Annotated in this window: 58 protein-coding genes (2 of these 58 running past the window's edge); 30 read left to right on the forward strand and 28 right to left on the reverse strand. The window is 71.6% G+C overall.

What is annotated here, in order from left to right:
* On the reverse strand, positions 1–1,024 hold the start of the coding sequence (eccCa, locus tag F0L68_RS01615; RefSeq protein ID WP_149847575.1) for a type VII secretion protein EccCa. It extends 2,957 nt beyond the left edge of the window; 1,024 of the gene's 3,981 nt are visible here — the first part of the coding sequence; it begins with the start codon at positions 1,022–1,024; its stop codon lies beyond the left edge, outside the window.
* Between the two features lie 211 nt (positions 1,025–1,235).
* On the opposite strand from eccCa, the gene F0L68_RS01620 reads away from it, so the two are divergent.
* Genes F0L68_RS01620 through eccD form a run of 5 tightly spaced genes read left to right on the forward strand, consistent with a single transcriptional unit; the run spans position 1,236 to position 5,427 of the window.
* Positions 1,236–2,021, forward strand: coding sequence for a WXG100 family type VII secretion target (locus F0L68_RS01620; protein ID WP_149847576.1), 786 nt, complete (start codon positions 1,236–1,238; stop codon positions 2,019–2,021).
* Positions 2,022–2,047: 26 nt separating this feature from the next.
* On the forward strand, positions 2,048–3,178 hold the full coding sequence (locus F0L68_RS01625) for a WXG100 family type VII secretion target (RefSeq protein WP_149847577.1): 1,131 nt from the start codon (positions 2,048–2,050) through the stop codon (positions 3,176–3,178).
* A gap of 1 nt (position 3,179) precedes the next feature.
* Complete coding sequence (locus F0L68_RS01630; RefSeq protein ID WP_149847578.1) at positions 3,180–3,737, forward strand: WXG100 family type VII secretion target; 558 nt, start codon at positions 3,180–3,182, stop codon at positions 3,735–3,737.
* Positions 3,734–4,057 (forward strand): YbaB/EbfC family nucleoid-associated protein, encoded by a 324-nt coding sequence (locus F0L68_RS01635; protein ID WP_149847579.1) that lies wholly within the window; start codon positions 3,734–3,736, stop codon positions 4,055–4,057. Before F0L68_RS01630 ends, F0L68_RS01635 begins: the two co-directional genes overlap by 4 nt.
* Positions 4,054–5,427 carry a type VII secretion integral membrane protein EccD gene (gene eccD / locus F0L68_RS01640; protein ID WP_149847580.1) on the forward strand — a complete coding sequence of 458 codons (1,374 nt, stop codon included), beginning with the start codon at positions 4,054–4,056 and terminating at the stop codon, positions 5,425–5,427. The genes F0L68_RS01635 and eccD overlap by 4 nt, the downstream gene beginning before the upstream one ends.
* 82 nt (positions 5,428–5,509) lie before the next feature.
* On the opposite strand, the gene F0L68_RS01645 is transcribed toward eccD, so the two are convergent.
* Complete coding sequence (locus F0L68_RS01645; protein ID WP_149847581.1) at positions 5,510–6,697, reverse strand: type VII secretion protein EccE; 1,188 nt, start codon at positions 6,695–6,697, stop codon at positions 5,510–5,512.
* A 264-nt stretch (positions 6,698–6,961) separates the two neighbouring features.
* Here F0L68_RS01645 and eccB point away from each other — a divergent pair, with 264 nt between their 5' ends.
* The 3 genes from eccB to F0L68_RS01660 all read left to right on the forward strand — a co-directional run bounded on the left by eccB (position 6,962) and on the right by F0L68_RS01660 (position 9,491).
* Positions 6,962–8,143, forward strand: coding sequence for a type VII secretion protein EccB (gene eccB, locus F0L68_RS01650; RefSeq protein ID WP_149847582.1), 1,182 nt, complete (start codon positions 6,962–6,964; stop codon positions 8,141–8,143).
* A gap of 50 nt (positions 8,144–8,193) precedes the next feature.
* Entirely contained in the window at positions 8,194–8,889 is a 696-nt protein-coding gene (locus F0L68_RS01655) for a LuxR C-terminal-related transcriptional regulator (protein ID WP_149847583.1), read from the forward strand.
* Positions 8,890–8,987: 98 nt separating this feature from the next.
* Positions 8,988–9,491 carry a nuclear transport factor 2 family protein gene (locus F0L68_RS01660; RefSeq protein WP_149847584.1) on the forward strand — a complete coding sequence of 168 codons (504 nt, stop codon included), beginning with the start codon at positions 8,988–8,990 and terminating at the stop codon, positions 9,489–9,491.
* 4 nt (positions 9,492–9,495) lie between these two features.
* Here the strand turns inward: F0L68_RS01660 and F0L68_RS01665 are convergent, their stop codons facing one another.
* The 3 genes from F0L68_RS01665 to F0L68_RS01675 form a co-directional block, all read right to left on the reverse strand.
* Positions 9,496–12,189, reverse strand: coding sequence for an AfsR/SARP family transcriptional regulator (locus tag F0L68_RS01665; protein ID WP_149847585.1), 2,694 nt, complete (start codon positions 12,187–12,189; stop codon positions 9,496–9,498).
* Between the two features lie 99 nt (positions 12,190–12,288).
* Positions 12,289–12,819, reverse strand: coding sequence for a GNAT family N-acetyltransferase (locus tag F0L68_RS01670; RefSeq protein WP_149847586.1), 531 nt, complete (start codon positions 12,817–12,819; stop codon positions 12,289–12,291).
* Positions 12,820–12,853: 34 nt separating this feature from the next.
* Positions 12,854–13,447, reverse strand: a complete 594-nt coding sequence (locus F0L68_RS01675) for a flavodoxin family protein (protein ID WP_149847587.1) — start codon at positions 13,445–13,447, stop codon at positions 12,854–12,856.
* 103 nt (positions 13,448–13,550) lie between these two features.
* On the opposite strand from F0L68_RS01675, the gene F0L68_RS01680 reads away from it, so the two are divergent.
* Positions 13,551–14,447 (forward strand): LysR family transcriptional regulator, encoded by an 897-nt coding sequence (locus tag F0L68_RS01680; RefSeq protein WP_149847588.1) that lies wholly within the window; start codon positions 13,551–13,553, stop codon positions 14,445–14,447.
* A gap of 46 nt (positions 14,448–14,493) precedes the next feature.
* Here F0L68_RS01680 and F0L68_RS01685 read toward each other — a convergent pair whose 3' ends face one another.
* Positions 14,494–15,372, reverse strand: coding sequence for a PAC2 family protein (locus tag F0L68_RS01685; protein WP_149847736.1), 879 nt, complete (start codon positions 15,370–15,372; stop codon positions 14,494–14,496).
* A gap of 327 nt (positions 15,373–15,699) precedes the next feature.
* Between F0L68_RS01685 and F0L68_RS01690 the strand changes: the two genes are divergently transcribed.
* Entirely contained in the window at positions 15,700–16,332 is a 633-nt protein-coding gene (locus tag F0L68_RS01690) for an HAD family hydrolase (protein WP_149847737.1), read from the forward strand.
* Between the two features lie 113 nt (positions 16,333–16,445).
* Here F0L68_RS01690 and F0L68_RS01695 read toward each other — a convergent pair whose 3' ends face one another.
* A complete protein-coding gene (locus tag F0L68_RS01695) occupies positions 16,446–16,823 on the reverse strand; it encodes a hypothetical protein (protein WP_149847589.1) in 378 nt (125 codons plus the stop codon).
* 323 nt (positions 16,824–17,146) lie between these two features.
* Between F0L68_RS01695 and F0L68_RS01700 the strand changes: the two genes are divergently transcribed.
* The 5 genes from F0L68_RS01700 (at position 17,147) to F0L68_RS01720 (ending at position 21,167) form a co-directional block, all read left to right on the forward strand.
* Positions 17,147–17,410, forward strand: a complete 264-nt coding sequence (locus tag F0L68_RS01700; RefSeq protein ID WP_149847590.1) for a phosphoribosyl-ATP diphosphatase — start codon at positions 17,147–17,149, stop codon at positions 17,408–17,410.
* 20 nt (positions 17,411–17,430) lie between these two features.
* The gene (gene hisG, locus F0L68_RS01705; protein ID WP_149847591.1) at positions 17,431–18,276 is read left to right on the forward strand and encodes an ATP phosphoribosyltransferase; all 846 of its coding nucleotides are present in this window, start codon (positions 17,431–17,433) and stop codon (positions 18,274–18,276) included.
* Between the two features lie 202 nt (positions 18,277–18,478).
* Positions 18,479–19,543 carry a hypothetical protein gene (locus F0L68_RS01710; RefSeq protein WP_149847592.1) on the forward strand — a complete coding sequence of 355 codons (1,065 nt, stop codon included), beginning with the start codon at positions 18,479–18,481 and terminating at the stop codon, positions 19,541–19,543.
* A complete protein-coding gene (locus F0L68_RS01715; protein ID WP_223198411.1) occupies positions 19,540–20,148 on the forward strand; it encodes a cadmium resistance transporter in 609 nt (202 codons plus the stop codon). Before F0L68_RS01710 ends, F0L68_RS01715 begins: the two co-directional genes overlap by 4 nt.
* 257 nt (positions 20,149–20,405) lie before the next feature.
* Positions 20,406–21,167, forward strand: a complete 762-nt coding sequence (locus tag F0L68_RS01720; protein WP_149847593.1) for a hypothetical protein — start codon at positions 20,406–20,408, stop codon at positions 21,165–21,167.
* A gap of 9 nt (positions 21,168–21,176) precedes the next feature.
* On the opposite strand, the gene F0L68_RS01725 is transcribed toward F0L68_RS01720, so the two are convergent.
* The 7 genes from F0L68_RS01725 to F0L68_RS01755 all read right to left on the reverse strand — a co-directional run bounded on the left by F0L68_RS01725 (position 21,177) and on the right by F0L68_RS01755 (position 28,274).
* Positions 21,177–21,617 (reverse strand): phosphatase domain-containing protein, encoded by a 441-nt coding sequence (locus tag F0L68_RS01725; RefSeq protein WP_149847594.1) that lies wholly within the window; start codon positions 21,615–21,617, stop codon positions 21,177–21,179.
* Positions 21,614–22,135: a GNAT family N-acetyltransferase gene (locus F0L68_RS01730; RefSeq protein WP_149847595.1), complete on the reverse strand. Its 522-nt coding sequence runs from the start codon at positions 22,133–22,135 to the stop codon at positions 21,614–21,616. The genes F0L68_RS01725 and F0L68_RS01730 overlap by 4 nt, the downstream gene beginning before the upstream one ends.
* On the reverse strand, positions 22,129–23,070 hold the full coding sequence (locus F0L68_RS01735; RefSeq protein ID WP_149847596.1) for an SCO2521 family protein: 942 nt from the start codon (positions 23,068–23,070) through the stop codon (positions 22,129–22,131). Before F0L68_RS01735 ends, F0L68_RS01730 begins: the two co-directional genes overlap by 7 nt.
* Positions 23,071–23,079: 9 nt before the next feature.
* A complete protein-coding gene (locus F0L68_RS01740; RefSeq protein WP_223198412.1) occupies positions 23,080–24,075 on the reverse strand; it encodes an SCO2522 family protein in 996 nt (331 codons plus the stop codon).
* 29 nt (positions 24,076–24,104) lie between these two features.
* Positions 24,105–25,022, reverse strand: coding sequence for an SCO2523 family variant P-loop protein (locus F0L68_RS01745; protein WP_149847597.1), 918 nt, complete (start codon positions 25,020–25,022; stop codon positions 24,105–24,107).
* 2 nt (positions 25,023–25,024) lie between these two features.
* Positions 25,025–26,893: an SCO2524 family protein gene (locus F0L68_RS01750; protein WP_149847598.1), complete on the reverse strand. Its 1,869-nt coding sequence runs from the start codon at positions 26,891–26,893 to the stop codon at positions 25,025–25,027.
* A 163-nt stretch (positions 26,894–27,056) separates the two neighbouring features.
* Positions 27,057–28,274, reverse strand: coding sequence for a GNAT family N-acetyltransferase (locus F0L68_RS01755; RefSeq protein WP_188316331.1), 1,218 nt, complete (start codon positions 28,272–28,274; stop codon positions 27,057–27,059).
* A gap of 167 nt (positions 28,275–28,441) precedes the next feature.
* On the opposite strand from F0L68_RS01755, the gene F0L68_RS01760 reads away from it, so the two are divergent.
* From F0L68_RS01760 to F0L68_RS01770, 3 genes are all read left to right on the forward strand, one after another.
* On the forward strand, positions 28,442–28,750 hold the full coding sequence (locus F0L68_RS01760) for an antibiotic biosynthesis monooxygenase family protein (protein WP_149847600.1): 309 nt from the start codon (positions 28,442–28,444) through the stop codon (positions 28,748–28,750).
* Between the two features lie 9 nt (positions 28,751–28,759).
* Entirely contained in the window at positions 28,760–29,683 is a 924-nt protein-coding gene (locus tag F0L68_RS01765) for an AEC family transporter (RefSeq protein ID WP_149847601.1), read from the forward strand.
* Positions 29,684–29,808: 125 nt separating this feature from the next.
* Positions 29,809–31,044 (forward strand): MFS transporter, encoded by a 1,236-nt coding sequence (locus tag F0L68_RS01770; RefSeq protein ID WP_149847602.1) that lies wholly within the window; start codon positions 29,809–29,811, stop codon positions 31,042–31,044.
* Positions 31,045–31,090: 46 nt separating this feature from the next.
* Here the strand turns inward: F0L68_RS01770 and F0L68_RS01775 are convergent, their stop codons facing one another.
* Entirely contained in the window at positions 31,091–31,870 is a 780-nt protein-coding gene (locus F0L68_RS01775) for a thioesterase family protein (protein WP_149847603.1), read from the reverse strand.
* A gap of 89 nt (positions 31,871–31,959) precedes the next feature.
* Positions 31,960–32,883: a RecB family exonuclease gene (locus F0L68_RS01780; protein ID WP_149847604.1), complete on the reverse strand. Its 924-nt coding sequence runs from the start codon at positions 32,881–32,883 to the stop codon at positions 31,960–31,962.
* 86 nt (positions 32,884–32,969) lie between these two features.
* Between F0L68_RS01780 and F0L68_RS01785 the strand changes: the two genes are divergently transcribed.
* Both F0L68_RS01785 and F0L68_RS01790 read left to right on the forward strand, forming a co-directional pair.
* Positions 32,970–34,109 (forward strand): site-2 protease family protein, encoded by a 1,140-nt coding sequence (locus F0L68_RS01785; protein ID WP_149847605.1) that lies wholly within the window; start codon positions 32,970–32,972, stop codon positions 34,107–34,109.
* 117 nt (positions 34,110–34,226) lie between these two features.
* Entirely contained in the window at positions 34,227–35,054 is an 828-nt protein-coding gene (locus tag F0L68_RS01790; RefSeq protein ID WP_149847606.1) for a tRNA (adenine-N1)-methyltransferase, read from the forward strand.
* 65 nt (positions 35,055–35,119) lie between these two features.
* Here the strand turns inward: F0L68_RS01790 and F0L68_RS42080 are convergent, their stop codons facing one another.
* The 3 genes from F0L68_RS42080 to F0L68_RS42085 all read right to left on the reverse strand — a co-directional run bounded on the left by F0L68_RS42080 (position 35,120) and on the right by F0L68_RS42085 (position 37,756).
* Positions 35,120–36,046: a hypothetical protein gene (locus F0L68_RS42080; RefSeq protein WP_188316332.1), complete on the reverse strand. Its 927-nt coding sequence runs from the start codon at positions 36,044–36,046 to the stop codon at positions 35,120–35,122.
* Positions 36,047–36,248: 202 nt separating this feature from the next.
* A complete protein-coding gene (locus tag F0L68_RS01800) occupies positions 36,249–37,055 on the reverse strand; it encodes a flagellar basal body-associated FliL family protein (protein WP_149847607.1) in 807 nt (268 codons plus the stop codon).
* 74 nt (positions 37,056–37,129) lie between these two features.
* Entirely contained in the window at positions 37,130–37,756 is a 627-nt protein-coding gene (locus tag F0L68_RS42085; protein WP_188316333.1) for a hypothetical protein, read from the reverse strand.
* Between the two features lie 401 nt (positions 37,757–38,157).
* On the opposite strand from F0L68_RS42085, the gene arc reads away from it, so the two are divergent.
* The 3 genes from arc to F0L68_RS01820 all read left to right on the forward strand — a co-directional run bounded on the left by arc (position 38,158) and on the right by F0L68_RS01820 (position 41,628).
* A complete protein-coding gene (arc, locus tag F0L68_RS01810) occupies positions 38,158–39,954 on the forward strand; it encodes a proteasome ATPase (protein WP_149847608.1) in 1,797 nt (598 codons plus the stop codon).
* Between the two features lie 104 nt (positions 39,955–40,058).
* The gene (locus tag F0L68_RS01815) at positions 40,059–41,003 is read left to right on the forward strand and encodes an aldo/keto reductase (RefSeq protein ID WP_149847609.1); all 945 of its coding nucleotides are present in this window, start codon (positions 40,059–40,061) and stop codon (positions 41,001–41,003) included.
* A 55-nt stretch (positions 41,004–41,058) separates the two neighbouring features.
* Positions 41,059–41,628, forward strand: coding sequence for a GNAT family N-acetyltransferase (locus F0L68_RS01820; protein WP_149847610.1), 570 nt, complete (start codon positions 41,059–41,061; stop codon positions 41,626–41,628).
* An 81-nt stretch (positions 41,629–41,709) separates the two neighbouring features.
* On the opposite strand, the gene F0L68_RS01825 is transcribed toward F0L68_RS01820, so the two are convergent.
* A complete protein-coding gene (locus tag F0L68_RS01825) occupies positions 41,710–42,018 on the reverse strand; it encodes a hypothetical protein (protein ID WP_149847611.1) in 309 nt (102 codons plus the stop codon).
* Between the two features lie 506 nt (positions 42,019–42,524).
* Between F0L68_RS01825 and F0L68_RS01830 the strand changes: the two genes are divergently transcribed.
* A complete protein-coding gene (locus F0L68_RS01830) occupies positions 42,525–43,019 on the forward strand; it encodes a hypothetical protein (protein ID WP_149847612.1) in 495 nt (164 codons plus the stop codon).
* 137 nt (positions 43,020–43,156) lie between these two features.
* Here F0L68_RS01830 and F0L68_RS01835 read toward each other — a convergent pair whose 3' ends face one another.
* Positions 43,157–43,486 carry a DUF6191 domain-containing protein gene (locus F0L68_RS01835; protein ID WP_149847613.1) on the reverse strand — a complete coding sequence of 110 codons (330 nt, stop codon included), beginning with the start codon at positions 43,484–43,486 and terminating at the stop codon, positions 43,157–43,159.
* Between the two features lie 45 nt (positions 43,487–43,531).
* Positions 43,532–44,059 carry an NUDIX hydrolase gene (locus F0L68_RS01840; RefSeq protein ID WP_149847614.1) on the reverse strand — a complete coding sequence of 176 codons (528 nt, stop codon included), beginning with the start codon at positions 44,057–44,059 and terminating at the stop codon, positions 43,532–43,534.
* 211 nt (positions 44,060–44,270) lie between these two features.
* Between F0L68_RS01840 and F0L68_RS01845 the strand changes: the two genes are divergently transcribed.
* The 6 genes from F0L68_RS01845 to F0L68_RS01870 all read left to right on the forward strand — a co-directional run bounded on the left by F0L68_RS01845 (position 44,271) and on the right by F0L68_RS01870 (position 51,105).
* Positions 44,271–46,766: an FtsX-like permease family protein gene (locus tag F0L68_RS01845; RefSeq protein ID WP_223198413.1), complete on the forward strand. Its 2,496-nt coding sequence runs from the start codon at positions 44,271–44,273 to the stop codon at positions 46,764–46,766.
* Between the two features lie 223 nt (positions 46,767–46,989).
* Entirely contained in the window at positions 46,990–48,492 is a 1,503-nt protein-coding gene (gene dop, locus F0L68_RS01850) for a depupylase/deamidase Dop (protein WP_149847615.1), read from the forward strand.
* Positions 48,493–48,581: 89 nt separating this feature from the next.
* A complete protein-coding gene (locus tag F0L68_RS01855; protein ID WP_149847616.1) occupies positions 48,582–48,776 on the forward strand; it encodes a ubiquitin-like protein Pup in 195 nt (64 codons plus the stop codon).
* A 68-nt stretch (positions 48,777–48,844) separates the two neighbouring features.
* The gene (prcB, locus tag F0L68_RS01860) at positions 48,845–49,690 is read left to right on the forward strand and encodes a proteasome subunit beta (RefSeq protein ID WP_149847617.1); all 846 of its coding nucleotides are present in this window, start codon (positions 48,845–48,847) and stop codon (positions 49,688–49,690) included.
* 47 nt (positions 49,691–49,737) lie between these two features.
* The gene (prcA, locus tag F0L68_RS01865) at positions 49,738–50,541 is read left to right on the forward strand and encodes a proteasome subunit alpha (RefSeq protein ID WP_149847618.1); all 804 of its coding nucleotides are present in this window, start codon (positions 49,738–49,740) and stop codon (positions 50,539–50,541) included.
* Positions 50,542–50,712: 171 nt separating this feature from the next.
* Positions 50,713–51,105: an SH3 domain-containing protein gene (locus F0L68_RS01870; protein WP_149847619.1), complete on the forward strand. Its 393-nt coding sequence runs from the start codon at positions 50,713–50,715 to the stop codon at positions 51,103–51,105.
* 88 nt (positions 51,106–51,193) lie between these two features.
* Here F0L68_RS01870 and F0L68_RS01875 read toward each other — a convergent pair whose 3' ends face one another.
* From F0L68_RS01875 to F0L68_RS43230, 6 genes are all read right to left on the reverse strand, one after another.
* Positions 51,194–52,756: a glycerol-3-phosphate dehydrogenase/oxidase gene (locus tag F0L68_RS01875; protein WP_149847620.1), complete on the reverse strand. Its 1,563-nt coding sequence runs from the start codon at positions 52,754–52,756 to the stop codon at positions 51,194–51,196.
* Between the two features lie 14 nt (positions 52,757–52,770).
* Complete coding sequence (glpK, locus tag F0L68_RS01880; protein WP_149847621.1) at positions 52,771–54,273, reverse strand: glycerol kinase GlpK; 1,503 nt, start codon at positions 54,271–54,273, stop codon at positions 52,771–52,773.
* Positions 54,274–54,299: 26 nt separating this feature from the next.
* The gene (locus F0L68_RS01885) at positions 54,300–55,010 is read right to left on the reverse strand and encodes an MIP/aquaporin family protein (RefSeq protein ID WP_149847622.1); all 711 of its coding nucleotides are present in this window, start codon (positions 55,008–55,010) and stop codon (positions 54,300–54,302) included.
* Between the two features lie 128 nt (positions 55,011–55,138).
* Entirely contained in the window at positions 55,139–55,900 is a 762-nt protein-coding gene (locus F0L68_RS01890) for an IclR family transcriptional regulator (protein WP_149847623.1), read from the reverse strand.
* Positions 55,901–55,951: 51 nt separating this feature from the next.
* A complete protein-coding gene (locus F0L68_RS42090; RefSeq protein WP_188316334.1) occupies positions 55,952–56,098 on the reverse strand; it encodes a hypothetical protein in 147 nt (48 codons plus the stop codon).
* 175 nt (positions 56,099–56,273) lie between these two features.
* Positions 56,274–56,309, reverse strand: partial view of a diacylglycerol kinase family protein gene (locus F0L68_RS43230; RefSeq protein ID WP_223198414.1) — the 3' end only. 783 nt of this gene lie beyond the right edge of the window; 36 of the gene's 819 nt are visible here — the last part of the coding sequence; its start codon lies off the right edge, out of view; its stop codon occupies positions 56,274–56,276.

Genomic DNA, 56,309 nt, shown 5'->3' on the forward strand with positions numbered 1-56,309 from the left:
CGGTCACGCCGTGCCGGCCGCCCTCGGGGGCCAGCGTGACATCGTCGAAGGTCCGGCCGCCGTCGACCACGACGACGATGTGCTGGTAGTCGAAGCCCATGCCGCCCGCCCTGGTGAACGGCGGCCGGTCGCCGAGGTCGGCGCCGAGCAGCGCCGCCAGCGTCGCGAGGTTGTCGGCGACCAGCCTGGTCGGCCCCGTCGCGTCGGTCGCCCCGGAGCACTGGGCGTGCGGCAGCCACTTCGCCCAGTCCCAGTCGGCCTGCCGGTCCGCCGCGACGCACAGCGCGATCCGCAGGTCGCTCGGCGCGTGGAACGCGGCCAGCTGGCCGAGCAGCGCCCTGGCCAGGCCGAGCATGCCGGCCCGCTCGCCGGTGACTCCTATGTAGGCGAAGGACCGCAGGGACACCGCCACCGGCAGGTCCGACACCGTCGAGTAGGTGCGGATGAAGTGCCGCAACGACGTCGAGCAGACCGGGTCGAGATCCTCCAGCGGCACGGTCTGCGGCGCGCGCAGCGGGGTCGCCAACCGCTGCGGGCCAGCGCCGATCCGCACCCTGCCGAAGTCGGGGTCCGAGCGCCGCCGCTCCCACAGCCTGCCCCGGTCCACGAACGCCCACAGGTCGGCCGGGTCGGGCTGCGCCGCGAGCAGCGTCGCGCGTTGCAGGTCGGCGACCTCGTGCACCTGTTGGCGCAGCCCGCCGAGGTACCGCTGGTAGTCCCGGCGCTCGTCGTTGATCTGCGCCTTCTTCGCCGCGCCGCCGCGCGCCAGCGACATGATGATCATGCCGGCCATCGAGGTCACGAACAGCGCGCCGAACACGTAGGTCATGGCGCCGCCGCCGCGTCCGATGTAGACGAACGACATCGCGCCCATGCCGAGCATCATCGGCATGAACAGCATGAGCTGCATCGCGCCCTGGTTGGATCCCTTCGGCAGCATGGGAGGCGCCTGCAACAGGATCTCGCCGGTCGGGTGTTCCGGCACCGGTGTGCGTCGGTCCCTGCTCCGCGAAGCCGTGGTCATCGGGCGGTCAGTCCTCTCGGCGTGGGCATTCCTCAGGGCCAATCCTGGTCACTTCGACCCGTGCCCTGGTGGGTATTTATGCCGTCCGTCGCGCTGTTGATGTCGACCTACGCTGACGCCCAGCACGCTGGTTTTCGATGATTCGCCGCTTGTGTCGGGATTTCCTCCCGCTCTCGGCCGGTCGTCGGCGACATGGGAAAGGAGCGGCGAGATGAGCACGGGCCAGTACCAGGCGCGGCCTGAGGCGATGCGCTCGACGGTAGGCAATGTCGGCGGGATCATCATGCAGACGATCAACGTCGCGCTCGAGCTGGAGTCGATGCTCGTCTCCCCAAGCTCGTTCGGGATGTTCGGCAGCGCGGTCGCCTCGGCCAACACCGCCATGCAGGGGCAGCAGGTCGCGGCGCTCCAGTCGCTGCTGAAGCTGCTTCAGGAGGTCAACGACCTCGTCAAGCGCAGCGCGGACGACTACGAGGCCGCGGACCAGGCGGTGTCGGCGGGCTACGGCGGCCACTCGACCGGCGGTTCGACGCCGTCGAGCATGTGGTCCTCGCCGACGGCGTCCCAGCTGGCGACCTACGCCCTCAACGACAGCGTCGGCGTCGGCGGCGAGCCGCACTCGGTCGGCAACGTCCTGGACTACATGGGCCGCGTCGGGCTCGGGGACCTCGGCACGAAGCCCATCACCGACGTGCAGTTCCACGACGTCGACGGGTTCGCCAACTGGCTGGACGCGAGCCCGGACAACCAGGCGCGGGTCGGTGTCATCGGGGTCTACTCGGGCACCGTGCGCGACCTCGGCGACGTGCCGGGCGGTGTGCACGGCGGCGACGTCGTCGTGGTCGACTCCCGCAACGTCGCCGACCCGAGCCAGCACGTCATCGGCATCGCGGGCACCGGCGGCCAGCTCTACAACCACGGCCCGATCTCACCCGACTTCGGCGGCCTCGCGAACGTCCGTATCTACCGGCCGATGTCCGCCCCGGTGTGGGTCTGAGAGCCGACTCCCGAGAGGTGAGCTCCGTGTCTTACTTCCCCAACTCCGGCGCGATGGACGCGACCGCCGCCGGCGGCCCGATCACGTTCCTGCCGCAGATCGTCACCGGTTCGCCGGAGCAGATCGCCTCGCACGTGGCGCAGCTGCTGCGCAAGGCGACGCACTTCATGTCGCTGCTCGACGAGTTCGGCAAGGCGTCCGACCAGCTCGGCAAGGTCTGGTCGGGGCACGCGTCCGAGTCCGCGCTGAAGAAGATCTCCGACTCGCTCCAGTCCTTCGAGAAGATCATCAAGGTGCTACAGGACGGCGCCGAGCTGCTCGGTGTCGCCGGCACGCTGGTCAAGACCGCGCAGGAGGCCTACCGGGCCGTGGTGTCCGCGGTGAACCCGACCGTGGCCTCGCTGATGTCGAACTGGTGGACCTACGGCGCCGCGGTCGCCCTGTCGACGGCGACGAGCGCGTCGCTGCGCGCCTTCATCACGGCGATCGGCGCGCTGCTGGAATCCCTCGGCGTCGCCAAGCTCGGGGCGCAGATCTCCTCGTTGGTCTCGATCATCGGCGAGATCGAGAAGCTGTTCGGCGGGCACTCCTCGTCCTCGCCGAGCGGGGGCGGTTCGGTGCCGACCGTCGGCTCCGTCGGGTCGACTCCGATCAGCGGGCCGCAGGCGCCGCCCCCGGTGGCGAGCTCGATCGGCCAGCAGGTCGGCCAGGGACAGCAGCCCTACACCCCGCCACCTTTCACCCAGTACACCCCGCCCGCGCTGTCCGGCGGTCAGGGCGGCGGCTGGCCGGGTGGGCAGGGCGGCAGCTGGCCTGGACTGCCGACCGGCGGTCAGAACGGCAGTTGGCCGGGTCTGCCCGGCGCGGGCGGTCTCGCGTCCGGCGCCAACTCGGGCGACGGCTGGATCGCCGTCGATCCGGCGCAGGCGGCGACCCCCGCGCAGCCGTCCACTCCGGCCGGGCACGGCGCGCCGACCGACGCCGCAGGCGGCGTCGGCCAAGAGGTGAAGGTGACCACGACCCACGACGGCGTCACCACCACGGTCGAGGTGCCGGCCGGTCGCGCAGCCGACATCGATCTCGGCTACACCGTGAACGGCGACCACTTCTCCGAGCACATCGACATCACCGCCGACGGTCGAGTGAAGGTGGACTGACATGAGTTCCGGTGTTGTGGACATCTCCGGCGTGATCCAGTCGATCCTGTCCTCCTACCAGCGCGTGCTCACCGAGTACCAACGCCAGGTGACCGGCGATCCCGGCGCGTTGACCTCGGCGGCGCAGCAGCACACCGAGCAGGCCGGCACGGTCGGCGCGGTCGCCGGAGACGCGACCTCGCGGGCGCAGCAGCTGGCGACGGACTGGCACGGCGACGCCTACACCGCGTTCCGCACCGCGACGACCCAGCTGTCCACGGACCTGCACGCGGTGGAAGCATTGCTGCGCAAGGAGTCCGAGCGGCTTCAGGGCGCGGCGAACGCGCTGACCACCGCCCAGGCCGGCGCGGCGCGGGTGATCGAGTGGTTCCAGCAGTACGCTTCGATCCTCGTCGACGAGGCGCGCACGGCCGCGAGCGGTGCCGTCAACGCTTTCTTCGACGCGGCAACGCAACTGGGCGAGTCGGCGATCAACGCGGCGCGGGCCGTCGCGGACCAGCTTGGCGGCTCCCTGAGCGCGTTGTTCGGTGCCTCAACGGTTCTGGAAGGAGCGCGATGAGCGCTGACATCAATGCCGACGTGACCGGGCTGCTCGAGCAGGTTCGCCGGCAGGAGGAACAGGTCAGGCGGATCCAGCGCAGCGTCGAGACCGCCGAGGTGAAGGGCGCGTCGAGGGGCAACGAGGTCACCGTGACGCTGCGCGGCACCGGGCGGTTCACCGAGATCTCCATCGACCCGGAGGCCATTCGGCGCTACGACGCCCGCAACCTCGGCGAGATCGTGCTGGAAGCGGTGAACGACGGCCTACAGAAGCTCGCCGCCGTCAGCAGCGCGCGCTTCGCCCCCGTCATCGAAGCTGCATCGAAGGGTTTTGAGTGATCTCGTCCGCACGACGGGTGACGGTGGTGACGCCGCTCGCGCGAGTGGACGTCGCCCTGCCCGTGCAGAGCACGCTGGCCGAACTCGTGCCGCAGCTGGTGCGGTTGTCCGGCGCGGAAACCCAGGCGCCGTCGGACAGTCCGGGGTGGGTGCTGACCCGCCTCGGCGGTCCGCCGCTGCCGCCCGGCCTCACCGTCAACGGCGCAGGCGTGCGCGACGGCGAGGTGCTCTACCTCGGGCCGCGCGAACGGCACGTGACCCCGCTGCTGTTCGACGACGTCGTCGACGCCATCGCCAGCGCGGCAGGAACCCGGGCCGGGGCGTGGACTCCGCGCGTGGCGCGGCGGGCCGGCATAGGCGCAGCCGTGACGCTGTTCCTCGGCGCGACGCTGCTGCTGCTCGCCGGCACCTCGGGCAGCCTGGTCGCCCCGCTCGGTTTCGGCGCGTTCGCGCTGGTGCTGCTGCTCGGCGGCGGCGCGCTCGGGCGTGCCTACGGCGACGCGGACTCCGGCGCGGCCTGCGCGGTCGCCGGGCTGGTCGCGGCGCTGCTCGCCGGCATGACCGCGCTGCCGCCGCACACGGCCTGGCCGATCGCCACTGGCCCGCTCGCGGCGGGCCTCGCCGCGGTGACGGTCTATGGCGTGCTGGCCGCGGTCGTGGTCGCCGACCGGCTGGCGTGGTTCAGCGCCGTCAGCGCGGCCGCCGGCCTCGGCGCGATCGCCTCGGCCGTCGTGCTGCTGACCGACGTGACCTCGGCGGGCGCCGCGGCAGGCCTCGCCGCCGTCGCGACCGCGCTGTCCGCGGTCGCGCCGATGATCTCTCTGCGGTTGAGCCGGATGCCGCTGCCGAGGGTGCCGGCGGACATGGACTCCTTCCGCGCCGAGGAGGGCCCGACGCTCGGCCAGGACGTGCTCGACCAGACCTCGGTGGCCGAGCGGGTCCTCGCCGGGCTGCTGTCGGCCTTCGGCGTCGTCGTGTTCGGCTGCGTCATGGTGCTGCTGCGGGATGACTCCCCGTGGCAGGCCGCGCTGGCCGGCGCCCTTGGCGTCGCGTGGCTGCTGCGGTCGCGGTCCTACGCCGGCACCGCGCAGCGGATCGCGCTCGTCGCGGTCGGTCTCGCGGTGCTGGCCCGCCTCGGCCTGTGGCTGGCGCTGCGCGGCGACCGCGTCGTCGTCTTCGGCAGCGTGCTGGCGATCGCCGTCGCGGCCGTCGTGTGCCTGCTGTACGCGAATCGGGTGGTGCGCGGGCGGAAGTCGCCGTACTGGGCGCGGCTGATGGACATCGCGGAGTTTCTCTCGCTCATCGCGCTGCTGCCGATCGTCGGCGTGGTGGTCGGCATCTACGACGCGGTTCGCGGCGCGGTCGGCTGAGCGACGTCGTTACGCGACCTGCCGCGTCCACAGTGGACAACTGTGAGCGCGGCAGGCGTTTGCGGCTAGGCCGTGTCTCGCCCTAGTCGTTGAGCGCGAGGGGAAGCGTGGCGCGCGCGTGGTGCGCATGCCGGCCGTTGAGCGTGAACAGCTTGACGCCGAGGCCGTGCGCGACATGGTCTGGCCGAAGTACCGGCTCGTGCTGCTGCTTCGCGGCGGCGGGAAGTCCGATCCGCACGGTGGTCGCGCCGCGCACCTCCCCGCGCGGCGTGCGGCTCAGCGCGTAGGACGTGCAGGTGAACGCGGCCTGCGGCGCGTGCCGACCGAGCACGGTCAGTGCGTCGCGTTCTTTCCTTGGCACGAAACAGGTCTGCCGCACGCGGCCGGCCCGCCAGTCGCGCCAGGTCTCGGTCACCACGATCGCGCTGTGCCCGGTGAGCCCGGCCGGGTCGGCGCCGAGCGCGACCAGCAGGTCCTGGCGGAGTTGCTGCTCGTCGAGCACCGCGCTCGGCTGGCCGGCGGCGGCGAGCTGGTTGACCAGGCCGAACGCGGCGCTCGCGATGGTGCGTGCCGCCCCGCGCTCCGCGCCGCCCCTGGCCAGCGCGGCCCTCGGCGCGGCCGAGGGCAGGTAACGCAGTGCGAGCCAACAGATCCGGACGTTCTCGGGGGGCGCGCCGCGGTGTGCCGGCGGGCCGGTCACCGACCAGGTGACGAGTTCCGCGCCGGACAGTCGGATGTCCACCCGGTCGAAGGTGGTGCGCAGCGCGGAGACGAGCGCCTCGCTGTCCATTCGCCCGGTGGGGGCGAGCCGCACCACGGCGCTCCAGCCATCGTCCACCCTGGCCAGTCCGATCCGGTTGCCCGCGCGGTCGACGTGCCGGCTGATCCGCAGCCCCGGCAACACCGCCTCGAGCGGGTCGCGCGGCGCGCCGGCCGAGGTCACGCGGCGATGCCGACGTCGGTGGTGGACCTGCACATCGCACCACTGGTACCAGCACAGCCCGTCGAACCGGACGGAGGTGAACAGCACGGCGACCGCGCCGAGCGCGATCGCGACGATGCCGGCCGCGCCGAGCGGAAACACGGTCGCCAACACCGCGAGGCCCGCGAGTTCCCACACCGCGACCTGCGCCGCCCGCACCGGTGTTATCCCGGCCTTCCAAGGCATTCCCGCCGGCCGCGCACCGCGGCGCCTGCTCTTGCCCGGCGGGGTCGAGGCGCCCTTGGCCCAGTCACCGGCCGTGCTCGCTATCGAAGGTGCGGAGTTCATGGCGGAACCATCCTGCCGGTAGTGGAGATCGACCGCGCGCACACTGCCCGCACAGGCACAGTTTGTTGCACACCAAGGCAAAGGTATCGCTCAGCCAAACGTTACCTGGACATACCGCCGACGGGCCATCGCAAACAGGGCGATGTGGCTATGCTCGGTTGGCCGCGCACGGCGCCGGCCGGTGATGGCCGAATGACCTCGCGCCGTGCCGGTTGACAGGTGGCTCGACGAGGGTCACGACGGCCGAAATCGCGGGGGCCATTGGTGTGGACGCAGCGTGACCAGATTCAGGCGTACCAGTTCCTGCGCCGCAGACTGGTGTCCTCGCTGGTGGCCGCCGACGCGAACCACCCGATCTCGCCGAGCCGTCGGCTGGTGCTCGGCACCATCCTCGGGCTGGCCGCCGCGCTGTTGGTGACGGCCGGGTTCGGGGTCGTCGGCGCGCTCAACCCGTCCGGCGCGGCGGACTGGCGGCAGGGCGGCCAGGTCATCGTCGAGGCGGAGACGGGCGGCAGGTACATCCTCGGCCAGGACGGGCTGCTGCACCCGGTGTTGAACTACGCGTCGGCGCGGCTGCTCGCCGGCGGCAACGGCGACAAGACCGTCACCGTGCCGGCGAAGGCGCTCGCCTCGGCGTCGCGGGGCCTGACTGTCGGCATCTCCGGCGCGCCCGACTCGCTGCCCGCCGCGGACCGCCTCGCGGTGGCCTCGGTGATGATGTGCTCGCGCGCCCTGCCCAACGTGCCGGAGGCGACCGAGCGCGTGACCACGGCGATCGTCGGCGGCACGGACTCGGCGCACAAGCTCGGCGACGGCCAGGCACTGCTGGTGCAGCAGCTGTCCGGCCAGCGCTACCTGATCACCGGCGGCCACCGCCTCGCGCTGACCGATCCCGCGGTGGCCGCGGCGCTCGGCTACGGCGACGCGCCCGCCGTGACCGTGGCGCGCGCGTGGCTCAACGCGGTGCCGGCCGGCAAGGACCTCAGGGCGGCGCCGGCCGGTCGCGCACCGACGCTCGTGCCGCCACCGGCGGCGACGGACGCGGTGTGCGTGGCCGGCGACGGCCAGACCAACGCGGAGATCCTGCTGTCCGACCGGGTTCCGCTGCCGTCGGGCGCGAAGGCGATGACGGTGAAGGACCCGCTGAACAAGGAGTCGGCCGGCGCCGATCCGTTGATGGCGAACGAGGTCTACGTGCCGCCGGGGTCCGGCGCCCTCGTGTCGGACCAGCCGGCCCCGAACGCGCCCGGCGGCACCAGCTACCTGATCACGGACTCCGGCATGAAGTTCCCGGTGTCCGGTCAGGACGCGGTGCGGGCGCTCGGCTACGGCGGGGTGAAGCCGCAGGGCGTCGCCACGGGTCTACTTGCGCTGTTGCCGACCGGGCCCGCGCTCGACCCCACGGCGGCGCAGCGTCCGGTCGGGACGAAGACCGCCAATGGTTGACCATCGCCGTTGGCCGGCCGGGACGAGTCGGACAGCGAAGGACAGGCAGCGTGACTGACACCGAGGTCGGGTCCGCGCAGGCGGAGGACGAGTCGACGGGCCGCATCCGCGTCGCCGTGGTCGAGGATCACCCGCTCTACCGGGCGGCGGTCGCGCGGGTGCTCGACCACGCGGCCGACATCGAACTCGGCGTGGTGGCCGACTCGGTCGCCCGCTTCGCCGCAGGCCGGCAGCCGCAGGGCAGCGTCGTGGTGCTCGACCTCAAGCTGCGCGGGCTCCAGGACGCCGCCGCCGTGATGGAGGTGGTTCGGTTGGGGCACAAGGTTCTCGTCGTGTCCGCGCACGCCGGCCAGGCCGAGGTGCTCGGCGCGATCTCCGCGGGCGCGCGCGGCTACCTGTCCAAGGAGGCCGACGGCGACGAGATCCTCAGGGCGATCAGGGAGATCGCGGCCGGCAACAGCTACGTGTCGCCGATCCTTGCCGCGTTCGTGCTCAAGGCGTCCCGGGAGCGGCAGGCCGGTCCGAAGATCCCGCTGTCCCGACAGGAACGCCAGGTGCTGTCGCTGGTGGCCGCAGGGGAGCGGGACCAGGACATCGCCGAGATCATGAAGATCAGCGTGCGCACGGTCCGCTCCTACCTCGACCGCATCAGGGACAAGACCGGTCGGCGGCGGCGGCCGGAGCTGACCAGGTTCGCGATCGAGGAGGGCATCGTGGGCGAGGCGGGCGAGCTGCCGGAGGACTGACCCGCCGGGGAACAGACGCGCGGGGAGCCGCCGGGGAGCGATTGGGGAGCGGCGCTGGGCAGGGTGGGCGCAACGAACCACCACCCTGAGGAGGGAACATGCGCAAGCAGCACTACGCGCTGGCCGGTCTGGTCCTGGCGGCCGGCATGATCGTCCCCGGCGTCGCGTCGGCGAGCGCGCCCGACACCGCGTCTGCCGAAACCGCGTCGGTCGACGCGAACGGCAAGCACCAGACCCGCTGCGAGCGGGAGTTCGACGCGGCCGTGCACGAGGACAACGACGCGTACAACGCCAGGGACGTGGACCGCTACACCGCGATCCTCAACCCGAGGATGATCTTCTTCTTCGACGGCAAGACCAACTACGGTCGCGACGCGATCATGGACCAGGCGCGCAAGGACTTCGCCGTGCCCGGCTGGACCTGGACGTACTCCATCAAGTCCGAGATCGTCTACGGGTGCACCTCGGGTATCGCCGTGATGGAGGCGCACAGCATCTTCCCGGCCAGGGGCACCGACCACCTCTTCACCTTCACCATGAGCCTGGTGCGCGAGCACGGCAAGTGGACGGTCGCGGCGGACACCGTGCACCTCTCGTCCTGATCGGTCAGACGCCGATCAGTCCTGGCCGGGCGGCGCTCGCGGGAGTCGCCGCCCGGCACAGGTCGCAGCTGAGAGCTCCCGGGTTGTCCAGGTGCCGCCGGACCAGGTCGGCGCGGGCGGACCCGAGTTCGGTGAAGATGGCCAGGGCCTCGTGCCAGTAGGACGGATCACCGGTGGCGTGCGCGAGCCCGTCCAGCGCGAGCGCCTCCTGCATCCGGAAACGTCCGGCCCGCGCGAGCTTCATGGCCGTGCGAAAGGGTTCCGCCGCTGGGACGCCGAGCCGTAGGGAGGTCTCGCCGAGGCCGAGCAGGACGCCGCGTTCGGTGGCGGCGCTGCCGATCCGGCGGGCCAACGCGAGTGCCGTCCTGTGGTGTTCGATGGCCTCTCGGCGACGGCCGAGCCGCCCCTCGGTCAGCCCGAGGTTGTTCCAGCCCATGGCCGTGATCGCGGGCGTGTCGTGGTCCAGCGCCAGCGCCCTGCGCAGGTAGTCGGCCGCCTCGACGTCCCGGTTCAGCTGGTGGGCCAGCATGCCCTGGTTGGTCAGCGTGGACGCCTCGAGCCGCCGGTCGCAGACTCCGCTGGCCAGCACCGCGGCGAAGTGGGCGATCCCTTCGGCGGGTTGGTCAGTCCACATCGCCAGCGCGCCGAGGTTGAACCGGATCAGCGCGGTCCCGAGCGGATCGGCCGCCGCCTTGTGCAGCACCGCCTCGTGCGTGGCGCGCCAGTCCGCGAAGTGCCCGAGGTGCTCGAAGAACGCCCGCAGCACGCACGCGAGTTGCCAGTCGCTCGCCGTCGCGGTCGCTGTCGTCAGCGTCGACTGTTCCGCGGTGAGCCAGGCCAGCGCCGCGTCCAGGTCCGCGAACTCCGGCCGGTGCCGGGGCGGATGGGCGACGGTCGGCTCGAACCGGCGCGACTCGCGGCTGATCAGGTCGGTGGCGGCGGTCGCCGTGACGAGGAAGTAGTCGTGCATCCTCGCCCCTGGCAGGTCGCCCTCCTCCTGCGACAGCTCGTGGGCGTACTCCCGCAACAGGTCGTGGAACGTGTAGCGGCCGGCGGTCCGGTGCAGCAGCAGGTGCGCGTCGACCAGGTCCTCCAACAGCGCCTCCGCCTGCTGCGGGGTGCTGTCCGCGAGCGCCGCGGCCGAGTACGCGTCGAAGTCGGCGCCGGGGTGCAGGCCGAGCAGCCGGAACATGCGCTGCTGCGCCGGCGTCACCTGCTCGTAGGACAGGGCGAACGCCGCGCCGACCCCGCGATCCTCCAGCGCCAGTTGGGCCAGCCGGCCGGTCCCGTCCCTGAGCCGTCGCGCCAGTGACGCGACGGTCCATTGTGGACGATGCGCCAGCCTGCTTGCCGCGAGCCGGATCGCCAGCGGCAGTCGGCCGCAGAGCGCCACGACCTCCCTGGCCGCCTCGGGCTCGGCGGTCGCGCGCGGCACGCCGGCGACGTTTCCGAACAGCACCAAGGATTCCTCGGTCGAGAGCACGTCGAGCGAGAGGATCGCGGCACCCTCCAGCGCGGCGAGTCGCCGCCGGCTGGTGACCAGCGCGAGGCAGTCCGTCGTGCCGGGCAGCAGCGGCCGGACCTGTGCCGCGGTCGCCGCGTTGTCCAGCACCACCAACACCTTCCGGCCGGCCAGCTCGGCGCGCCATCGGGCCGTCCGCTGGTCGAGTCCGTCCGGGATGGTCTCGGCGGGCACGCCGACCATGCGCAGCAACCGTTCCAGCGCCGTGGCCGGGTCGACCGGTGCGGCGCCCGGGGTGTGCGCGTGCAGGTCGCAGAAGAGCTGGCCGTCCGGGTAGCGCTCGGCCAGCCGGTGCGCCGCGTGCACCGCGAGCGCGGTCTTGCCGATGCCGGCCATCCCGTCGATCGCGTTGATCACCACCGCCTCGGTGGCGTGCAGCAGCCGGTCGACGTCGGCGGTCCGGCCGGCGAAGTCGGGCAGGTCGTAGGGGAGGGTGCACGGCGCTGGCGGGGCGGTCGGGGCGGTCAGCGCGGGCGAGTCGAGCGCGGGGTCGGCGCGCAGCAGCCGTTCGTGCAGCCGGGCCAGTTCCGGGCCGGGCGGCACGCCGAGCTCGTCGTCCAGCAGCGCCCGGATCTCCGCGTAGACGGCCAGCGCCTCGGCCTGTCGGCCGCACCGGTAGAGCGCGAGCATCAGCTGGCCGCGCAGCGCCTCCCGCAGCGGGTGCGCCGCGATCAGGACTGGAAGTTCCGCCGCCACCTCGGCGGCCTGCCCGACGGCCAGCCGGAGTTCGGCGAGCCGCTCGGCGGCCGCGAGCCTGCGCTCGTCGAGGGCGGCCGCGGCCGTGCGCAGCACCCGTCCGTCGATCCCGGCCAATGCGGGCCCGCGCCACAGGTCGAGCGCGGCGGTCAGGCTCGCAATGGTCGGTGCGGCGGTCAGCGTCGCGAAGGTCTCCGTGTCCAGGGTCGCGTCGGCCAGGCTGATCCGGTAGCCGGGCCCGTCCGTCTCGATCGTGCCGGGGAGCGCGCGCCGCAGCGTGGCGATCAGCTTGTCCACCTGGTGTTTCGCGGTCGCGGGCGGCTCGCCGTCCCACAGCGCGCCGATCAGCTCGTCGAGGGACACGATCCGGCCGGCCGCGAGCAGCAGCGCCGCCAGCAGCTTCTCGGGCTGCTGGCCGCCGATCGGCACGCGCCGCTGGTCGGCGATGACCTGCACCGGCCCCAGGATCCGGAAGTCCACGGATGAAACCTATGTCGCCGAGGCTGCGGCCGAGCCGAATCCCCGGATCGAGTCCGGACCGCCGTGGAATTGTCCGCAGACCGTGATCGTGTCCGGCGATCAGGCTCTGTCGACGTCCAGCGGCATGGCCAGGAACACGGCTACCTCGCCCGCCGACTCCGTGCCGAGGTAAAGGGTCGTGTCCAACCCGCACAGCGCGAACCCCATCCGCCGGTAGGCGCGGATGGCCGGCACGTTGCGGTTGCTGGTCTCCAGCCATGCCGTCACCGCGCCCCGCTCACGCCCGTACGCCAGCGCGTCGCGCACCAGGGACCTGGCCAGCCCCCGGCCCCGGTGCGACGCGTTGACGTACAGGTCCCAGACCACCAGCCTGCGGTTCCATTCCTGGTACTCGGCCGAGACGAACCCGCACAGCTCGTCGCCGTCGACCGCGACCCTGGCCAGGTCGCGCACCGGATCGTCCAGGTCGTCCACCTGGTACCGCTTGACGACCGGCGGATCGACCCGCTCCTCGGTCAGGGTGAAGCCGGCTTCGGCGACGCCCACCCGGTAGATCGTGTCGGTGCTGAACCCGGTGTCCAGGGCCGCGATCGCGGTGGACTCCTCGGGCAGGCGCGCGTCCCGGATCATGATCACCTGACCCAGCCAACCAGAGGTTCCGCCGTCAGGCGACCACCAGGGCGCGCCCGGCCAGCAGCTGGGCCGTCACCTCGGCCACCCGGCCGCCGAGGTGCCGGCAGGTGCGGGTGTCGGAGTCGTGCACGCGGTCCGCAGCCAGGTCGACGTCGGTCTGCGCGCCGGCGCCCACAAAGAACGCCAGCCGGTTCAGGTCCTGCTCGCTGCTCGTCGAGCTGTTCCAGCCGGGGCCGAGCCCGAGGCTGACCCAGTGCATGTGGTGCTGGGCGGCGAACACCATCATGGACATCAGCGCGTGCAGCTTGTCGCCGCTCTTGCCGCCGGAGTTGGTGAACCCGGCGGCCACCTTGTCCCGCCAGGCGCCGACGGTCAACCGCTTCGAGGTGGCCTCGGCGAAGGCCTGGAAACCGGCCGACACGTTGCCGAAGTAGGTCGGGCTGCCGAAGACGATGGCGTCGGCGGCGTCGAGCGTGGCCCAGTGCGATTCGGTGAGGTCGGCGACCGCGAGGACGGCGACCTCGGCGCCGGTGCCGCGGACACCGTCGGCCACCGCCTCGGCGAGGACGGCCGTGTGTCCGTATCCCGAGTGGACGGCGATGGCGACGCGTGCTGGTCGGTGCATTGGCGGCACTCCTTGTTCGTCGGTGGCAGTTCCTTGGTGGCAACGCCAAGCCTGCTGGGCCCACCGGGATCCGCGCCAATACCTGCGTCGATAACCTGACGGCATGGACGTCGACACCCGGTTGCTGCGGTACTTCGCCGCCGTCGCCGAGGAGGGAAACCTGACCAGGGCCGCCGAGCGCCTGTTCGTGTCGCAGCCCGCGCTGACCAAGCAGGTCAAGCAGCTGGAGGCGCAGCTGGGTGTCGAGCTGTTCGTGCGGTCCCGCGCCGGGATGGTCCCCACCGAGGCGGGCGACGCGCTGGCCGCCAGGATCCCCGGCCTGCTGGCGGACTGGGACAGGGCGCTGCGGGAGACCAGGAGCGCGGCCAGCCGCGCCGCCCGCGTGCTGCGGGTCGGTTTCGTGGCCAGCGCGGCCAACGAGAGCACCCAGCGGATCATCGCCGCCTTCACCGGCCGCCGACCGGACTGGCGCGTCGACCTGCGGCAGACCGACTGGTCCGAGCCGAGCGCCGGCCTCGCCGACGGCCGGGTCGACGTCGCCCTGCTGCGGCTGCCCTTTCCCGGCCAGGACCGGTCGAACGTCGCGGTCCTGCTCACCGAGCCGCGCTGGGTCGCCCTCGCGGAGTCACACCCGCTCGCCGCGCTGGCGCGGATCCCGTTCCGGGACCTGTGGGACGAGCCGTTCGTCGCCGCGCCGCAGGAGACGGGCGAGTGGCGGGACTACTGGCTGGCCACCGACGAACGCGACGGCACCGAGCCGAGGATCGGCACCGTCACCCGCACCACCGACGAGTGGCTGACCGCCATCGCGAACGGCTACGGCGTCGCGCTCGCCCCCGAGTCCTGCGCCCGGTTCTACCCACGCCCAGGCGTCGCCTATCGGCCCGTCACCGGGGTCAGTCCCAGCCGCGTCGCCGTCGCGTGGGCCAAGGACGGCGACCCCGTGATTGCCGACTTCGTCCGCTCCTGCCTCGAACACCGGGCACCGTCGGCACGGTGACCCTCGGCACCGCCGCCGGGAGCAGGCCGACCCGGTGGCCGGACGCTCAGAGCCCGGTCGGGCCCCTGCCCGGCCCGCGTCCCCTGCGCCGCAGGTAGCGCTCGAACTCGGCGGCGATGGCGTCGCCGCTGGCCTCGGTCAGCTGGATCTCCGCATCGCCGCGCTCCTCCAACGCCCTGACGTAGTTGCGCACGTCCTCGTCCTCGTCGGCCATCTCGCTGACCGTGCGCTCCCACTCCTCGGCCTGCTCGGGCAGCGCGCCGAGCGGCACCTCCACGTCGAGCACCTCCTCGACGCGGTGCAGCAGCGCGAGGGTGGCCTTCGGCGACGGCGCCTGCGACACATAGTGCGGCACGGCGGCCCAGAACGAGATCGCCGGCACGCCGGCCTGCACGCAGGTGTCCTGGAAGACGCCGACGATCCCCGTCGGGCCCTCGTACCGCGACCGTTCGAGGCCGAACTTCACCGCGGAGTCGGCGTCGTAGGCCGTCCCGGTGACCGGCACGGGACGCGTGTGCGGGGTGTCCATCAGCAGCGCGCCGAGGGTCACGACCGTCGTGATCCCCAGCCGGTCGATGTGCTCGAGCAGCTCGGCGGCGAACTTGCGCCAGCGCATGTTCGGCTCGATGCCGTGCACAAGCACCACGTCGGAGGACGACCCCGGCGGCCGGCACACGGACAGCCTGGTGGTCGGCCATTCGACCCGCCGAGTGATGCCGTCCAGCATGCGGACCGTGGGCCTGGTCACCTGAAAGTCGTAGTAGTCGTCGGGGTCCAGCTCGGCGAGGGGTGTCGCGTCCCAGGTCAGTTGCAGGTGTTCGATCGCGGTGCTGGCAGCATCCCCCGCATCGTTCCAGCCCTCGAAGGCCGCGACCAAGATCGGGTTGGTCAAGGGTGGCTCAGTCGAGGGGTCCTCGGGGCCCATGTCCGGATCGCTCACCGCGCAAGCCTACGACCATTCGTCTGGACGGATGACCGTAGGCTTTCGGCGCGACGGATCGTGTCGCCCCGAGATCGGCTACGCGACGCGGTCCGACGTGCCGCGGCGCGTCCGCCGGGGCCGTCCACAGGCTGGTGCCGCCGCCGTCGAGACCAACACTTTCGGGGCCAATCCGGTAGCGAAGATCATCTGGGGGCCGGCCGGGGACCGACGGGACGCCTGAGCCGGGACACCGGCGCGACGGGGCGCCCCCGACCCTCGCACTAGACTGCGATCGTGACTAATCGCCTGCCAGCAGCCGTGCTGTGGGACATGGACGGCACCCTGCTCGACAGCGAGAAGCTGTGGGACATCCCCCTCTACGAGCTGGCCGCCGAGCTCGGCGGCACGCTGTCGCTCGCCACGCGGCACGAGATGGTCGGCTCGAACGTGCCGACCACGCTCCAGCTGCTGTTCTCCGACATCGGGCGCGAGCCGTCCGAGGAGGACCTGGCGCAGGCCGCGGACTGGATCGCCAAGCGCACCGCGGAGGTGTTCCGGGAGAACCTGCCGTGGCGGCCGGGGGCGGCGGAGGCGCTGCGCGCGGTGCGGGCCAGCGGCGTGCCCATGGCGTTGGTCACCTCGACCGACCGCGAGCTGACCGAGATCGCCCTCGACACGATCGGCCGCGAGCTGTTCGACGTGACGGTCTGCGGCGACGAGGTCGACGGCCTGAACAAGCCCCACCCCGAGCCGTACCTGAAGGCCGCCGGGCTGCTCGGCGTGGACGCGGCGGCAAGCGTGGCCGTCGAGGACTCGCCGACCGGCGTCGCCTCGGCCGTCGCGGCGGGCTGCACGGTGCTCGTGGTGCCCTGCGACGTGCCGGTGGAGCAGGGGGAGCGCCGCGTCTTCCGCGAGTCGCTGGTCGGCGTCGACGTCGCCGTGCTCGGCCGGCTGCTCGCCTGACCCGATCCGCCGGCTGCCCGCCTGACCCGATCCGCCGGCTGCCCGCCTGACCCGATCCGCCGGCTGCCCGCCTGACTCGACCTGCTGGCTGCTCGCCTGACCTGACCTGCCGGCTACGTCACGCGCATGGCGAGGTGGAACACGATGCTGCCGACCACCAGCGGCACCGCGCCTGCCGCGATGCCGACCAGCCTGGCCCGCCGCGCGTCGATGTGGTTCGGCGAGAAGGCGAGCCCGAGCGCGGCGAGCACGGCCGAGGACGCCACGGTTAGCAGCCAGAAGATGCTGCCGGCCAGGACGTGTCCGAAGGTCCGCGCCGACTCCACCACGTAGTCGGGGTTCTGCGGGGTAGCCGCGTCGATGAGGAACGCGGCGGGCGGCCAGCCGACGGCCGCGATGCCGAGCGCCCACACGTAGCACGTTCTGGTCGTCGCGGGCCGGTGGTCGCCACCGGGAGTGGGTGTGCCCGAACCCTCGTTCATCACGCTCATCGGCACCTCCGCCGCCGGGAAACCGGATCGTCCCGCCCGCACCTTATGTCCTGCCTGGCCCGGGTGGTCCCGGATTGCCCCATGAGTGGCATCGTCGGACAGGACGCAGGCCTGTTGGTCCGATCGGCTGATGCCGCCGATCCGGACGTATCGGCCCTCGGTGATCCTGCCTCGTTCGGTGCGCAAGTGTCACCACTGGCCACGGGGGACGGCCAGGTTGGCCACGCTGTTCTGGCGGTTCGTGCTCGAAGGAGCCGTCAAACGGCGGCTTCGGGGTGCCCGGATGGAGTAGGTCGACGGCGGGGATGACAGGATTGCTCCCCGTGAAGACGTTCGACGAGCTGTTCGCCGAACTCAGCGAACGCGCCCGGACCAGGCCAGACGGCTCCGGGACTGTGGTTGCGCTGGATGCGGGCGTGCACGCGCAGGGCAAGAAGGTCCTTGAGGAAGCCGGCGAGGTGTGGATCGCCGCCGAGCATGAGTCCGACGAACGGCTGTCGGAGGAGATCTCTCAGCTCCTCTACCGCCTCCAGGTGCTCATGATCGGCCGGGGGCTCACCCTCGACGACGTCTACCGCTACCTGTGAACGACCAGGGGAGATCACACATGCTGCGGGTGGCCGTGCCCAACAAGGGCGCGCTGGCCGAACGGGCCTCGGCGATGCTGGTCGAGGCGGGATACCGCCAGCGCAACGAACAACGCGACCTCACCGTCATCGACCCGACCAACGACGTCGAGTTCTTCTTTCTCCGCCCCAAGGACATCGCCATCTATGTCGGCTCGGGCGAGTTGGATCTCGGCATCACCGGGCGGGACCTGGCGCTGGACTCGGGCGCCGGCGTTGCGGAGCGGCTCACGCTCGGCTTCGGCGGCTCGACGTTCCGCTACGCCGGACCCAACGGCCATGACTGGACGGTGGCGGACGTCGAGGGCAAGCGCCTCGCCACCGCCTACCCGCGCTTGGTCGGCGACGACCTCGCGCGGCACGGGATCAAGGCCGACGTGATCCGCCTCGACGGCGCGGTGGAGATCTCCATCCAGCTCGGCGTGGCCGACCTGATCGCCGACGTCGTCGGCTCGGGCCGCACGCTGCGCCAGCACGACCTGTCGGCGTTCGGCGACCCGATCTGCGTGTCCGAGGCGGTGCTGGTGCACCGCGACGGCGCGCCGGACTCGCCGGCGAAGGCCCAGCTCACCGCGCGCCTCCAGGGCGTCGTGTTCGCCCAGCACTACCTGATGCTGGACTACGACTGCCCGCGCCGCCTGCTCGACGCGGCTATCGAGATCACGCCGGGGCTCGAGTCGCCGACTGTGGCCCCGCTGGCCGACGCCGACTGGGTCGCGGTGCGGGCGATGGTGCCCCGCAAGGAAGCCAACCTGATCATGGACCAGCTCTCGGCGCTCGGCGCCAAGGCGATCCTGGCCTCCGACATCCGTTCCTGCCGGCTCTGACCCTCCGGATCGTGGGCCGGTGGCGATCACCGGCCCACGATCTCCAGGCTCCGCCCGAATTCGTTGAATCCATTTCCGGTTCGGATGTCTGAATCGAAATTGCCGCCATCGGGAAATGTCGGGTCAGCTGGGCCGATCGGGTGCATGATGATCACCCGAGCGGCGGGTTACTCGAATGCGAATTTCTCAGATCCTTGGTTCCGTGGATTCGGCGACAATGCTGTTGATCTCCAGCCTGGCCTGGCCCGTGATCATCTTCGTGCTCGTGATGGTGCTGTTGATCAGCCAACGGAAGGCCGTCGGTGGCCTCATCGACCGGCTCAAGTCGCTGTCCTACCCCGGCGGCCAGGCCGAGCTGAGCAGCTCGCTGCCGGAGAGCTCGGTGCAGGCCATCTCCACGCTCGTCGACGTCCTGCCGGCCAACCTCCGCGAGAGCCTGGCCGCCGTCGAGGGTGACCGGGCGCGCACGGGCCAGGAGTCCACCTCGGGACCGGCGCAGAACCGGGAGCCGATGGAGGAGGTCTCGCCGGTGCTCATCGGCGACGTCGTCGACCTCGTCGTGCTGCGCACCAAGCTGGAGAACCTGCTCTCCGAACTCGCCGACCCGCCGCCGCCCGACGGCCTCACCACGATCGCCCGCACCACCGAGGTCCTGCTCAACAGGGGCGTGGTCGACTCGGCCTCGGCCAAGGCGCTCAGAGACACCGTCGACATCGCCGACCAGGCCGCGGCGGGCGCCGCAGTGCCGCACCGACTCGCGGTGGCCGTGGCGAACTCCGGGCCCGCGATCCTCGAACAGCTCTCCCTGCTGCGGAGCATCGCCGCCGCGCGCTTCGAGGAGCACGTGCTGGAGGTGCTGCAACAGGAGCTGCCGAGGGGCTGGTCGGTGGAGACCGACGCCGAGTTCGACTCGCCGGAGGACACCTCCGACGACCCGAAGGCCGTCGCCCGCGTCGACGCCCTGGTCAAACACGGCGCGAAGCGGGTCGTCGTCGAGGTGCGCGCCCGCGTGCACACCGGCTCCCGCCGGCAGTTGGACATGCTGCGGGACTGGCTCGCCGCACTGCCGCCGCACCTGCCCGTGCTGCTGGTGCTGCTGGGCAGCGGCCTGGCGCACCACGAGCTGAGGAAGCTGCGGTCCGACCGCGCGCACCCCATCGACGTGCTGCTGTGGGACACGCAGGCAGACGCCCTGATCCCCAAGGTCCAGGTCCTGTCCGGCCAGTCGCGGGTCGATTCCGGGCGGGCGGATACGATCACCGGGTGACTCACCTGTTCAGCACGGCTCTCGCCGCGCTGGGCGCATTCGTCGGAACCAACATCGACGACTTCATCGTCCTGATTGTCCTGTTTCTGGCCAGCCGCACCGGCACGCTTCGCCTTCGACACATCATCGGCGGCCAGTACGCAGGCTTCGCGGTGCTCCTCCTGGTCAGCCTCGGCGCGGCCGTCGGGCTGATGGTCATTCCGGACAAGTGGGTCGGGCTGCTGGGGCTGCTGCCGCTCGCGCTCGGCGTCCGCGGCCTGGTCCTCGCGGCCCGGCACACCGACGGCGACGAGGGGGTGGTGCGCGCGGGCGGGCTGCTCGCGGTCGCGGCCATCACCATCGGCAACGGCGGGGACAACATCTCGGTGTACTCCGTCATGCTCCGCACGCTCGGCACGGTCGACCGGCTGGTCACGCTGGCGACCTTCCTGGTCCTGCTCGGGGTGTGGTGCGCGCTGGCCTCGGTGGTCAGCCGGCACCGGCGGGTGATCGCCGCGCTGGTGCGGGTCGGGCACTGGCTGGTGCCGGTCGTCTACGTCGTCATCGGCGGCGTGATCGTGCTGCGGTCCGGCGTGTTGCTCCAGTTGGCGGAACTCGCGCGCTGACGGCGGCGCGACCGAGGTCCGCCCACCCGGCAGGCGCGAGAAAAGGTCGTGATCTCCCCGAACAGCGCCTTTCGGTTCGGCGATTCCACCCGGGATACTCGAACCATGAGCCATCGTCCCAACGCCTGCTGGCGCCCTGACACCGGTATGAGACCTCCTCGGTCCGGTGTCAACGCCTGACGTTGCGGCCGGCGATGTCGGGGGAGCCGTCTGAATTCGTTCGGTCAACCACCACGGCGATCATCCGCCGGGCGGACATGTACGTCGAGAAGCTCGACGAGGCCGTGCTCGCCGGCCAGCTGCGCGCCGAGGAGGGGCGGCTGCTCGACCGGTTCGAGCGGTACGCGGCTGACATCCTCGACCGGTACGTGCCGCCCGGCCTGCGCCGGGGCGACAGTCTGGTGTTCGCCGAGCTCTACGCGGCGGGGGTGACCCCGCCCGCCGAGGAACCAAGACGCAGGCTGATCGCCGCCCTGCTCGCCGGGGAGACCGAGGCCAGGGGGCCGCTGCGGCTCACGCGCGCGCAGAGCATCCGGCTGGCCGAGGTGTTCGAGCGGCTCGGCGCGGGTCTCGGCCGCGAGAGGCTGCCGCTGCACGCCGCGCACGCCTTCGACCGCGCGGCCGGCCTGTACCTCCAGGTCGAGGAGAACGGCGGCAGGGACCGCTGCCTGCTCGCGCGGTCGCGGGCCAGGCACCGCGCGCGGCCGCCCGGCGTGGTCAAGGCGCTGGAGGCGGTCTCGGACCTGCTGGCAGGCTACGGCTACCAGCCCTACCGGCTGTTCGGGTTCGTGCTCGTGCAGCTGGCCGTGTTCATCCTGCTGCTGACCCAGATCTCCGACACGGCGGTCGGCCAGGACGCCTACATGGTGCTGATGAACTACCTCAACCCACTGGGTTTCGGCGACACCAGGGACATGCCGCACAGCACGTGGGTGCTGTTCGTCATCGAGGGCTACTCGGGCTCGGTGTCGCTGAGCATCTTCTTCGCCCTGTTGGTGCGCAAGTGGTTCCGGCTGTGACGGCCGCTCTCAGCCTGCCGGGAAACGTGCGACCCACCTGCGTTGCCACGGCGTCTCGACCGCCCCGTGCCGGTAGTTCGCCCGCGTCCAGGCGACCGCCTCCGCCGCGGGCACCCCGGCGCGGATCGCCAGGCAGGAGATGACCGTGCCGGTGCGGCCGACACCGCCGCCGCAGGCGACCTCGACGCGGTCCCCGCGCCGCGCGCGGTCGTGCAGCTCGCCGATCCGCCCGATGGCCGCCGCGCGGTCGCGCGGCAGCAGGAAGTCGGGCCAGTCGATCCAGTCGTGCGGCCAGGTCAGCGCGGGCTCGAAGTCCCGGCGCATCCGGCTGCCACCGAGGTAAAGGCCGTAGTCGGGCGCGTCGTCCGGCGCGGGCCGCCGGAGGCCCCGACCGCGGACCCAGCATCCGTCCGGCAGCTCGACGGCGCCGGAGAGGTGTTCCTCGATCATGGGAGGTCAGCGTACGGGTCCAGGTGCGCGACCATGATCGTGCGGTCCTCGCCAGGCCCGAGATAGTCGCGGACCGTGCGCTCGACCCGGAAGCCGGCCGCCTCGTACAGCCGCACCAGGACCGCACTGTCCGGCTCGACGGTGAGCCGGACCTGCCGCACCGCCGCGTCCCGCAGCAGCCGCAACGACCGAGCCGTCAGCTCCGCGCCGAGCCCGAGACCCCGGTGGTCCGGGTGCACGCCGAGGCCGAGCAGCCAGCCGGAGTGGCCGTCCGAGCTTGGCGCGCCGAGCACATAGCCGCACGGCTGGTCGTCGCGCTCGGCGACCAACCAGTGCCGCTGGTGGATGTCGAACAGCTGGCGCAGCACGAAGTACGGGTAGCTGACGTTGCCGAAGATCAGCCGTTCCAGCTCGACGAGCCAGCCGAGGTCGCGTTCCTGCACCGGCCTGATCACCAGCCCGGCCGCGTCGCCACGGGCCCCGCGCGGAGCGAGTCCTGGGCAACGGTCGGTCACCATTCCGCGTTGCTCCGGCGCGCGTGTTCCAACGCCTGCAACGTCTGTAGCGCGATCTGGTCGCGGATCCTGGCCACCAGGGCGTTCCACTGGAGGCTGAAGCCCGGCCGCTGCTCCAGCGCGTCCCACAGCATCCGCATGGCGGGGTCCACGTGCGCGCCCGGCATCCACAGGTGCAGCAGGCGTTCCATCGCCGCGCTGAGGATGTCGATGCTGTCGCGGCCGCCGATCCGGCCCCGGCCGGCCTGTTCGAGCACGAGCCCGAGCGTGGTCAGCAGCCAGTCGTGCAGCGCGAAGTCCTCGCAGAAGCGGACGGCCAGCCCGATCTGGTCCTCGCGCACGGTCAGCTCGACCGTGCGCAGCACCTCGTCGTCGAGGCGCACCACGGCCCTCGGCGTCGCGGAGTCGCCGAACCTGGCCACCCACCGCACCCTGGTCGGCCGGGACCGCACGGACGTGACGTGGTCGAGCTGCGGACGCATCTGCACGCCGCCGATGAGGTGCTCGCTCACCGAGCCGAGGTCCAGCGTCGCCAGCGGCGTGACCTCGCCGAGGTAGCCCTCCGCCAGGTCCGCCGCGTCGGCGGCGCTGGTCACCTCGACCACCCCGGGCTGGCCTGCGTAGTGCGACCACGCCAGCCGGTTGCCGGCCTCCGCCCGCCGCAGCCGCGCCGTGGCCACGCCCTGGAGCACCAGCCCGCCGGTGATCACCGCTCGGGAGTGCACCGTGCCGATGCCGCGCGCCTTCGCGGTGGACCCGGTGGCCAGGCGGCAGTCGATGCCGGTGGTCAGCTCAGGCGACACCGCGCGGCCGATGGGGCGCTCCATGGTCAGCACGCGCTGCCCAGGCACCAGGCCGAGCAGCTGCGTCACGACCGCCCTTGGCAGCGGCCCGGTGTTGTGCAGCAGGCAGGTTCGAATCTCGCCGACGACCAGCACGCGACCGCCTCAGGATCCTTCGATGAACACGTGCGACAGCCGCTCGGTGACGCTGCGCGGCACCCGCAGGCCCTCGGCCGCGCCGCGCGTCACCACCTGCTCGGTCACCGCGTCGTCCAGACCGAGGTGCCCGAGGATCACGCCGACCGCGTGCTCGATGGGCAGGTACCAGCGCGGCAGGATCGACATCGAGCGGTAGGCGGCGAACGGGCTGGCGTGCTTGTTCAACCGGATCACCGCCGGCAGCTCGCTCCACCGGTCCGGCCACGACGCGTCGTCCTGCCACTGCTGCGGTTGCGCCACCGCGTCGCCGTAGTGGCGCAGCATGCCCAGCCGCAGCAGCTGCCAGACCGAGGCGAGGAACGGGCAGGACCAGGCGCGCAGCGGCAGCGCCTCGCCGTTGACCTTGTCGTCGGCGTCCTTCCACATCTCCACGTCGAGGAAGATCGAGTGGTTGCGCTTGCCGAACTCCTGCGGCGGCCGCCACCGTCGCGACCGCATGGCCTGGTCGGACCCGAGGTCGCCGGACCGCTCCCCGTTGCACAGCCAGCCCGACTCGTGCGCTGGCGGGCGGGAGCCGTTGGTGCCGGGGGCGGGCTCCGGCAGCAGCCTCGCGGCGGTCAGCTCGGCCAGCGGCACGTCGTCGGCGACGCAGCAGCCTGCCTCGCGCGCGACGTAGTCGATCCGCACGTCGCACTCGGCGGCGATGCCGACCAGCCGGTCCATGATCGCGGCGGGGCTGGTGTCGTTGCGGAAGTAGTCGTCCATCAGCAGACAGGTGCTGACCCTCGGCTTCGCGCCACCGGTGTCGACGGCGGCGGTCGCCGCGGCGACCCACGGCGCGACGCGCTGGAACTGCCCCCTGATCCAGTCGTCGCCCCTGAGCAGGTCCTCCATGTAGAAGTGCCCCACCTCGATGGACAGGTGGGACAGCGGCACCGCGCGCACCTGGTCGTGCTCGGTCGCCTCGCTGTAGATGGCAGCGCCGACGGTGTCGTTGTGCACGGGCCCCTCCATGTCGTGCCCGGCCGGCCTCACGTCGCGAGCGCTTCCCAGACGACGGGATCGGTCAGTTTCCAGGCCAGTTCCCGGAACGACTGCACCGTCTCCGGGTTGGCGATGTTGCCGGCGACGTCGGCGTCCGAGATGACCTGCTCCCGCCACTGCAACACGGGCTCCATCGGCGTCTCGCCGAGCGTCCTGCTGTGGCCGACCCTGTTGCGCAGCGCCAACTGCTTGAGCTCGTCGTTGCAGGTACGCAGCCACTTGGCCTGCGCGGCCCTGCCCGCGGCGAGCGGCGAGTTCAGTGCGGGCACCGCGGTGCGGACGAACCGGATCGAGTCCTCCAGCCTGCCGACGTCGTGCCCAGCGTCGGCACCGGTGTCGAGCAGCCCGTGCTCGCCGTAGACGAGGCCGTGCGCGGCCACGATGTGCTGCCGCGTCCAGCGGTGGAACACCAGCCACCGCACGGCCACCGACGCCAGCTCCGACTGCGCGGTCGCCTCGAGCGCCATCTCGACCGCGTGCGAGCGGCCCGCGCTGAGGTCGACGACGCACACGTCGAACTCCTGGTCCAGCCTGCGGAACAGCTCGACGCACCGCTGGATGTTCCCCGGCTTGCTGGAGAACTCCGCGCCGCCCCGGTCGCCCGGGTACAGCACGAGCCTGCCGGCCTTGGCGTGCGTGGCCCGCAGCCCCTGCCGGTCGGAGTGGTCGCGCACCTCGAGCGACTGCGGGTTGGCGACGTCACCGACCACATAGGAGTGCAGGCCGCCGTGGTCGATGCCCCGGTCGACCTTGGCGATCTCGAAGATCGCGCCCGCGGTCGGCGAGCCGAAGTCGAAGTCGAGATAGGCGACGTCATGTCGTTGCAGCGACAGGTGATACGCGACGTTGCAGCTGGTCACCGACCGTCCGGTGCCGCCCTTGTCGGAGGACGCGAAGACCAGCATGGCTAGATGCTCCTCGAGGCGTCGAGGCGGGCGACGGCAAGCTCGTCGAGTTCGCGCAACGCCTCAAGCGCGAGGGCGTTGGCCGTGGACGGTCGCTCGTTGATGATCCTGCGGGCCCTGGTCAGCATCGCCTCGATCCGCCCGAGGCCGACGTGCATCGCGGACTGGTCATCGGTGTCGGCCTCCAGCAGCTCCTGGTTCAACAGGTGGTCGGCCTCGTTGAGCAGGTCGAGCGCGCTGACGATCATCTGCGGGCTGCGCAGCGGTGCCACCTCGAACGTGCGCACCGCCGTGACCAGCGCTTCGACCACCCGCTCCGTCAGGTACCAGGACGGCCGGTCCTCCGCGACGGCGGCATCGGTGGCCTCGCCGGGATAGAAGATGCTGGCCGGGTCGTCCCAGAGCCCCGAGGCCAGACCACCGGTCAGCTTGCGCCGCATCAGGTGCTCCATCGTCGCCTCGGCGATCAGCATCAGCTGGTCGCGGGCGTGCACGTTGGCCGACAGCCGCGCGCCCTCCAGCGACCGCTTCAGCAGCAGGGGAGCGAAGTCGGCGACGCTCCAGAACAGCTGGGGGCCCAGCTTGTCCGACCCGCCGAGCTGCATGTAGACGCCGGGCACGTGCAGGGCGACCGCCTGGTCCCCGCGCGTCACCCTGCTGGTGATCCGGCCGCGCCTGGCCAGCTCCTCAAGGACCTCAACGGCGCGGGTCAGGTCGTCGTCGGTGGCCTCGCGGTTGACCAGGTCCTGGATCAGCACCGCGGAGACGAGCAGACTGTAGTAGTCGGACTCCTCGCCGTCGGAGGTGCGCCACGGGATGTCCTCAAGCGGCCAGCGCTTCCCGCCGAACCGGGCGATCGTGGACCAGTAGCGCTGGGTGAGCTCCCAACGCAGCTGGAGCGCGTCGGCGAGGCGGCGCTGCTCCTCGTCGAGCAACCCGAGTTCGCGGGTGCGCTGCGACCTGAGGTCGTTGATCCCGTCGAGCGCGACGACCGTGAAGTACAGGTAGGGCCGGTCCTCGGCGACGCCCTGCCGTACCGCGATCTCCTCGGGGACGAAGTCGATCGGCGCGGCGCGGCTCGCGATGCCCCACGACCAGCCGCACTCGAACAGCAGGTTCTCGTTGTCCAGCCCGACTTCCGCGTCGACACCGATGCGGACGTCGTCGCGCAGCCTCGTCTGCACCCTGCTGAGCCGGTCCTTCAGGTTGCTCAGCACGACGGGTTCCGGCGCGTCGCTCTGGTTCACCATGCCCAGCATCACCTTGCCGGCACGGGAGTCGGGCTCCACCGTGTTCACCACGAAGCTGCGGAGCAGGCCGACCATCGCGGCGGTGAGCCGCCTGCCGACCGCCCGCTCCAGGTCGTCGACCTTCGTGCGCAGCTCGGGCCGCCGAGCGGTCTCCGGCTTGTACACCGCGATGAAGCCCAGTGCGGCCAGGCACAGCGTCACCGACATCGAGTAGTCGTCGACGATGCCGAGCGCGAGCTGCTCCTCGGTGACCTGCGGCCGCGGCGCGTCGGGGTCGGTGCGGGTCCGCAGGTAGCTGTGGCCGGCGAAGATCGGCTCGCCGCCCTCGTCGGTGTAGCGGGAGACGTAGTCGGCGAGCACGTCGATGACGACCCTGGGGATCCTGATGCTGTCGCCGAGCGGCTTGAGCGTGCTCAGCACGTCGTCGGCCATCGCGTCGGGCCGGTCCAGCGCCAGGTTCTCGATCTCCGTCGCGGGGTAGAGCAGCGTCAGCAGCTGCTCGGCGTCGCTGATCGAGTTGGCCTCGTCCCGGCCGCCCCAGACCCACTTCCCGTCCTGGAAGGACGCGCTCACGACCGAGCGCCAGACATCGAGGATGTGTTGCCTCGGTTGGATCCTCACCTTGAGCCACCCCGTGAGTCAGCCGCTGCGCGATAGGCGCGCCGCACAGGCAGCGAGCCCAAAAACCCGTTGCGGCGAGGTGGAACCTAGCAGAACACGAGCTGACCATGCGGGTGATCCCGGCATGCTGGCCCCCGGCCGCCGCCCGGTCAGCGGCCCTCGGTCAGCGGCGCGAGGTCCAGTGCGTCGGCGACGCGGTCAGCGCGGTCTCGCTCGGCCGCCGGTAGATGTGGATATAGGCCAACGAGGCCAACAACACCGTCGTCGTGGCCGTCCACGGCCAGGCCACCGGCGAGTACTTGGTCGCCAGCACCCCGGTGACCGGCGCGAGGCAGACCAGGATCTGGAGCGTCCGGAGGGTGAGGCTGCTGGTGAACCTGGCCGCGATGGAGAAACGCGAGTGCATGTAGAAATACAGCGCGAGCGTGCTCGCGGCCGCGGTGGTGAACGACGCGACGGCCGAGCTGGCGACCTGGGAGAACGTGGCCGGGAGCGAGATGAGAAACGGGAGAACGCCGCCGTACTCGGACAGCGTGTTGCCCAGTTTCATGTAGTTTCCGAAATTGTTCGAGCGGATTCTGGACAGCTCGCCGGAGGCGTTGGCGTAGACGACCAGCGCCATGGTGGAGGCGAAGGCCGCGCCGATCAGCAGTATCCGAACGTCGTCGGGATAGTTGGACGAGGCGAACGAAAAACCGAGCACGAAGGTGATCGCGGCGAGCATCGTGCCGGCGAAGTTGACCCCGCTCTGGCTCTCGTCGGACTGGAGCAGCGCGACGTCCTCGCGCTCGAAGCGGGACACCTCGAACGCGGGGCCCGACGGCATCGGAACCGCGGCGGTGATCACGTGATCGTCCGACTGGAGCAGGAAGGACAGGTGCGACCACGAGGTGAGCGGCACGATGAACCGCTCGTCCGGGTCGACGTACTGCCGGCGGCTCTTGTGCTGTAGGTAGAAACGGTGCACGCCGAAACCGCAGTAGTCATACATGATGGTCCTGACGATGAATCTGCGTGAGAACAGCAGCCGCAGCATCGCGAGATTGTCCGGACTGGCGACGGCGGATATCGATCGCTCGGTCGCGTACTCACTGTTCAGCGTGTTGTCCAGCAGGTGCCCGCCGAGGCCCTGCTGACGAAACTCGGGATGCACCGCGACCGCGTTGATGTACAGATGGTGGTCGATGGGAAGATTCAGCTGGGCGAACGCCACTATGCGGTCGCCGATCGCGCACACCTGCACCAGATCGCCTGCCACGCAGGCCGGGAGCTCACTCGGCGCCGAAGGCTTGTGGATCACGTTGTCGACCGGGAAGCACAATGTGTAGAGAATTTCGAGCTGAGGTAGGTCCTCGGCGACGGCTAATCGAAACACCATCATTGTCACATCGTATCGCGCACAAAGATGCGCGGTAAAGGTCACGGTATTGTCAACGCGATCCGCTGCGGAGCGTGCCGGCGAATGGGTCGTATAGGGCATTCCTGCGAACTCGCCGGCCTGTGCGATGCTCCTGCCGGGGTAGTGATGACACACGAACGGAGCAGGCCGTGATCCTCGAGGTGGCGACGCTGGACGTGATTCCCGGCAGGGAGGCCGAGTTCGAGCTGGCGTTCCGCGAGGCCCGCACGGTGATCGCCGCCTCCCACGGCTTCCTCGGTCTCGACCTGCGTCGGTGCGTCGAACGGCCCAGCGCCTACCTTCTCCTGGTGCGCTGGGAATCCGTCGAGGACCACGAGATCGGGTTCCGGCAGGGGCCGCACTACCCGAGGTGGAAGCAGCTGCTGCACCACTTCTACGACCCGTTCCCCACCGTCGAGCACTACGCGCCAGTGCCTGGCGCGGAAGCGGGGCGGTGACGCCGACCGATGTCCGCCGTGCTCACGGCGTTCGCGCCCATCTGGGTGCTGACCGCCATCGGCTACCTCGCCGCGAGATCGGGTGTGCTCGGCGAGCGGGCCGACGTGACGCTCGGGCGTTTCGCGTTCTATGTCGCGATGCCGGCGGTGCTGTTCACGACGCTGATGGGCAGCCCGATCGGGCGGCTGGCCAACCGGGGCATGCTCGTCTTCGCGACCGGCACGATCGTCGTCGGCGCGATCGGCTTCGCGCTCAGCCGCTGGGTGTTCAGGCGGCGGCTGGCCGAGGCGGCCGTCGGCGCGATGTCGGCCAGCTACGTCAATTCCGCGAACCTGGGCATCCCGGTGGCCGTGCAGGTGCTTGGCGACTCCACGTTCATCGCGGCCGTGGTGCTGTTCCAGGTCCTGGTGCTGACTCCGGTGGTGCTGACCGCCGTCGAGGCCGACACGAACGGCTCGGGCGGTAGGCGGCTGCGCGCGCTGCTGCTGTTGCCCGTGCGCAATCCGATCATCGCGGCCTCGATCGCCGGCGTGCTGGTCAGCGCGCTCGGCTGGCATCCGCCCGATGTCCTGACCCAGCCGATCCGCACCCTCGCCGGGGCCGGCGTGCCCACCGCGCTCATCGTGCTCGGCATGTCCTTGCACACCAAGGCCGATCCGCCGGCCGGCGGCGCCCGCGCCGAGCTCGGCTGGACCGTCGCGCTGAAGCTGATCGCGCAGCCCGCCGTCACCTACCTCGCCGGCAGGCTCCTCGGCGTCGACGGCCACCTGCTGTTCGCGGCCGTGGTGTGCGCCGCGCTGCCCACCGCGCAGAACGCCTTCGTGTTCGCCAACCAGTACCGGCTGGACGACCGGCTGCCGCGCAACGCGGTGCTGACCTCCACGCTGCTGGCGATGATCTCGCTGTCCCTGGTCGCCTGGTTCATGGCCTGACCGGTCGGCTGTCCGCCGGTCGGCGGGTCTTGCGTTGCGCCATTCGGGTTCCTAGGGTGACCTTCCGTCGCCAGTGCGGTGTCCCCGGACACCGCACTGGCGCGATCACACTGGGGGAACACCGAATGCTCAGCCGCTTCATGCCGCCGTCCGGCCCGCCGAGAGTGCTCGCCGTCGCGCAGCTGACCAACTCCGTCGGCGACGGCGCGTACTACGTGTCGTCCGCGCTCTACTTCACCCGCATCGTGGGGCTGTCGCCGACCCAGGTCGGCTTCGGGCTGACGCTCGGCTGGGCCATCGGATTCCTCGCCGGCGTCCCGCTCGGCCACCTGGCCGACCGGGCCGGCGCGCGGGGCACCGCCGCGCTGCTGGCCGTGGCGACCTCGGCGGCCGTCGGCTCGTTCCTGTTCGTCAGGTCGTTCCTGCCCTTCGTCATCGCCGTGTGCGTCTACGCCAGCTGCCAGTGCGGCAACACGGCCGCCAGGCAGGCGCTGCTGGCCGGACTGGTCGACCCGGTGAGCCGGACCGGGATCAGGGCGTTCCTCCAGTCCACGGTCAACGCGGGGCTCGCGGTCGGCGCGGCGATCGGCGGCGTGGCGCTGCACGCGGACACCACGGCCGCCTACCTCACGGTGTTCGCGATGGACGCGGCGAGCTTCCTCGTCTGCGCGGTCGTGCTGCTCCGCCTGCCGACGGCGCCGCCGTCCGTCGCCGTCGCAGGGGAGCCGAGGCTGGCCGTGCTCAGGGACCGGCCCTACGCGCTGATCTCGTTCCTCAACATGATCATGTTGCTGCACATCCCGCTCATCAACCTCGCGATTCCACTGTGGATCGTCGAGCGCACCCAGGCACCGCGCTGGCTGGTGTCCGCGCTGCTGGTGCTCAACACGGCCACCGTCGTGGTGTTCCAGGTCAAGGTCGCCAGGCGCGTGGTCGACCTGGTCACCGCCGCGCGGTCCGTGCGGTGGGCCGGCGTCGTGCTGCTCGGGTCGTGCGCGGTGTTCGCGGTGTCGGGGGCGGGATCGTCCGCGTGGACCGCGGCGGCCATCCTGCTGGTCGCCGCCGGACTCCAGGTGACCGGCGAGATGATGCAGGCCTCGGGAGCGTGGGAGATCAGCTTCGGCCTCGCGCCCGCCGCGAAGCAGGGGCAGTACCAAGGGTTCTTCGGCATGGGCATGGCGGTCGCCAGGATGCTCGGCCCGCTGCTGCTCACGCCGCTGCTGGTCACCTGGGGCGCGCCGGGCTGGCTGCTGCTCGGCGGCCTGTTCCTGGCCGCGGGTCTCGCGATGGGACCGGCCGTGCGGTGGGCCGACCGGAGCCGCGCCGCCGCCGTCGTGACCCCGCCGGTGCTGTCGGCCTAGCGGCTTCGCCCGGATACCGGCCGGCCGCACGGGACGCGTCCGCGAGCTACGTTCTCGGCCGCACCACCAGCGCCTGTGCGGTCCGGCCGACCGGGCCAGCCTCGTCGTGCAGCGCGCTGGTGGCCAGCCCGACCCCGCCGGGACCGATCGTGGTCTCCGCGTCGAGCGCGAACCAGTCGCCGGTCGGCCGCCGGTGCAGGTGGACCGAGAGGTCCGTGTTGATGAAGATCCACTGCCTGATGTCCAGCAGGCTGGACACGCCGCTCGCCGAGTCGGCGACGGTGAACAGTCGTTGCAGCGCCGTGGTTTTCTCCCCGTCGACGAGGTCGACGAGCGGCCGCACCCACACGGTCGCGCCGCCCTGGTCGAACAGCCCGCCGCGCAGCGTCCGCCACTCCATCGCGTCGAGGTAGCCGCGCCCCCAGCCGTCCGGGATGCCCATCGGCCCCGCGGCCTCCGGCGGCTCCAGCCTGCCGGGCCCGCCCGCCGCGATCGCCGCCGTGTCCGCGCCGGAGATCCGCCAGGCGTGCGCCTTCACCACCGGGCGACTGCCCGCCGTCAGCTCGGCGGACAGCAGCTCGACCGTGCGGCCCGGCCGCTCGACCCTGGCCCGCACCTCCAGCTCGGCGACCGGCACCGGCCCGAGGATCTCGAACACGACCCTGGACAGCACGGCGTCCTGCCGGGGCGCGCACCGCTCCAGCTCCCGCACGATCAGCGCGGACGGCGGCCCGAAGTGCTGGCTGTCCGAGGACCACGGCCCCGCGGTCAGCTCGGTCGACAGGTACCTGCCGCCCCCGCGCGGCTCGTAGAACGCCCCACCCACGACAGACCTCCGATGCGATCAGTGACCAAGGCGGGCCCTACCCGCGGGTAATCCCTTGGTCCGCGCGATTTCTCCGCCGGCCGGCGCGCCTAGTCCGCACGGTCCAGCGCGGTCTCCACGCCGGGATCGGGCTCGGGCCACCCAGGGTAGGGCGGGGGCGTGCCGCCGAACGCCGGGCACAGCGCCTTGTGGTCGCAGTAGTCGCACAGCCTGCTCGGGTTGGGCCGGAAGTCGCCCGTCCTGCCGGCGCGCAGGATGGCCTGCCAGATCGCCTCGAGCGTCCGCTCGAAACGCTCCAGCTCCGCCTCGTCCGGTGTGTAGGCCAGGGCCTGCCGGTCGGCCAGGTACATCAGCCGCAGCTGGCGCGGCACGACGTTGCGCAGCCGCCACAGCACCAACGCGTAGAACTTCATCTGGAACAGCGCCTTGGCCTCGCCGATCTCCCTCGGCGCTGCCCCGGTCTTGTAGTCGACCACCCGGATCTCGCCGGTCGGCGCGACGTCGACCCGGTCGATGTAGCCGCGCAGCAGCACCCCGGAGCTCAGCTCCGTCTCGACCAGCAGCTCGCACGCCTCGGGCTCCAGCCTGCGCGGGTCCTCGAGGCCGAAGTAGCCGTCCAGCAGCGTGGTCGCCGAGTCGAGCCACTCGGCGAGCGCCGGGTCGTCCGGGCCGTCGAACAGGTCGATCAGCTCGGTGCGCTCGGCGAGCAGCCGCCGCCACGCCGGCTCGATCAGTTCCTTGGCCCGCTCCGGCACCCGCTCGCCGGCCGGCAGCCCGAACAGCTCCTCCAGCACCGCGTGCACCATCGTGCCCCGCACCTGCGCCTTGGTCGGCGCCTCCGGCAGCCGGTCGACCGCGCGGAAGCGGTACAGCAGCGGACACTGCTTGAAGTCGCCTGCGCGCGAGGGCGACAGCGCTGGCCGACGCACCGGTCTCGCCGCAGCAGGCGACGCCGGCGACTCCGCCGCCGCGGACGGTGCTGGAACGGTGACCACCTTGGCTTGGTCCGACATGCCCCGCACGATAGGGCAGGCCCCCGACAGCCTGATCGTCGCGCCGTGTCACGGCGGTTCCACACCGTGCGTCCTAGGCTGCACGGATGGTCACCACCAGGGGTCGATGGCAGCGGGCCGGCGGCGACGGCGGTCTCCTGCTCGGCCGGGTGGCCGGCATACCCGTGCTGCTCGCGCCGTCCTGGTGGCTCGGCTCCGCCGTGGTCACCGTGCTGTACGCCCCGCTGGTCGGCCGCCTGGTGCCCGAGCTTGGCCCGGTCGCCTCGGCGCTGGTGGCCGCCACCTTCGCGGTGCTGCTCGGCGCGTCCGTGTTCGCCCACGAGCTCGGCCACTGCCTGGTCGCGCTCCGGCTCGGCCTGCCGGTGCGCAGGCTGCGGCTGTTCCTGCTCGGCGGCATCTCCGAGGTGGCGCGGACGCCGACCACACCCCGGCACGAGGGCCTGGTCGCGGTGGCTGGCCCTGCCGTGTCGGTGGTGCTCGCCGCCGTGTTCGGCCTCGGCGCGTTCGCCATGCAGTCCGGCACGCCGCTGTGGCTGCTGGTGGTGCAGACCGCCGTGGCCAACGCCGCCGTCGCGCTGTTCAACCTGCTGCCCGGCCTGCCGCTGGACGGCGGCCGGATCCTGCGCGCGGGCGTCTGGGCGCTGACCGGCCGCAGGGCGACCGGCACCAGGGCGGCGGTCTACGGCGGCGGCGCGGTCGCCGCGCTGCTCCTGGTGTGGGCGCTGATCGGCATCGTGCAGGACAGCCAGGATCGCTGGCTACGGCTGGGTGTCTGCGTGTTGACGGCGTGGTTCGTCGCCGCGGGCGCGCGCGGCGAACTGGCCGCCGAACAGCGGCGTGGTTGGCCGGAGGGCGTGTCGCTGGCCGAGCTGGTCCGGCCGGTGCTGCAACTGCCGGCGGAGAGCCCCGTCGCGGACGCGCTCGCCGCCTCGGCTGGCCGGGGCGTGCTGCTGGTCCGCGCGGACGGCGTCGCCGCTGGCCTGCTCGACCAGGACGCCGCCGCGCGACTCGCCAAGGTCGCGCCGCAGTCGCCAGCCGAACACGCCGCCGAGTCGATCCGCCCCGACACCGTGCTGCTGGACAGCGAGCCGGGGGAGGAGATCGCCGAGCGGGTCATGGCCACCGCCGCGTGGCAGTTCCTCGTCGTCGACGAGGAGGGCAGGCCCTCGGGTGTGCTGCACCGCGACGACCTGCGCAGCGCGCTGCGCGGCCGGCGGCGTTCCTGACCGACCCACACCCGGCCACCTGCGCACGGGCGGTCGAGGGTGACTGTGCGACGATCGTGCGCCGATCGTCCGCTTCTGGCCGCTCGGACTACCGAACAAAGCAGGAGGTTCCCCGCGGTGAGCACCGCCAGTGGTCCGTTTCGTCCCGGTGACCGGGTGCAGTTGACCGATCCGAAGGGGCGGCACTACACGCTGGTGCTCGAACCAGGCAAGCAGTACCACACCCACCGGGGCGCGCTGGAGCATGACCAGCTGATCGGCCAGCCGGAGGGCTCGGTGGTGTCCTCGGCAGGCGGCACCTCGTTCCTGGCACTGCGCCCGCTGCTGTCCGACTACGTGCTGTCGATGCCGCGCGGCGCGCAGGTGATCTACCCCAAGGACGCCGCCCAGATCGTCATGTGGGGCGACATCTTCCCCGGTGCCAGGGTGCTGGAGGCCGGTGCGGGCTCCGGCGCGCTGACCTGCTCGCTGCTGCGCGCGGTCGGCGAGAAGGGCAACGTCACCTCCTACGAGGTCCGGCAGGACCACCTCGACTACGCGCAGCGCAACGTCGAGCAGTTCTTCGGCGAGGTGCCGCCCAACTGGTCGCTGACCCTCGGCGACGTGGCCACGCACAGCGGCGAGGTGGACCGCGTCGTGCTGGACATGCTGTCGCCGTGGGACGTGCTGCCGACCGTCGCGGCGAACCTGGTGCCCGGCGGGGTGCTCCTGGTCTACGTCGCGACCACTACGCAGCTGTCCAAGGTCACCGAGGCGCTGCGCGAGCAGCAGTGCTGGACCGAGCCGTACGCGTGGGAGTCGCTGATCCGCCCGTGGCACGTCGTCGGCCTCGCGGTCCGGCCGGAGCACCGGATGGTGGCGCACACCGCCTTCCTGCTCACCGCGCGTCGGCTGGCCGACGGCGTCGTGGCCCCCCGGCCGCAGCGCCGCCCGAGCAAGGGCTGAGCACGAGCAAGGGCCCCGGCGGGATTTCACGTCCCGCCGGGGCCCTCGCTGTCGGTCGTCCTAGCTTAGTGCGTCGGGTTCGTCGGCAACCCGCTCGAGGAGGGCTTCGGGACGCTGCTGGTCAGCGCGTCCTTGTTGATGCCGCACACCTTCCAGCTGCCACCCTCCTTCGCCAGCTTGTAGGCGATGGGCTCCGGCTTGGTGATGTCCTTGCCGCCGGTGACCTCGAGCGTGAAGGTGCCCTTGTCGCCGTCGAGCTTGATGTCCTTGCCGTCGGCCGCCGCGCCCGGGTCCGGCTTGGTGGTCGCCGCGGTCGGGTGGGCCTTGATGTAGTCCCTGGCCCGCGTCATCTCCGAGTCGCACATGACGCCGTCGTACGCGGCGGGGTCGAGCTTGCCGGCCTTGGCCTGGTTGACCGCGATGCCGATGTACTTGTCCACCACGGCCTTCGCGTCGCCGACGCCGCCGTCACCCGTGCCGGTGCCGGAACCCGAGCCGCTGCCCGAACCCGAGCTGCTGTCGCCCTTGTTCAGCAGGAAGTACAGGCCGGTGCCGCCACCGCCGAGCACGACCACCACGGCGATGATCACGCCGATGATCACGCCGGTCTTCTTCTTGGGCGGCTCGCCGCCGCCGGGGTACGCGCCGAACTGCTGCTGGCCGAAGCCCTGCTGCTGGCCGTACGGGTCCGGCTGGCCGAAGCCCTGCTGGGGCTGGCCGTAGGGGTCGGGCTGGCCGTAGCCGCCCGGCTGCTGCGGCTGCGGCTGCTGGCCGTACGGGTCGGGCTGGCCGAAGCCACCGGTCTGCGGCTGACCGTAACCGCCGCCCTGCTGCGGTGGCTGGCCGTAGGGACCCGGCTGCTGCGGCTGCGGGCCGGTCTGCGGGAATCCGCCCTGGGGCTGGCCGTAGCCACCCGGCTGCTGGCCAAAGCCGCCCTGCTGACCGTACGGGCCCTGCCCGCCAGGGCCGGGCTGCTGGGGTGGGTAGGTCACGGTGAATACCCCCGAGAGGTTGTGCGTCGAGTTCTGGTCCGGGGCCTGCGCCCCAGGTGTACAGCGAGTGAGCCTAAGGAATGCTGTCAACCGTCCGTTCGGCGGATCACCGAACTGTGCATTCGTTGGCTGCCCCCTGCGGATCGGACGCACCCCGGCTCGGATCGGTTCCCTGCGGATGGGGACCGGATGATTGCCCTGGTCAGTTGGTCGGTGTGCTCGGCGACGACGACGTGGCAGGCCCGAACAGCCCGCAGGCGCGCCAGCCCCCGCCCTCCTGCACGAGCTGGGCCGGCAACCCGGTGTCGAGCTTCTTGCCGGCCTGGTCCGTGCCGACCAGCTTGAGCGTGAACGAGCCGCTGGTGCCGTTGGTCTTGAGGTCCTGGGCGGACACGGAGACGCCGGGCTGTGGCTTGTCGGCGAGGGTGAAGCCCTGGGCCTTGGCCGCGCTCAGGTCGGCCTGGCAGGCCAGGCCCTCGAACCTGGCCGCGTCGGTCTTGCCGCTGTGCAACTCGTCCTGCACGATGCTGGCGAACTTGTCCGCGACGCTCTTGGGGTCGGCGGCACTGTCCTTGTTGAGCAGGAAGTACAGCCCGACGCCGCCGCCCGCCAGCAGGACCACCACGCCCACGATCAGGCCGATGAGCAGCCTGGTGCGTTTCGGCTTCGGTGGCCCGCCGCCGGGGAACCCGGGGTAGCCGCCGGGTTGCTGGCCGTAGCCCTGCTGCCACTGCGGGTCCTGCTGGCCGTAGCCCTGTTGTCCGTAGCCCTGCGGCTGCTGTCCGTACGCCGGCGGTTGGCCGTAGCCCGGCTGCTGCCCGTAACCGGGTTGCTGGCCGTAGCCCTGCGGTGGGCCGGAGTCCTGTGGCGGCCCGTACGGATAGGGCTGCTGGCCGGCGGGCGGAAAGCCGCCGCTGGGAGGTCCGTAGCCACCCTGGGGTGTGCCGTACGGGTCCCCGCCCTGCGGCTCGCTGCCGTAGGGACCTGGCTGTTGCGGCGGGTACGTCACGACGGAACCCCTTGCTGGCACGGTGTTGTCGACGGTGCTGACCCGCAGCTTAGTGCGCTGACGGCATGCCGTCCCTACCTGCTGGTCGGTGTGGCGGAGTGGGTCGCCGAGTGCGTGCCGGCCTGCGAGGCGGTGGCGCGCGAGGTGGACGGCGCCGAGGAGCGGAACACCCCGCAGACCTTCCAGCCGCTGCCGTCCTTGACCAGGTCGACCCTGCGGTCCCTGGTGTCGGTCCTGCCGTTGGGCGAGGTCCGCGACCTGACCAGGATCGCGACGCCCCGGTCGCCGCTGTCGCGGACCTCCTTGACCGTCACCTTCTCCGGCGACCTCGGCTTGCCAGAGGACATCGGCGTCGGCGCGGCCACGCGGGTCGCGCTGCGCGCCTGGTCCCGCTTGGCCAGCTCGCGCATCGTGGCCAGGTCCGCCGCACACACGACGCCGACGAAGGCCTCGGGGGCGTAGGCCGCGCCGCTCGCCGCGGTTCGGGTGTACGCCTCGGCGTACCGCTCGGCGGCCTGCCTCGGTTGCGGCGATCCGTCGGCCGGCGCGTCGGCGCCGTTGCCAAGCAGGAAGTACAGGCTCGTGCCGACGCCGCCGAGCAGCACCAGACCGCCGACGGTGACCCCGGCGATCACTCCGGCGCGCCTTCTGCGCGGTGCGTCACCGGACGGTTGCGGCCCGTGCTGGAGCGGCTGGGTCACGATGGTTCCTCTGCTTGCTGGGGTGCCCCGATTCTCCTCCCGGCGTCGATGGCGCCGCCAGGTTGCCCCGGTCGTCGGCGCGTCGGAAGTGCCTTGCGTGCGGCGAATCGCGTCCACCAGGTGAGATGCGCGGGTGCGGCCGGCGGCTCGCGCGGAGAAGAAGATCACGTTCAGGTGACAGTTGTGGGCGGCCCTGGCAACACTGCGGGCGTACGTAGGTGGACCAGTGCTGGACGCACGGTAGCGGGCGGGTGACCAAGTCGGACCCGGGATGGAGTAGTCCATCCCGCCGAGCGGGGGGAATCTGGCCCTGTAGCGGGGCTGGCGCGCCCCGAGATCACATCTTTTGTCGGTGATCGCCGGTACCGTGGAAGGCACGAACACGGGAGGAGGGTGCCGACATGCAGCACGACCGTCCCGGCAGCCAGCCCGAGCAGGGCGGCGAGCGGAACAATGACAAGAACTCTGCTGAGCTGACAGCGCAGATTCGGTTCTTGGAGGACGAGATCGCGTTGCTGCGCCGCAAACTGACGGAGTCACCCCGACACGTCCGTTTGCTGGAGCAGCGGTTGGCTGAGGCGTCCGAGCGCGTCAGTCAACTCACCGAGCGCAACACGAAGCTCATCGACACCCTCAGAGAAGCACGCAGCCAACTGCTCGCGCTGCGTGAGGAAGTGGACCGTTTGGCGCAGCCGCCGAGCGGGTACGGCGTGTTCCTGGCGCGGCACGAGGACGGCACGGTGGACGTGTTCACCGCCGGCCGGCGGATGCGTGTCGCGGTCTCTCCCGCGGTCGAACTGGACGCCATCGGCCTCGGCCAGTCGCTGCGCCTGAACGAGGCGCTGACGGTGGTCGAGGGCGGCGGGTACGAACGGATCGGCGAGGTGTCCACGCTTCGGGAGCTGCTGAACCCGGAGCCGGACAGCACGCTGCGGCGCGCGCTGGTCGTCGGTCACGCCGACGAGGAGCGCGTGGTGCTGCTCGCCGAGCCGCTGGCCGACGCCCCGCTGAAGCCGGGCGACTCACTGCTGGTCGACGCCAAGGCCGGGTACGCCTACGAGCGGGTGCCCAAGGCCGAGGTCGAGGACCTGGTGCTGGAGGAGGTGCCCGACGTCGACTACACCGACATCGGCGGGCTCTTCCGGCAGATTGAACAGATCAGGGACGCGGTTGAGCTGCCGTTCCTGCACGCCGACCTGTTCAGCGAGTACAAGCTGCGGCCGCCAAAGGGTGTGCTGCTCTACGGCCCGCCCGGCTGCGGCAAGACGCTCATCGCGAAGGCGGTGGCGAACTCGCTGGCCAAGCAGGTCGCGCTGGCGCGGGGCGACGAGGACGGCCAGGCCAAGTCGTACTTCCTCAACATCAAGGGCCCCGAGCTGCTCAACAAGTTCGTCGGCGAGACCGAGCGGCACATCCGGCTCATCTTCCAGCGCGCCAGGGAGAAGGCGTCGGAAGGCACTCCCGTGATCGTTTTCTTCGACGAGATGGACTCGATCTTCCGCACCAGGGGCAGTGGCGTGTCCTCGGACGTCGAGACGACGATCGTTCCCCAGCTGCTCAGCGAGATCGACGGCGTCGAGGGGCTGGAGAACGTCATCGTGATCGGCGCCTCCAACCGCGAGGACATGATCGACCCGGCGATCCTGCGGCCGGGCCGGCTGGACGTCAAGATCAAGATCGAACGGCCGGACGCGGAGGCGGCGAAGGACATCTTCTCCAAGTACCTCACGTCCGACCTGCCGATCCACGCCGACGACCTGGCCGAGTTCGGCGGGGACCCGCAGGCGTGCATCGAGGCGATGATCCAGCACACCGTCGAGCGGATGTACGACGAGTCCGAGGAGAACCGCTTCCTGGAGGTCACCTACGCCAACGGTGACAAGGAGGTCCTGTACTTCAGGGACTTCAACTCCGGCGCGATGATCCAGAACATCGTGGACCGGTCCAAGAAGGCCGCGATCAAGGCCGTCCTCGACACGCGCCAGCCGGGGCTGCGGGTGCAGCACCTGCTCGACGCGATCGTCGACGAGTTCGCGGAGAACGAGGACCTGCCCAACACCACCAACCCGGACGACTGGGCCAGGATCTCTGGCAAGAAGGGGGAGCGGATCGTCTACATCCGCACCCTGGTCACCGGCAAGAACCAGGACTCCGGCCGCGCCATCGACACGGCGTCGAACACCGGCCAGTACCTGTAGGCAGTGCCTGTGCGGCACAGGTAGGCAGCGACAGCGCGACCGGCGGGGCCGGCCATCCAACTCGGATGGCCGGCCCCGCCGCCGTTCGCCTACCGTGATCCACCGTGACCGCATCGCCTCCGCCGCAGGTTCGCCGGATCGGCCTCGGGCTCGCCGCGCTCGGCCGGCCCGCCTACATCAACCTGGGCAGGGAAGGCGCGCTGCCGGCCGACCGGAGCGTCGAGTCGATGCGCGCCGCGAGCTGGCGGGTGCTCGACGACGCGCACGCGGCGGGCGTCCGCTGGGTGGACGCGGCCCGCTCCTACGGCCGCGCAGAGGAGTTCCTCGCCGGGTGGCTGGCCGACCGGGGCCACCGGGACGTGACGGTGTCCAGCAAGTGGGGCTACGCGTACGTGGCGGACTGGCGGACGGACGCCGACGTGCACGAGGTCAAGGAGCACTCGTCGGCCAGGTTCGGGCAGCAGTGGGCCGAGACCCACGCGCTGCTCGGCGACCAGGTGTCGCTCTACCAGGTCCACTCGCTGACCAGCGACAGCCCGCTGTTCGGCGACCAGGCGCTGCTCGCCGACCTGGCCGCGCTGCGCGACTCCGGCGTGGCGCTCGGCTTCTCCACCTCGGGGCCCGCGCAGGCCGACGCGGTGCGGCGGGCGGCGGGCATCGAGGTCGACGGCCGCAGGCTGTTCGACGCGGTGCAGTCGACCTGGAACGTGCTGGAACCCTCCGTCGGGCCCGCGCTGGCCGAGGCGCACGACGCGGGACTGCGGGTGCTGGTCAAGGAGGCGCTCGCCAACGGCCGCCTCGCGGTGCGCCCGCCGCGCAGGGTGGTCGAGCTGGCGGACCGGCACGGTGTCGGCCCCGACGCCGTCGCCCTCGCCGCGGTGCTCGCCCAGCCGTGGGCGGACGTCGTGCTGTCCGGCGCGGCCGGCGGCGACCAGCTGCGGTCCAACCTCGCGGCCACCGGTGTCGGCCTGTCACCCGGGGAACTCGACGACCTGGCCGAGCCGGCCGAGCCGTACTGGGCCACCCGCGCGGCGCTGGACTGGAACTGAGCGCCGACCGGGTAATCGGGTCGCGCCATGGGTTTCGTCCTGTTTGACTGGCACGATGATCAAGGCAGACGTGTTTCGCGACCAGCCGACCCTGACCGGGGCGACGGTCCGGTTGGAGCCGATGACCATGGCTCACTTCGACGGCCTTCGGGCGATGCTCGACGACCCCGAGGGCGCGCGGCTGACCGGCTCGCACGGGCACATCTCCGAGGAGCGGGCCCGCGAGTGGGTGGCCACGCGCCATGAGCACCACGACAGGGCCGACTGGACGGTGGTGCGGATCGAGGACGGCGTGGTGCTTGGCGAGGTCGTCCTCAACGAACTCGACACCGACAACGGCTCCGCGAACTTCCGGATCATGCTCGCCGGGCCGCAGGTGTACGGGCGCGGCTACGGCACCGAGGCCACCAGGATGGTCCTCGACCACGGCCTGGACGTCGCCGGGCTGCACCGCATCTCGTTGGAGGTCTACGACTTCAACCCGCGCGCCCATCGGGTGTACGAGAAGTGCGGCTTCGTTCGCGAGGGCGTCCGGCGCGACGCCCTGCGCTGGGACGGCGAGTGGCACGACGCGATTGTGATGTCGGTGCTGTCCACCGACCCGCGCCCGGCGCCGGCCGGCTGATCAGTCGGCCGGCGATCGACGAGCCGAGGTAGTGCCGAGCTGGGGTGGTGACGAGCTGGGGTGGTGCCGAGCGGCTCGTCGCTACCTGGTCAGCCGCATCACCCAGTTGACCTCCCAGCTCGCGCCGTCCGCCGAGTACGCCTGCTGGAACCGTGCCGAGGTCGCGGTGATGTCGTCCCAGACGTGCCGCACCCGCACCCTCGTGCCGTTCGGCCCGTCGACCACCTGGTGGAACTCGCCGACGCCGTCGGTGAAGCGGCCGACCATCGGCGCCCAGTCCGGCGGCGCGCCGGCGCCGTGGATGACGTTGGACCACTGGCCGCTTGCCGGGTCGTAGGCGTGCACGTCCACGAAGGCGATCCGGCGGCCGTCCGGCAGCGTCGCGACCAACTCGTCGACGACGACCTGCCCGTCCAGGAACCGCGAACCGGTGTTGGTGGCGGGAAACTCCTCCCACTCGTCCGCGGTCGGGCTCGATCGGCTCCGTGCTCAGCAATGGCGCTGGTCGGCGTCGGTTGTGCACCTGGAAGGTGCCGATCAGGAAGTCGAAGTCGCCTGGTCCGGTCATGCCTGCAAGCCTGCGGCATGCCGGGCCGCGACCGCCAGTGTCGATCTTCGCCTCGACCGCGTCAGGAGTCGCCGCGCGGTCGCCACGCGGCCGAACGGCGCACACCCGCCGCCTCGGTCCTCGGCGATCGGGCGGTGTGTCGATTCCGTCGTCAATACCTGGGTGATGGTCTGATTCGGTGGGGCCGACCGTGTTGTCTCGCTGCTGCGGGCAGCGCAGATTTCATCCTGGCCATTGTCGGGCTATGGATTGTCGTCGTACTGTCTGGTCGACAATTGTCGCCGCCCTGCGAGATCGGTCATCTTCCCACCGAGTTGCGAGGTAATTCGTGCCTGCATATCTTAGGCGTGCCCGACAGCTGTTCGCCGTCCTGGTTTCCGTGCTGATTGCCGCCGGCCTGCTCGCGCTGTCCGGCGCCACCGCCTCCGCCGACCCGTCGCCGAACGTGTACACGTCGAGCGCGTCCACCATCACCGCGGGCCAGACCGTCACGATCACGGTGACCTTCACGAATCCGGAGACCACCGACGACATCTATCTCTGGCTCGGCCTGCACGCCGCCCAGGAGTCCAACATCTGGACCATCCAGTCCTGCACTGGGTGCGCCCAGCTCGGCACGACCAACGACGTGGGCGGCGCGCCGCAGGCACCGATCGCACCCGGCGCCACCCGCAGTTTCCAGGTCGTTCTGCTTGCCTCGGCAACAACAGTTCCCGGCACGACCGGGACCTTCGACGGATACTTCTACTACGAGACGGCCAGCGGTAGCAAGAACGCCCTGGATCCGACGGCCGTGTCGGTTCTGGTGCTCTCGGCCCCCTGATTGCCGTCACCGGAATCCGCCAATCGGCGACCCGTTCGACCATTGCGGTGACCGCCGCCAATATACGTATTCGGTCGAATAGTCGCGTGCCGAATTCGGACAGGTGAGAAATGTCGTGCGATCGGCGGCGGCCGGGTTCAGTCGACCGGTCGCCGCCGATCCAGGAACACCGTGCCGCCGTCGAGGTCGATGCCGCCGCGCGGCGGGGCGCCGTCGTTCTCCTCGTCGCGCAGCATCAGCTCGGTGCGGCGCTGCGCCAGCTCATCATGTTTCGAGGCGTAGAACAGGCCGGCCATCTCCTCGAAGCCGATGGCGGACAGCGGGGTCCCGCCGGTGTCCGCGGGCCTGCCGCGCCGCCACGGCAGCCAGCTCCGCCGGCCGGCCCACAGCCCGAACCGCTCAAGGGCGGCCAACAACACGAGCAGGCAGACCAGGCCGGGCAGCGACAACGCGAACAGCATCCCCATACCGACGCCAACGTCCGTGCGGGGCAACGGGTTCCGGCCGCGTGGTCAGCTCAGCTCGCCGGCGTCCAGCCGACGGAACCACTCCTCGACGAACAGCCGACCGTCGGGCACCAGCGGCCAGGCCGGGTCGGCCAGCCGAGCCCGCAGCTCGGTCAGCTCCATCCACGCCCCGGACACGACCTCCTCCGGCTGGTGCGTGACCGGGCCGTCCCAGGTCACCTCGAAGACGAAGGCGTGGTAGCGCACCGAATCCACGTCGTACCGCGCGTCGAACAGGTGCCGCAGCGGCACACCCCGCACGCCGAGCTCCTCGGCGACCTCGCGCTCCGCGCAGTCCCACGGCTCCTCGCCTGCCGCCACGACGCCGCCGGACCAACAGTCGTACATGCCGGGGAAGACATCCTTGTCCGCGGTGCGCAGGTGCACGTACACCCGCCGACCGTCGGGGGAGCGGACCAGCACCGCCGTCGCCGCGTGCCACAGCCCCTCGGCGCGCATCCGCGCGCGGGACGCGCTGCCGACGGGATTTCCCGCCGCGTCGTAGACGGCGACCAACTCCTCCTTGGCGCTCACCCCGGGATCGTCGCACGTGGTCATCGAGGCCGACTCAGCCCACGGGCGTAGTGCACCTCAGCCCGTGGGCTTACCCATGATCGCGACCGGCGAACGACGCGGGCGCACGGGCCGCCTTCCTACCGTTGCAGACGTCAGCGACCAGTGAGGGAGTGCTCGTGTCCGTCGTTCCGCACGCAGTTCCGCGAGAGGTTCCGCAGGGGAGCCAGCGATGAGCCCGATGACCGTGTTCCGGCTCGGCCTCGGCGAACTCCGCAACCGCCCCGGCCGCGCGCTGCTGCCCGGGGTGGCCCTCGTGGTCGGCGTCGCCTGCCTGATCGCCTCCCTGGTGCTCAGCGACGCGATGGGCCGGGCGGTGAGCGACGGCGCGCCCCGCGTGCCCGACCAGGTCGGGGTCGTGGTGCACCAGACCCGCATCAGCCCCGCGCCACTGGACCAGGCGATGATCTCCAGGGTGAGCGCCGCCGACGGGGTCACCCGGGTGGTGCCGGTGCAGGAGATCAGGACGGACCTGGTCGGCGCGGACGGTAGGGCAGGCGCGAAGCGCGCCACCGCCGACGTCGAGCTGGACGAGGCCGCGCTGCGCCGGGTGCCCATCGCCGAGGGCCGCTCGCCCGCCTCCGACGGCGAGATCGCGGTGGACCGGGTGACCGCCTACGACCGGGGGCTGCACCCGGGTTCGACCGTGCGCCTCGTCGACGCGGCCGGCAGCCCGATCGACGTGGCGGTCACCGGCGTGACGGTGCGCGGCACGACGGACAAGCGGCCGCTGCTCGTGGTCGGTCCGGGGCTCGCCGCGAAGCTGGATCCCAAGCCCAGCACCGAGTCCCTGCACGTGCTCACCAGGCCGGGCGTGGACCCGGCCAAGGTCCTGGCCGCCGCGGGCGCAGGCGTCACGGCGCAGACGACCGGCGAGCTGCGCGCATCGGCCGACGGCAACCCGCTCGGCGTCCTGCTGCTGCCCTTCAGCATCCTGGCGCTCGCGACGGCGATGTTCGTCGCGACGGCCACCTTCCGCGCGGTGTACCTGCAACGCCAACGACAGACCGCGCTGCTGCGCTGCATCGGCGCGGACCGGGCGCCGCTGGTGACCGGGAACCTGCTCGAGGCGCTGCTCACCGGCGCGACGGCTGGCCTGCTCGGCGCGCTGTTCGGCGGCCCGGTCGGCTGGCTGCTGGCCAGGCTGTTCGACGTGACCGGGCTGTCGGTGATGCTCGGCGCGATCCAGCTCGACCCGCCGCTGCTGCCCTCGCTCGGCAACGTGGTGCTCGGCGTGTCCGCCGCAGCGGCGCTCAGCGCCCTCGCCGCGCTGCGCCCCGCCCTCGCGGCGGCCAGGGTGTCGCCGCTGGCGGCGCTGCGCAGCGCCGAGGGCCAGACCCCCGAGCGCGCCGTGGTCCGGCGGCGCCGCGCGGCCGGCATCGTCCTCGTGGTCATCGCGGGTGTCCTCGCCGCGCTCGGCGTGGCGGCCAGGGGCACCATCGCGGGCCCGTTCCTGGTGGTGTTCTCCGGGATCACCGCCGTCGCTGGCCTGTTCGGCGCGCTCGGACCGGTCGTGGTGCCGGCCGTCGGGCGGATCTTCGGCGGGATCGCCGCACGGATCGGCGGCCCGCTCTGGAAGCTGGCCGCCGCCGAGGTGCGCAGGGTGCCGCAGCGGTCCGCCGCGGTGGCGATGCCGCTCATCCTGGCCAGCGCGATCGTCACGTTCGGCACGGTCGCCCTCGGCGCGATGCACGACATGGCCGAGAAGTACGACTCGAAGCCGCGCGCCGACGCGATCGTGTCCGACAGCGGCGACCGGACGCTGAGCGGGCAGGCGGTGCGCGCCGCGGGCCAGCAGCCGCAGGTCGCGGCGAGCGCGGTGCTGCACAAGGCGACCACGACCGGGCAGGACGGCGAGGGCCACCAGACCAGCACCGTCGTGCTCGGCGTCGAACCGGGGCAGTTGCGGTCCCTGTTCGGCGCGCTCGGGCAGGGCGACGCCACCGGCTTCGGCGCGGGCTCCGCGCTGCTCAGCGAGTGGAAGCTCGAACAGCTTGGCGGCAGGGTCGGCGGGCAGGTCACCGTGCCGGACCTGCCTGGCGGGCCGAGGACGCTGACGGTCGCCGGCACGGTCCCCGCCGACCTGCTCGACTATGCGCAGGTCGTGGTCGCCGACCCCGGGATCGCGCCGGCGAGCTCCGTGCTGGTCGCGCTGAAACCCGGCGCGGACGCCGCCGCCTACCGCGACACCGTGCGGCACGCCCTGCCGGAGGCGCCGTCCGTGCTGGTCGATATCAGGGCGGACCGCACGGCCGAGCTGAACGAGGCCATGCGGCTGGCGAACGTGGCGATGATGGTGCTGCTCGGGCTGTCCGTCGCGGTCGCCGTCACGGGGATCGGCACCGCGCTGGCCATCTCCGTGCAGGAGCGCCGCAAGGAACTGGCGCTGCGCCGCGCGCTCGGCGTGACCAGGGGCGGCGTGCACGGCGGAGTGGTCGCCGAGGCGGTCCTGCTCGCCCTGGTTGGCGTGCTGGCGGGCGGCGCGTTCGGGCTGGTCTACGCCGAGCTGTCGATCGCGTCGGTGAAGGCGTTCGTGGTGCCGACGGCCGCGCTGCTGCCGCTGGTCGTCGGCGGGCTGGTGGTGGTGTCGCTCGCGATGCTCTCCGCGCTCGGGCCCGCGCGGCGCGCGGCCGCGATCCGACCGGCCGCGGGCCTGGCAAGCGGGTGAACGTGCTGGGCCGCCTCGGTGGCGGCCCAGCCAGACGGGCCGGCCCGCGAACGGGGTTCGCGGGCCCCCGACACTGCCCCGTCCTGCTCTGTATCGACCGCGCAGCACCGGTTCTTGATGCGCCGCGCGGTTGACGACCCGGCCGGCGGACGGCGGAGCGTCGAGGGCGGCGGACCGGCGTGGGTCTCGACAGGGGCCGGTCCGCACGCCGTAGGCTGCCGGTATGCGGCGGATCATGGGAACCGAAGTCGAGTACGGCATCGCGGTGCCGGGGGACGCCACCGCGAACCCGGTGCTCACGTCGACACAGGTGGTGCTCGCCTATGCCGCCGCCGCCGAGATCCCCAGGGCGCGGCGCGCCAGGTGGGACTACGAGGTGGAGTCGCCGCTGCGGGACGCGCGCGGCTTCGACCTCGGTGCGCCCGGCGGACACCCCGGCGACCAGGACGTCGAGGACCTCGGCGCGGCCAACGTCATCCTCACCAACGGCGCGCGGCTCTACGTCGACCACGCGCACCCCGAGTACTCCGCCCCCGAGGTCACCAACGCGCGCGACGCGGTGATCTGGGACAAGGCGGGGGAGCGGATCATGGAGGAGGCGGCGCTCAAGGCCGCCACCGTGCCCGGCCAGCCCCGCCTCCAGCTGTACAAGAACAACGTGGACGGCAAGGGCGCCAGCTACGGCACCCACGAGAACTACCTGATGTCGCGCAGCACGCCGTTCACGGCCGTCATCGCGGGCCTCACCCCGTTCTTCGTCTCCCGCCAGGTCGTGGTCGGCTCCGGCCGCGTCGGCGTCGGCGCGGCGGGCGAGGAGGCCGGCTTCCAGCTGTCCCAGCGCGCCGACTACATCGAGGTCGAGGTCGGCCTGGAGACCACGCTCAAGCGCGGCATCATCAACACCCGCGACGAGCCGCACGCCGACGCGGACAAGTACCGCAGGCTGCACGTGATCATCGGCGACGCCAACCTCGCGGAGACCTCCACCTACCTCAAGGTCGGCACGGCCGCCATCGTGCTCGACATGATCGAGAGCGGCCGGCGGTTCGACGACCTGCGGCTGGCCGACCCGGTGCGCGCGGTGCACACCATCAGCCACGACCCCACCCTGCACGCGACCGTCGAGCTGTCCAACGGCCGCAAGTTCACCGGGCTGGACCTCCAGTTCGCCTACCACGAGCGGGCCGCCCAGCACCTGGAGAAGGAGGGCTCCGGCGACCGCGTCGCCGCGCACGTGCTGCGCACCTGGGGCGAGATCCTCGATGCGCTGGCCCGCGACCCGCAGGAGTGCGCCGACCGGCTCGACTGGCCGGCCAAGCTGCGGCTGCTGGAGGGCTACCGGTCCCGCGACGGGCTGGCCTGGGGCTCGCCCCGGCTGCACCTGGTCGACCTCCAGTACTCGGACGTGCGGCTGGACAAGGGCCTGTACAACCGGCTCGTCGCGCGCGGCTCGATGAAGCGGCTGGTCAGCGAGGAGGAGGTGCGGGCGGCCATCACCACGCCGCCGGAGGACACCAGGGCCTACTTCCGGGGTCGCTGCCTCGAGCGTTACCCGGCCGCCGTGGCCGCCGCGTCCTGGGACTCGGTGATCTTCGATCTTGGTCGCGAGTCGCTGGTGCGGATCCCGACCCTCGAACCGCTGCGCGGCACGAAAGCGCACGTCGGGGCCCTGTTGGAGGCCGCGAACACGGCCGAGGAACTGGTCGACGCCCTCACCAGGGGCTGACCGGCGTCGGCCCGACCCGGGTGGGCGGCGACGAATGTCGTCCCCGCTCGGTAATGTTCTTGTTGAGGCCATCCACACCAGGAGGCGAGATGTCCCAGGAACAGGTTCAGCGGCAGGGCGGCGGCGACGGCGACGAGGAAGTCGAGGGCGCCGCACCGGCAGGTCAGGAGCGTCGCGAGAAGCTCGGCGACGACGTCGACGCGATCCTCGACGAGATCGACGACGTCCTCGAGGAGAACGCCGAGGACTTCGTTCGCGCGTACGTGCAGAAGGGCGGCCAGTAGGCGAGAGGCCCGACTCGTTCGGGCCCCACCGCTGACCTAGGCCACCGGGACAGGAGACGAAGCCACACATGGAACCCACGTCGTCCGGGCGCTACCCGGTCGGGGCGCTGCCCCCGGCCTACCTCACCCCCGGGTCCTCGTCGTTCACCGATTTTCTGCGCGCCCAGTACCCCGAGCTGCTGCCGGGGAGTCGGCCAGCGCCGACGGGGGTCGTGCAGGCGCCGCACGGCACGACGATCGTCGCCGTCGCCTACAAGGGCGGTGTGCTGATCGCCGGGGACCGCAGGGCGACGATGGGCAACGTGATCGCCCAGCGCGACATGGAGAAGGTCTTCGCCACCGACGAGTACTCCGCCGTCGGCATCGCCGGCACCGCCGGCATCGCGGTGGAGATGGTGCGGCTGTTCACGGTCGACCTGCGGCACTACGAGAAGATTGAGGGCGTGTCCCTCTCGCTGGACGGCAAGACCAACCGGCTCGCCTCGATGATCAGGGGCAACCTCGAGGTGGCCATGGCTGGCCTTGCCGTGCTGCCGCTGTTCGTCGGCTTCGACACCGACGCGGCCGACCCCGACCGGGCGGGCCGGATCGTCTCCTACGACATCACCGGCGGCCGGTACGAGGAGCGCTCCGGGTACCAGGCGGTCGGCTCGGGCTCGGTGTACGCCAAGTCCTCGCTGAAGAAGCTCTACGACCCGGACGCGGACGCCGACGGCGCGGTGCGCGCCGCGATGGAGGCGCTCTACGACGCCGCCGACGACGACTCGGCGACCTCGGGCCCCGACCTGGTCCGGCGGATCTACCCGGTCGTCATCACCATCGGCGCCGAGGGCGCGACGCAGCTGCCCGAGGAACAGACCGCCGTGGTGGCGCAGGCCGTGGTCGCCGACCGCAGCCAGCGGCCAGCAGGCTGACCGAGCCGAACCCAAGCAGAACCCCGCCGACGTCAGGAGTCCCAGCAGTGTCGATGCCGCTGTATGCCGCGCCCGAGCAGGTGATGCGGGACCGCTCGGAGTACGCCCGGAAGGGCATCGCCAGGGGCCGCAGTGTCATCGTGCTCATTTATGCCGACGGCGTGTTGTTCGTCGCCGAGAACGCGTCGAGCACGCTGCACAAGCTGTCGGAGATCTACGACCGGATCGGGTTCGCCGCAGTCGGCCGGTACAGCGAGTTCGAGAACCTGCGCACCGCCGGTATCCGCTTCGCCGACGTGCGCGGCTACCAGAACGACCCGAGGGACGTGACGGGTCGGTCGCTGGCCAACGTCTACGCGCAGACCCTCGGCACGATCTTCACCGAGCAGCTCAAGCCGTTCGAGGTGGAGCTGTGTGTCGCCGAGGTCGGCACGCTCCCCGAGCAGGACCAGATGTACCGGCTCACCTACGACGGCTCGATCGTCGACGAGCCGGAGTACGTGGTGATGGGCGGCCAGGCCGACACGATCAGCACGGCGGTCAAGGAGAGCTACCGCGAGGCCATGCCGCTCAGCGAGGCCGTCGAGGTGGCCGTCCGCGCGCTCAGCTCGGGCAGCCAGGGGCTGCCGGCCGGCGAGCTGCTCGGCATGGAGCGGCTCGAGGTCGCGGTGCTGGAGCGGGCCAGGCCGCGCCGGGCCTTCCGACGGATCGCCGGGGCGGCGCTGAGCGCGCTGCTGCCCACGGTCGAGGCGCCGGAGCCGCCGGCCGACGAGGCGGAGAAGCCCGCGACCGAGGAGAAGCCCGCCGCGAAGCCGAAGGGCTCCGCCGACAAGCCGGACGACGCGAAGTAGCGGAACCCGTTCCGCAGCACGACCACACGGCCCGGCGCACGACGCGCCGGGCCGTTTCGTTGCCCGTGAGCGAGCAATCACACAGAGTCGCGGATCGTCTTGTGACGGTCGTCATGGCGTCGCCAGAATGATCACCCGACGGGTCAGGGCGGCCCACCGGAGGAGGGCTCGATGAAGGTAGCCAAGGCAGCCGTCGGCGCGGCGCTGGCCGTGACTGCGATGCTCGGCGGCGGCGCGACGGCGCTGGCCGACACACAGGGCGCCACCGCGCACGCGGGGCCGCTGGTTCCGCACAGCGCCCTCTACACCGTCACCACGTGGCACGACGTGAACATTCGTTCGTGTCCGGCCAGCACCTGCGCGCAGGTCGGCGGTCTCGTCGCCGGCCAGCAGCGGAAGGTGGCGTGCTGGGTGCACGGCGAGTCGGTCACCGACGCTGGGGTCACCAACGACATCTGGCTCCAGGTCGGCCACGAGGTCGGCAACCTCCAGTGGGCCAGCGCGGTCTACTTCCAGGGCGACCAGTACGGCGGCATCCCGGCCGACGCGCAGTGCGCGCCGTGACCGAGGCGATTCTTGGCTGAGCCAAGGGAAACTCGCGCCCGACCCGTCGGATCAGGCGCGAGTCCCCGCAGTCAGCGAGTCCCAGCAGTCAGGCGGCGCCGCTGATGAGCGCGGCGGCGCGCTCGCGGATCTCTGGCGAGTCCAGGCCCCGCACCGCGACGGTGGTGCGCCGACGCAGCACGTCGTCCACCTCGGTGGCCCACTCGTGCCGGGCCGCGTGCACGACCTGCGCCCAGATGTCCGGGCCGTCCGGGTGGATGCGCTCCAGCAGCCCGGTGTCCTCGGCGGCCATCGCCAGCACCTCGTGGCTGAGCGTGCCGTAGGAGGTCACCAGGTGGTCGACCACGTCCTCGGGCAGCTGCGGCATGGCGTGCCCGACGACCTCGCCGACCAGGTTCGGCTGTGCCGCACCGGGAAGCAGCGCCGGCACCCCGTCGAACGGGTGCTTGAGGCTGACGCCGAGCTCCGCGCCGACCCTGGCCAGCACGGAGGCGCCGATCCGCCGGAACGTCGTCCACTTGCCGCCCGCCACGCTGATCATGCCGCCGGAGCCGACGGTGATCACGGTCTCCCGCTTGGCGTGCTTGGTGTCCGCCGGGTCGCCGCCGGGGGCCTGCGGCAGCACCCGAAGGCCCGCGAAGGAGTACGCGAGCCGGTCGCGGTGCAGGGCTGCCGCCTCGACGCCGAGCGCGGCCTCGCCGAGGATCTGGTCGATGTCGGCCTCGGTGCACCGCACGTCCGCCGGGTCGCCCTCGTAGGGCTCGTCGGTCGTGCCGAGCAGCAGCTGGCCCTCCCACGGGATCGCGAAGGACACCCGGACGTCGTCGATCGGGATGGTCATCGCGGCCCGCCACGGCTGCTCGGTGCGCAGCACCAGGTGCGCGCCCTTGGACAGCCGGATGCTCGGCGCGGCGGCCGGGTCCTCCATCCTGCGCAGCTCGTCCAGCCACGGACCGGTCGCGTTCACCACGACCTTCGCGTCGATGCCGAACTCCGCGCCGTCGACCAGGTCGCGCAGCTCGACCCCGCGCACGGTGCCGCCGTGCCGGCGCAGGCCGGTCACCTCGACGTGGTTGAGCAGCACCGCGCCGGAGTCGGCCGCCGCCCGCGCCGCCGTGACGGCCACCCTGCTGTCGTTCATCTGGTGGTCGTAGTACATGGCGCAGCCGCGCAGGCCGTCGGTGCGCAGCGCCGGCACCATCTCGGTGGCCCGCTTCGCGGACACCAGCTTGCCCATGCCGTCGCCGAACCGGGACAGCGCGGTGTACAGCAGCACGCCGGCGCCGAGCACGAACCGCGAGTGCGGTCCCTTGTCGTACACCGGAACCAGGAACGGCAGCGGCCGCACCAGGTGCGGGGCGAGGGTGTCGCCGAGCGCCCTGCGCTCGGCGTGGTTCTCCCGAACCAGCGGGATCGCGCCGGGGCCCATCGCCAGGTACCGCAGGCCGCCGTGCACCAGCTTGGACGACGCGCTCGACGTCGCCCCGGCGAAGTCCCCGCGTTCCAGCAGCGCGACCCGGAGTCCGGATCGCGCCGCCGCCCAGGCGGTCGCGATGCCGAGGATGCCCCCGCCGATCACGGCCAGGTCGAAACTGCCCTGACCCAGTCCTTCCCTCGAACGGGCGCGCTGCTCGGTCATCGAGTCCACCATGTCGTCAACTCTCCTCAGTCCTCTTTGTCGTCTTCGTCGATCCAGTCCATCGACCGCTCGACGGCCTTCTTCCACTTGCGGTAGCCCTTGCCGCGGGCGCGCTCCTCCATGCTGGGCAGCCACTCCGCGGCCTTGTGCCAGTTCTCCCGCAGGGTCTCGGTGTCCGACCAGAAGCCGGTGGCGAGGCCGGCCGCGTAGGCCGCGCCGAGGCAGGTCGTCTCGGCGATGATCGGCCGCACCACCGGCACGTCCAACACGTCGGAGAGGAACTGCATCAGCAGGTTGTTCGCGGTCATGCCGCCGTCGACCTTGAGCGTGGTCAGCTCGACCCCGGAGTCGACGTTCATCGCGTCGACGACCTCGCGGGTCTGCCAGGCGGTCGCCTCAAGCACGGCCCTGGCGATGTGGCCCTTGTCGATGTAGCCGGTGAGGCCGGCGATCACGCCGCGCGCGTCGCTGCGCCAGTGCGGCGCGAACAGGCCGGAGAACGCGGGCACGAAGTAGCAGCCGCCGTTGTCCTCGACGGTGCGAGCCAGCGTCTCGATCTCCGGCGCGCTCGCGATCAGCCCGACCTTGTCACGGAACCACTGCACCAGCGCGCCGGTGACGGCGATCGCGCCCTCCAGCGCGTAGGTCGCCGGCTCGTCGCCGATCTTGTAGCCGACGGTGGTGAGCAGCCCGTTGACCGACTTCACCGGCTTGTCCCCGGTGTTGAGCAACAGGAAGCTGCCGGTCCCGTAGGTGCACTTGCCCTCGCCGGGCGAGTAGCAGGTCTGGCCGAACAGCGCGGCCTGCTGGTCGCCGAGCGCGGAGGCCACGGGCAGGCCGGCCAGCGTGCCGGTCGCGGTGCCGTAGACCTCGGCGGAGGAGCGGATCTCCGGCAGCATCGCCCTCGGCACGCCGATGGCGTCCAGGAGCGTGTCGTCCCAGTCCAGGGTGGCCAGGTTCATCAGCATGGTGCGGCTGGCGTTGGTCACGTCGGTGACGTGCCGGCCGGTGAGCTTCCAGATCAGCCAGGTGTCCATGGTGCCGAACAGCACCTCGCCGACCTCGGCGCGCTCGCGCAGGCCGGGCACGTGGTCGAGCAGCCAGCGGGCCTTGGGGCCGGCGAAGTAGGTGGCCAGCGGCAGCCCGCACAGCTCGCGGAAGCGGTCCTGGCCGGCGTCCCCGCCGAGCTCGCGGACGAGCTGGTCGGTGCGGGTGTCCTGCCAGACGATGGCGTTGTGCACGGGCTTGCCCGTCGCGCGGTCCCACACCACGGTGGTCTCGCGCTGGTTGGTGATGCCGACCGCGACGAGGTCGTGCACGGTGATGGACATCTTGCTCAGCGCGCCGTGCACGACGTCGAGCACGTTGTCCCAGATCTCCTCGGCGTCGTGCTCGACCCAGCCGGGCTTGGGGAAGATCTGCCGGTGCTCCTTCTGCGCGACGGAGACGATGCTGCCGTCGTGGTCGAACACGATGCAGCGCGACGAGGTGGTGCCCTGGTCGATCGCGGCGATGTACTGCTGGCTCACGGGATTCCTCCGGTTCAGAAGAAGGCTCAGAAGACGGCGATGTCGACGAGTCCGGCCAGCGCCCCGCCGATGAGCGGGCCGACGACCGGGATCCACGCGTAGCCCCAGTCGGAGCCGCCCTTGCCGGGGATCGGCAGGATGGCGTGCGCGATGCGGGGGCCGAGGTCGCGGGCGGGGTTGATGGCGTAGCCGGTGGGGCCGCCGAGCGACATGCCGATGCCGACGACGAGCAGGGCCACGATCAGCACGCCGGTGCCGGACACGGCCAGCCCCTTGGTCTGCCCGGTGGCCAGGATGACGAAGACCAACACGAAGGTGGCGATGATCTCGGTGAGCAGGTTCTGCGCGGTGTTGCGGATCTCGGGGCCGGTGGCGAACACGCCGAGCACCTCGTCCTTGTTGGCACGGAACTGCCCGAGGTAGGCCAGCCAGCACAGCACCGCGCCGACGATCGCGCCGAGCAGCTGCGCGCTCAGGTAGAGCGGCACCTTGCTCCACTGGCCGGTCTGGATGGCGATGCCGATGGTGACGGCGGGGTTCAGGTGCGCGCCGGACAGCGGCGCGCTCGCGTACGCCCCGGCCAGTACGGCGAAGCCCCAGCCGAAGGTGATCACGGTCCAGCCGGCGTCCTTCGCCTTGGACTTGGCGAGCACCACGCCGGCGACCACGCCGTTGCCGAGGAGCAGCAACAACATGGTGCCGAGGAACTCACCGAAGAAGATGGTCTTGTCAGTCATCCGCGCGCCTCTCATGCCGAATGGCGTTCGACAATGTCGTACGCCGTGCGCGGAATTCTGTGCCGCCACTCACACCGTGTCAACCCTTCCGGAACCTCGTCTTCACCAGCGCGAAACACCCGCCTGCGCTACCAGGGGATGGCGCCGAGCTCCCGCGATATGGCCCTGGCCGCCTCGCGGACGTAGGACACCAGGTCGGTGCGGGGTTCGCCGGCCGAGTCGCACAGCCGCTCGACGGGGCCGGACACGCCAATCGCGCCCACGGTCACCGTCCTGCGGTCCCGGATCGGCGCGGCGAGCGAGACCTCGCCCTCGACCAGCTCCTCGAGGTCGGCCGCCCATCCTCGGCGGCGCACGTCCTCGAGGGCCTCGGCCAGGCGCTCCGGCTCGGTCACGGTCGCCTCGGTGAACCGGGCGAGCGGCTGCTCGCCAAGCTCGCCGACCGGATCGTTGGCGAGCAGCACCTTGCCAAGCGCGCTCGCGTGCGCCGGCAGCAGCGCGCCGACCTCCAGCACCTGGCTGCTGTTGTCCGGGCGGAACACGTGGTGCACCACCAGCACCTGACCCTCGTGCAGGGTGCCGATGCGCACGCTCTCCCTCGACCGGCCGGCCAGCGAGTCCGACCAGTTCAGCGCCCTGGTGCGCAGCTCGTTGCCGTCGAGGTAGCTGCTGCCGATGTGGAACAGCGCAGGCCCGAGCTGGTACTTGCCGGTGTCGGGGGACTGCTCGACGAAGCCGACGTGCTGGAGCGTTCGCAGGATCCCGTGCACGGTGCCCTTGGGCAGGTCCAACGCGGTGGCCAACTCGCCGACACCCATCTTGCGGGCGCCGCTGGCGAGGAGCCGCAGCACCGCTGCCGCGCGCTCGATGGACTGGATCAATCCGGGCACACAGGCACTGTAGCCCTCGGCCGTTCGACTATGTCGAACGGTGTCGGTTTGCTACGCGTTCGGGCGATAGACCCGCAGCGCGCCCTCGCGGGCGGTGAACCGGAACCGGTTGCCCGCGCCGATCACCTCGCCGTCGGCGGCCAGCGCCACCGGCGGCCCGAGCACCTCGATGTCCAGCGCCGCGCGCTCCTGCTGCACGTAGGTGTGGCTGCGCAGCAGCGCGCCGGTCAGCGGCGCGAACCCCTTCGGCTCTTGACTTCCTCCTCGCCGTTGAACGACGAGGATTCCTACCGCGCCTGGCGACGCGAGCTGCGCGCTGTCAGGTCACCTCGGCGGGTTCCCGCTTCACCGACCTGTGCCCGACTGCTCGGTCTTACCTGGTCTCCACGGGCGTTTCACGTCTCCGCAA

The organism is Solihabitans fulvus (assembly GCF_008386585.1).
GTDB classification, from domain to species: domain Bacteria; phylum Actinomycetota; class Actinomycetes; order Mycobacteriales; family Pseudonocardiaceae; genus Solihabitans; species Solihabitans fulvus.

Bases quoted from the DNA above. Each gene is read 5' to 3' on its own strand.
- F0L68_RS01620 (WP_149847576.1), top strand. From the start codon at position 1,236: ATGAGCACGGGCCAGTACCAGGCGCGGCCTGAGGCGATGCGCTCGACG.
- F0L68_RS01630 (WP_149847578.1), top strand. From the start codon at position 3,180: ATGAGTTCCGGTGTTGTGGACATCTCCGGCGTGATCCAGTCGATCCTG.
- F0L68_RS01635 (WP_149847579.1), top strand. From the start codon at position 3,734: ATGAGCGCTGACATCAATGCCGACGTGACCGGGCTGCTCGAGCAGGTT.
- F0L68_RS01645 (WP_149847581.1), bottom strand. From the start codon at position 6,697: ATGAACTCCGCACCTTCGATAGCGAGCACGGCCGGTGACTGGGCCAAG.
- F0L68_RS01660 (WP_149847584.1), top strand. From the start codon at position 8,988: ATGCGCAAGCAGCACTACGCGCTGGCCGGTCTGGTCCTGGCGGCCGGC.
- F0L68_RS01670 (WP_149847586.1), bottom strand. From the start codon at position 12,819: ATGATCCGGGACGCGCGCCTGCCCGAGGAGTCCACCGCGATCGCGGCC.
- F0L68_RS01675 (WP_149847587.1), bottom strand. From the start codon at position 13,447: ATGCACCGACCAGCACGCGTCGCCATCGCCGTCCACTCGGGATACGGA.
- F0L68_RS01680 (WP_149847588.1), top strand. From the start codon at position 13,551: ATGGACGTCGACACCCGGTTGCTGCGGTACTTCGCCGCCGTCGCCGAG.
- F0L68_RS01685 (WP_149847736.1), bottom strand. From the start codon at position 15,372: ATGGGCCCCGAGGACCCCTCGACTGAGCCACCCTTGACCAACCCGATC.
- F0L68_RS01690 (WP_149847737.1), top strand. From the start codon at position 15,700: ATGGACGGCACCCTGCTCGACAGCGAGAAGCTGTGGGACATCCCCCTC.
- F0L68_RS01695 (WP_149847589.1), bottom strand. From the start codon at position 16,823: ATGAGCGTGATGAACGAGGGTTCGGGCACACCCACTCCCGGTGGCGAC.
- hisG (WP_149847591.1), top strand. From the start codon at position 17,431: ATGCTGCGGGTGGCCGTGCCCAACAAGGGCGCGCTGGCCGAACGGGCC.
- F0L68_RS01720 (WP_149847593.1), top strand. From the start codon at position 20,406: ATGTACGTCGAGAAGCTCGACGAGGCCGTGCTCGCCGGCCAGCTGCGC.
- F0L68_RS01725 (WP_149847594.1), bottom strand. From the start codon at position 21,617: ATGATCGAGGAACACCTCTCCGGCGCCGTCGAGCTGCCGGACGGATGC.
- F0L68_RS01730 (WP_149847595.1), bottom strand. From the start codon at position 22,135: ATGGTGACCGACCGTTGCCCAGGACTCGCTCCGCGCGGGGCCCGTGGC.
- F0L68_RS01745 (WP_149847597.1), bottom strand. From the start codon at position 25,022: ATGCTGGTCTTCGCGTCCTCCGACAAGGGCGGCACCGGACGGTCGGTG.
- F0L68_RS01755 (WP_188316331.1), bottom strand. From the start codon at position 28,274: ATGATGGTGTTTCGATTAGCCGTCGCCGAGGACCTACCTCAGCTCGAA.
- F0L68_RS01765 (WP_149847601.1), top strand. From the start codon at position 28,760: ATGTCCGCCGTGCTCACGGCGTTCGCGCCCATCTGGGTGCTGACCGCC.
- F0L68_RS01770 (WP_149847602.1), top strand. From the start codon at position 29,809: ATGCTCAGCCGCTTCATGCCGCCGTCCGGCCCGCCGAGAGTGCTCGCC.
- F0L68_RS01780 (WP_149847604.1), bottom strand. From the start codon at position 32,883: ATGTCGGACCAAGCCAAGGTGGTCACCGTTCCAGCACCGTCCGCGGCG.
- F0L68_RS01785 (WP_149847605.1), top strand. From the start codon at position 32,970: ATGGTCACCACCAGGGGTCGATGGCAGCGGGCCGGCGGCGACGGCGGT.
- arc (WP_149847608.1), top strand. From the start codon at position 38,158: ATGCAGCACGACCGTCCCGGCAGCCAGCCCGAGCAGGGCGGCGAGCGG.
- F0L68_RS01820 (WP_149847610.1), top strand. From the start codon at position 41,059: ATGATCAAGGCAGACGTGTTTCGCGACCAGCCGACCCTGACCGGGGCG.
- F0L68_RS01835 (WP_149847613.1), bottom strand. From the start codon at position 43,486: ATGGGGATGCTGTTCGCGTTGTCGCTGCCCGGCCTGGTCTGCCTGCTC.
- F0L68_RS01845 (WP_223198413.1), top strand. From the start codon at position 44,271: ATGAGCCCGATGACCGTGTTCCGGCTCGGCCTCGGCGAACTCCGCAAC.
- dop (WP_149847615.1), top strand. From the start codon at position 46,990: ATGCGGCGGATCATGGGAACCGAAGTCGAGTACGGCATCGCGGTGCCG.
- F0L68_RS01855 (WP_149847616.1), top strand. From the start codon at position 48,582: ATGTCCCAGGAACAGGTTCAGCGGCAGGGCGGCGGCGACGGCGACGAG.
- prcB (WP_149847617.1), top strand. From the start codon at position 48,845: ATGGAACCCACGTCGTCCGGGCGCTACCCGGTCGGGGCGCTGCCCCCG.
- F0L68_RS01870 (WP_149847619.1), top strand. From the start codon at position 50,713: ATGAAGGTAGCCAAGGCAGCCGTCGGCGCGGCGCTGGCCGTGACTGCG.
- F0L68_RS01875 (WP_149847620.1), bottom strand. From the start codon at position 52,756: ATGGTGGACTCGATGACCGAGCAGCGCGCCCGTTCGAGGGAAGGACTG.
- F0L68_RS01885 (WP_149847622.1), bottom strand. From the start codon at position 55,010: ATGACTGACAAGACCATCTTCTTCGGTGAGTTCCTCGGCACCATGTTG.